Here is a 56521-nt window from a genome sequence, read left to right on the forward strand (position 1 = left end):
CCTCCGTGAGGGCGACACTTACTCTCCAGCGCCGATCCGTTCTTAGCGAGTGATGGACCGTTAGCACTGGCGGTTCAAAGCTGCTTTCTTTGCTTACTTTCTTTGCAGCAGCAAAGAAAGTGAGTCCCGCCCCGGACAGGGGCAGAGCTAATAGACCGCTAAAAAAGCAAGTTCCATCGGAGCACAAGCGCATCAAACGGCGTTGAACAAACCCACCTCAAGCGCCAGCCTTAAAGGACCTACTAGGCCGAGAGCCGCCTCTCAACGCTAGGCGCATGTCCAAACTGGGCGCGATAAGCCTTACTGAAATGACACGGCGAATGAAAGCCGCAAACCGCGGTCACCCGTGCGATCGAAGCATCGGTATTGCGCAACAGCTCCCGCGCACGTCGCAACCGCAAGGTCAGATAATAGTGCGTAGGCGAAACACTAAGGAACATCTTGAACATCCGCTGCAAATGTCTTTGCGACAAATGCACGAGCCGCGCGAGTTCCTCGAGCGATAGTGGCTCTTCGATATTCGCCTCCATCAGCCGCACGACTTCGATCAGTTCGGCACGCGAGAAACCCACGCGCGCATCGACGGGAATATGCTGATGATCCGTCGACCCGCGAATCCGCTCGACGATGAACTGCTCCGACACCTGCGCCGCATGCGCCTGCCCCAACCGCATCCCGACGAGATTGAGCATCAGATCGAGCGGCGCCGTCCCGCCCGTGCACGTCATCCGATCGCGATCGATCACGAACAACTCGTCCGCGAACCGCACATGCGGATAGCTTTTGTGCAGCGGCGACATATCCTCCCAGTGCACCGTACACCGATACCCATCGAGCAGATTCGCCGCAAGCAACGCATAAGGCCCCGTGCAAATCCCGCCAAGCGGCACGCCAAGCGCTGCGACTTCCTGCAGCATCGCGATCACTTGCTCGTCGACGTAATCGCGCACATGCCAGCCCGCGCATACGATCAGTACATCCGGCATGCCGGCTTTCGCGAGCGTCGTCGTTGGCTTGACGGTGATGCCGTTGCTCGCGCGCGCCGGCTCGCCGTCGGGCGTGATCACCGACCACCGGTAATGCTCCGCCCGCCCGACGTAGTTCGCCATGCGCAACACCTCGACCGCGCTCGTGAACGCGATCATCGAGAAATTCGGCAGCGTGAGGAAGCCGAAATGCGCCAGCTTCGATAACGGCGAATCGCTCGGCTGCAAAGGTGTGATCGCGTCGCGTTTCATCGGCGCTCAGCCCTGTTGCGCAGCCGGCGTCCGGCGTACCCGCATCACGCTGCGAAGCCCCGAAAGAAGCGGTGCGCGTGCCATGCCCGGCGAACGGCCGAAGCTTTCCGTGATGCGGTCGAGAATGATCGCGAGCAACACCACCGACAAGCCGCTTTCGAAACCCAGCCCGATGTCGAGCCGCTGAATACTCGCAAGCACGTCGTTGCCGAGACCGCCCGCGCCGACCATCGACGCAATGATCACCATCGAGAGCGCCATCATGATCGTCTGGTTGACGCCCGTCATGATCGACGGCAGCGCGTTCGGAAACTGCACCTTGTAGAGCAGCTGCCACGGCGTGCACCCAAAAGCCTGCCCCGCTTCGACAATCTCGCGGTTCACATGCTTGATGCCGAGCGACGTAAGACGCACCGCCGGCGGCATCGCGAAGATCACGGTCGACAGGATGCCGGGCACGCGGCCGAGGCCGAACAGCATCGCGGCCGGAATCAGGTAGACGAAAGCGGGCATCGTCTGCATCAGGTCGAGCACGGGGCGCACGGCCATCTCGACGTACTTGCTCTTTGCCGTCCAGATGCCAAGCGGAATGCCGAGCAGCAAACTGATCAACGTGGACGACAGCGTGAGGCCGAGCGTGATCACCATCTGGTCCCAGAAACCGGTGCCGTAGATGAGCAGCATCGAAAGCAGCGTGAAGAACGCGAAACGCCAGCCGACGCGCCACAAGCCGATGCCGACGAAGATCGCCATCAGCGCCCACATCGGGATGGCTTGCAGGCCGTGCTCGACCAGGGCGGCGAAACTCTCGATGACCTTGCCGATGGAATCGAACGTTTTGGCGTCGTGATCGAGGAGGTAGTGGACGCCGTGATCGACCCAACTACCCAGTGGAATCATTTCAGACATGGGAACCTCGATGGCGCGTTAAGACCTGCAATACGTTCGTCTTGTTGACCGAACCACAATAGGACCCGTCCGCCTCGACGACCGGCAGCGGGGCGCGGCTCGCGACGACGCGCGAGACGACATCGTCGAGCGGTGTCGTGCGGTGAATGCATTCGATATGGTTGACCTGCGGCGAAGCGCTGCCCATCGCATCGCGGCACACGAAGCCGCGAATCTTGCGCTCGCTGTCGAGCACGAACGCGTAGTCGGCGCTGCCGTTGAGCGTTGCCGCCACCGACGATGCATCGATCTGCGGCGAGTGCTTCATGAGCGGCACGGCGTCGGTCTGCATCAGGTCGCCGGCGGTGAGATAGCGGCTCGTGTCGATGCCGTCGAAGAACGCCTGCACGTAGTCGTCGGCGGGATTCGTAATGATTTCCTGCGGCGTGCCGATCTGCACGACGCGCCCGCCTTCCATGATCGCGATGCGCGTGCCGATGCGCATCGCTTCTTCGAGATCGTGCGATACGAAGAGAATCGTGCGTTGTTGTTCGCGCTGCAAATCGAGCAGCACGTTCTGCATTTCCTTGCGCTTCAACGGATCGAGCGCCGAAAACGCCTCGTCCATGATCATCAGCGACGGGTTGACCGCCAGCGCCCGCGCCAGCCCGACGCGCTGCTGCATCCCGCCCGAGAGCTGCGCCGGCAGCTTCTGCGCGAAGGGCGCCAAGCCGACCTGTTCGAGCACGGTCATCGCGCGCTTCTCGCGTTCCTTGCGCCCGATGCCCGCCACTTCGAGCCCGAACGCCGCGTTCGAGAGCACGGTGCGCTGCGGCATCAGCGCGAACGACTGGAACACCATGCTCATGTCCTTGCGGCGCAGCGCGGTGAGTTCCGAGCGCGGCACCGAGGCGACATCGCGCCCGTCGATCAGCACCTTGCCGGCCGTCGGCTCGACGAGACGATTGATCAGCCGAATGAGCGTCGACTTGCCGGAGCCGGAGAGGCCCATCAGCACGAAGATCTCGCCTTCCTTCACTTCGAACGACACGTTATGGACGCCGACGATCTGGCCGGTGCGCGCAAAGACTTCTTCCTTCGTCGCGCCGCCTGCCAGCATGTCGATCGCTTGTTTCGGGCTGGTGCCGAACACCTTGCACAGCCCTTCTACCACGACCTTGTGGGAATTCATTGAATGCTCTCCTAGCGTGTCCTAGCGTGGCGGACGTGCGTCCGCGCCGTGCATACATAGTTGCTAGAAAAAAGTGCGCCTAGCCGACTATTTGCGACAACCACATGAGGAAATACGACAACGGAATATGGCGCAAAAGGCGTCTCAGTGGAGGAAGCCTTGTGCGACAAAGGTTTGCGCGCAGTCGCCGACAAAAAGAAGAGGTTTTTGGCGTGTCGCGCTGAAGCAAGTCTGGACAAAATATTTCGACAATGAAACGAACGTGCGGACGTAAAGATGCGGGGCGCTGTGCCGTTAACACGGCTGAAAGTCCCCTTCCCCACCAGAATTCGCAAGTCAATGCCATTTCACAAGATACGCCGCGCGAACGTCGGCGCGAAGTTCGCCATCCTCGCGTGCGCGCTCGCCGCAGTCATCATCGCCAGTTTCACGATCGCCGTGACCCGTTCCGCAGGCGAGCAGGTCAGAGAGCACGCAATGGCGCGCGTCGAAAGCCAGGAGCGCTCGATCGCCACGATGATCGGCCTGTACAACAAGGCTGTGAGCGCCGAAGCCGCGCGCTTCATGTCGCTCTTCACGAGTTTCGTGCCGCAGGATTTCGCCCTCGACGAAACGCGCAGCGTCGATATCGGCGGAGTCGCCACGCCGACGCTCACCGCCGGCGGCACGCCGCTCAACCTCGATTTTTCGATCCCCGACGCGTTTCTCGCCAAGAGCGGCGCGATCGCGACGGTCTTCGCGCGCACCGGTGACGACTTCGTGCGCGTCACCACGTCGCTGAAAAAGCAGGACGGCGCGCGCGCCGTCGGCACGCTGCTCGACCGCAAGGGCCCGGCTTACACGCCCGTGCTGGCGGGCAAGCCGTACATCGGCATCGCGGCGCTGTTCGGCAAGCAGTACATCACCGAGTACAAACCCGTCACCGACGCGTCCGGCCGCGTGATCGGCGCGCTTTTCGTCGGTGTCGATGTGAGCGCCACCTTCGCGACGCTGCAGCAGAATATCCGCGACCTGACGATCGGCGAAAGCGGTTATTACTTCGTCGTCGATGCGTCGAACGGCGCGAATCGCGGCAAGCTGATCGTGCATCCGGGCAGCGAAGGACAGCCCGCCGACGAAGGCGTTGCGCCGTTCAGGCAGATGCTTGATGCGGGCAGCGGGCGCATCGTGTTCGACGGCGGTGGCACGTCGGGCGCCGATCCGAAAGTCCACGGCGGGACCAAGGAAATCACCTTCGCGACGGTGCCGGAATGGCAGTGGCTGATCGGCGGCGTCGCCTATCGCGACGAGCTGCTGGCGGGGGTCAACGCGAGCCGCAATCGCTTCCTGCTGCTCGGCCTTGTCGTCGTGGGGGCGCTGGTCGCCGCGCTCCTCTACGCGGTGAACAAGCTGATCGGCCAACCGCTCGACGACGTCACGAAGGCCTCCGAGCGCATCGCCGCCGGCGATTTGACCGTGCGCATCGACTCGGCGCGCGAGGACGATATCGGCCGCCTGATGCACGCAATCGACGGCATCGCGAGCGGTCTCGCGCGCATCGTTTCACACGTGCGCCACGCGTCGGCGGACATGTCGGACGCGACCGGGCGCATCGCGTCCGGCAGCAGCGACATCTCGATGCGCATCGCCACGCAAGCGAGCAGCCTCGAGGAAACCGCGGCGAGCATGGAGGAAATCACGTCCACCGTGCAGCAGAACGCGGCGAACACGTCGCAGGCGGACAAGCTGGTCGCGTCCGCATCGGACGCGGCACGCCAGGGCGGCGAGGCAGTCGGGCGCGTGGTCGCGACGATGGGCGAAATCGACGCGTCGGCGCGCAAGATCGCCGATATCACGTCGGTGATTCAGGGCATCGCGTTCCAGACGAACATTCTTGCGCTGAACGCCGCCGTCGAAGCGGCGCGCGCGGGCGAGCACGGCAAGGGATTCGCGGTGGTGGCCTCGGAAGTGCGCGGCCTCGCGGCGCGCAGTGCGGCGGCGGTGAAGGAGATCGAGAGCCTGATCGCGGACTCGGTCGGCAAGGTGGCCGACGGCTACCGCATCGCGGAGGAAGCGAGCGGCACGATGAACGGCATCGTCGAGCGCGTGGCACACGTGAACGCGATCATCGGCGAGATCAGCGCGGCGTCGCGCGAGCAGTCGAGCGGGATCGAGCAGGTCAACATCGCCGTGATGCAGATCGGCGAGGCGACGCAGCAGAACGCGGCGCTCGTCGGCGAGGCGGAGCATTCGACCGCCGGTTTGCGCGATCAGGCGGAGCGACTCGCGCAGGCAGTAAGCGTGTTTCGGGTTTGAGGTTGCCGAAGCGCCGCGTTTTTAAGACGTCGGCCGGATCATTTCGAACATTTCGCCGATTTGCGCGTAATCGCCGCGATAACCGGCGCGCATGATCGGGCGGGCGGCGGCGGTATCGAAGAGACCGTCCTTCAGGAACTCCTTGCGGATATGCACGCCGACCACTTGCCCGAGCGCAAGCCAGTTGTCCATCGGCTCGCCGGCGAGGTTCTTCAGCCGCACGATCTGCAGCAGCTTGCATTCGAGCGCCGCCGGCGATTCGCCCACGTGAGGCACGCTCACGTTGCGTCCGGGCGCTTTCGTGAGACCGGCAAGCTCGAATTCATCGACATCATGCGCAACCGGCGCCGACGTGCGGTTCATGCGCTCGCCGAGTTCGCGCGTCGACAGGTTCCAGGCGAATTCGCCCGTCGCCTCGATGTTGCGGATGCTGTCCTTGTAACCCTCGCTCGAAAATCCGATGATCGACGGAACGCTCGCGAACGCGCCGAAAAAACTGTACGGCGCGAGATTGACGCGGCCGTGAGCGTCGCGGCTCGAGATCCAGCCGATCAGGCGCGGGGCGACGATCGCCTTGAACGGATCGTGGCGCAGGCCGTGGCCCTCTTGCGGGTCGTAGAAATGGACGTCGTCGGTCATGGTTTGCGCTTTGGATGCTTCGGGGAGACCAAGAATAGCGCAGGGCGGCGTGACACGCCTTTGGCGCTTGTTCGCGAAAAGCGGACAAAAAAATAGCGCCGAATGGCGCTCGCAGCGGACGTCGACGGATTGCCGTCGAGTAAAGAAGATAAAGCTAGAAAAACTACGTATCGGACTACATGAAAGCGGGCGGGCAAAACGGGTCGAGTGACCTTTTTGATGCTTTCTTACTGTCCCGCGCCGCTTTCCTTCAAGCTCACAGACGAATTCCGAAAGCCGTGCCGCGTGCCTTGCGAGCGCGCTCTGCTTCACGGTAACGTGCTTGGTACGAGTAATCCGAGTCCATCGGCAGGTGCGGCGATTCGAACAGCGATGCGAACTTTTGCAGCAGGGCGAAGAGATAGCTCATGTCAGACTCCGGTTGGTTGTGCAGGGTTTTCCCTTAAGAAGAATTATAGGGTTTCTACCTACCGATTTCTAGTGCAATGCAGCATTTTTATGTAGTTTTTCTACAATTCTCTGTTTCAACGAGCTTTTAAATTTTAGGGGCGGGTCCGAGAGCGGCTTCTGGCGCGGAAATGCTGGGTTGGGCGACGAGTGTCGCGTTCGCGTCACGCTGCGCCGTCGCAGCGTCTTTGCGGGCGTGTTAGTGCGTCTTTGAGGTTTTGTGACGCCGCAGATGGGCGTTGACGGGTCGAATCGGTGGACGAATCGGCGCCCGAGGTTGATCGCGCGGTTACGACGGCCGAAGCGTGCACCGGGCCGATCGGCACGGCTTCCGCACCGTGCCGCGACGCGGGATTCGTCGCCGAAGCTGCTTGTTGGTGAGGTGACGCGCCCGGTGCAACAGGTTGCGTTGTCGCGTTCGATTCCGACGTCGCGCCCAGCGCCCGTGACGCGCTCGACGCAGCGGCGGCATCAATTGGCGCGGCTTCGTTGAGTTTAGAATCCGCGGAGAACGCTTCTGGCACGTTCGAGCCTGTATCTGCATCCGTCACCGTGGCAGCGTTTAGCCTCGTTGGCGCGGTCGATTCCGCTTCGTCTTCAAATCGCGTCGCAGCGCTCGGGTCTGATGCCGTGCCCCCGTCACGCTTGGCCGCCGCCGCACTCGTCGCGCTAACCACCCGCGCCGCCGATACCGCTTTCCCGCGTGTTGTCCCGGCGGCATCGCTCATGCTGTGGTCGATTGCGAAGCACGGGGCTTCGGCAGCAGAAGCCGTCAACGCCCGCCCCGCCCGCTTCCCCGATCCCGCCTCGCCGTTGATCGCCGTCGATTGCACCGCTGCCATGAACACCTCCGGCAGCTCGAACCCGGCGAGCGTGCCCTGCCGGATGTCGGTGTTCATCGCCTGGAAGGTCGCGCGCTCGGTTTCCTCGGAGAAGAGATCGAGCGTGGTGTCGCCGGCTGGCGCGCTCGACAGTTGCGCGAGCCGTTGCGCCGAGCGCGCGGCGCGGGCGAGCTTCTTGTCGATATCGGTGCTGGAGTTTGCGGACGCATCGCCAGTGCGACGCGACGGCCTCGCGGATTTGACTGACGGCGGCACGTTTTTTACAGCGGAATCTGGCATGAGTTCGTCGAGCGGCGGCCGCAAAAGTCGGCGCGCGGAAAGAAAATGCGGATCGGTATTTTTTGAGACGGCATTGTCGCACGGCTCAACGCCTTGACTGGCGGGAATCTGCGCGATTCGGCAGATGTTTTGGCGATTATCGTTTGGCTGTCATCTGCGCCGCGGCGATCGATGAGCAACGCCCGACTTCTCGCGATGCCGGGCGCTGTCGCAATCGCTGCCGCGCTGCCAACAAAACCGCCCACCGCGGCGTCTTGCTGTCCTCCTGAATTTTGGCGAACGTCGCTCGGCCGTCGTCTGCGCCGTGGCGCTCGGTGAACAACGCCCGACTTCTCGCGATGCCAGGCGCCAACGCAGCCACTGCCGTGCCGCCAACGAAACCGCCCACTACGGCGTTTCACTTCTCATCCTGAAACAGGAGCACGAAGGCCGCTGCCGCTTGCGAATCGACGACGCTTGCAGCGAGCAGCGGCTCGCTGTCCGTGGCCGCTCTGCCGCTCCCTCAAGTCACATCCTCCTCTCTGAACTCCCGCACCGTTTGCATGAGCCGCAGCCGGTCGCAAATCGCCTTGTACTCCAGCGCCGATACCCGCGACAACACGATCTGTACCTCATCCAGCTCCGGCGTGTCCTCGCTCTGCTGAACGACGAACTGCTTCACGCGCACGCTGCCGGGTCCGAGCGCCTCGTGCAGCGCGTGAAAGCTGAGCGTGCCGCGCTCGACGAGCATCGTGATCTGCCGCCGCTGCTTCACCGAGATGAAGCGCCGCTCCAGCGGTTTGATGCCCGCGAGGATGATCAGAATGATGATCGTCGCCGCAATCGATGCCGTGTACAGCCCGCCACCCACCGCCAGCCCGATCGCGGCGACCGACCAGAGACTCGCCGCCGTCGTCAGCCCGCGCACGATCTCGTTACGCAGCAGGATCGACCCGGCGCCCAGAAAGCCGATACCGGAGACGACTTGCGCCGCCATCCGCGAGGGATCGAGGGAGACGTGATCGCCGTGCAGTGCGTCGGCGAAACCGAACGCGGACACGATCATGATCAGCGCCGAGCCGACGCACACCAGCATGTGCGTGCGCAGCCCGGCCGCCCACGAGAGCCGCTCACGCTCGAATCCGATCAGGCTGCCAAGCGCCGCAGCCATCACAAGCCGCGAGATGAGTTCGAGATTGCCTAACATGGATGTTTGCTCTCCTTTGTCGACCGGCGTTGGCCCTATGCGTCTTGCTCTGGTCCCATGCAAGATATCTGCTCTGCCCTGGTTCGACGAGATGCCGCAGGCGCCGCCCAGGGTTTGCTATGCTTGGCCCCGCGATGTGGGCCGCCCGCCGGACGCGCGCCCCGCGCCGCCCACCCAAACGTTCACACCATCAAAGAACTCGCCGTATGCACGACCACAAACCGGATGCTTCGTCGGCCACAGCCAGCGCCGCGCTGCGCGATCACTATGCAGGCGTCGTGTTGCCGATCTGGCGCGGCCCCGGCTTCAACGCGTCGCTCGGGCTCGCGTGCGAAGCGATATCGCCGGACGATCACACGCCGCTCCCTCCCGCGCGCTACCGGGCGATGGCCTGCGCGCGCCAGTTGTTCGTGTTCGCCCACGCGGGCGACCTGGCCCACGCACAAACTTTGTTCGCATCGTTGCGGCGCTATTTTCAGGACAAGCAAAACGGCGGTTGGTTCTACAGCGTCGATGCGACCGGCGCACCGTTCGAGCGTCAGAAGGACCTTTACACGCATGCCTTCGTCATCTTCGCCTGCGCGGAGTATGCGAGCAAAAGCGCTTGCGCCGATGCCATCGACATCGTGAACGAGACGTCGGCGCTCGTCGAGGCGCGTTTCGCGGTAGACGGCGGCGGATTAAACGCGGTGCTGTCAGACGACTTCACCGAAGTGCTGGAAACGCCGCTGCAAAACCCGCTGATGCATCTGACCGAAGCGTGGTTGGCGGCCCGCGAAGCCACCTGCGATGCCCTCTACGACCAGCGGCTGGAAGCGCTGGCCCGCTATGTCGCGCGGACGTTCGTGCATCGGGAAAGCGGTTGCATCGCGGAATTGCCGGTCGGCGCACCGGGCAACCGGCTGGAACCGGGCCATCAGTTCGAGTGGTATTTCCTCGTGGAAGGCAGCCGCCACCCGGCTTTCGATGCCGCCGGCCTGCGCGAGCCCCTCGCGCGCGCATTCGATTTCGCCGAGCGGCACGGCGTGGATGCATCGACCGGCGGCGTCTTCGCGGCGCTCGATGAAACCGGCCGCGTGATCGATCCGGCGCAGCGCATCTGGGCGCAGACCGAATACCTGCGCGCACTCGCGACGCGTGGCAGCGACGCATTGCCGTCGCAGATCGAACGCTTCAGCAAGCGTTTCCTGCATGCGCGCGGGTGGATCGAGTGCCAGTCGGCGGAAGGCGTCGTGACGCGCGCGGATATGCCCTCGACCACGCCTTATCACCTCGCGACGGCTTATGCCGCGCTGAAATAGGAAGAGCCGTTCCTGCAGACTGGAACGGCTCTTTTGCGAAGTTTCTTGCTCTCAAGCAACTGCGTCAACTCGCTGGCTTTTGCCGTGGCGAAACGGCTTGTCGACCAGACCTCAGCTAGCCAGCGAAATTACCCCGCCGCCAGTTCCCCCACGCGAAACGCCCCACCGCGAGGCTCGCGCGCATCCCCCTGAAACACCACATCCGAAATCTGGAACACCGACACCGCCGCCTTCAACTGCCGCGTCTGCTCGTGCAGCGACTGCGCCGCCGCCGCTGCTTCCTCGACGAGCGCCGCGTTCTGCTGCGTCATCTCGTCCATCTGCGTGACGGCCTGATTCACCTGCTCGATACCCGTGCTCTGCTCCGCCGACGACGCGCTGATCTCCGCCATCATCTGCGTGACGCGCGAAATCGACGACGACACTTCGCGCATCGTCTGCCCGGCGCGCTCGACGAGCGCGGAGCCGTCGCTGACCTGCGACACCGATTCGCTGATCAGCTCCTTGATTTCCTTCGCCGACTGCGCACTGCGTTGCGCGAGCCCGCGCACTTCGCCCGCGACGACCGCGAAGCCGCGTCCCTGCTCTCCCGCGCGCGCCGCTTCGACGGCCGCGTTGAGCGCAAGAATGTTGGTCTGGAACGCGATACCATCGATCACCGAAATGATCTCCGCGATCTTGTCGGAACTCTGCGCGATGCTGCGCATCTTCTCGACGACGTCGTCCACCACGCCCGTGCCGCGCGAAGTCGCTGAGAGCGCGTCGCCCGCGAGCGCGTTCGCTTCGCGCGCGTGCTCGGCGTTCTGGCGCACGGTCGCGGTCAGTTCTTCCATGCTCGACGCGGTTTCTTCCAACGATGCCGCCTGGTTTTCCGTGCGCGCCGACAAATCCGCGTTGCCGGTGGCGATTTCATCGGCGCCGAGGTTGATCGAGTCCGACGTTTCGCGCACCGTCGCGACCGTGCGCGCGACGCTCGCCTGCATCGTCGCGAGGCCGGCGAACAGGCGGCCAATCTCGTTGCTGCCGCGATCGGCGATGCGCTCGTCGAGCTTGCCGCGCGCGATACGCTCGAAATGGCGTCCCGCTTCCTCGAGCGGCGCGACGAGACCACGGCGCAGCGCCAGATGCACGAGCACGATGCCCGCGACGAGCGCCACGAAAATGCCCGCGCCGACGGTGCGGAACAGGACGAAGCGCTGATCGATCGATTCGATATAGGCGCGGCTTTCGGCATCGCCGAACTTCATGAAGTTCTGCTGTTCGGCGAGATAACGGTCCTGGAAGCCTTGCGTCGGCTGGTCGAGGAACGCCTGAATGTTGTTGCCGTCGAGGTACTGGACGAGTTCGCCGAGCGCCTTCGAATACGCTGCGTACTTTTCCTGGAGCGCGGCCGTGCGCGCCTGGTTTTCGTCGCCGGTGCGCGGCGCGTTGACGAACGCGCTGAATGATTTGTCGGCGGCCGCGAGCTGGTCGCGCGCATGCTGAACGATCTCGACCGGCTCCTCGCCACCGCGCACCATGCGCGTGCCTGCGCGCGACAGGTTGATGCGCGCGTCCATCAGATGCTGCGTGGTTTCGTTGACCGCGTTCACCTGCCTGAGCGCGATGTTCGACAGATTGCCGACGTCGTCATGCGTGCGCGAAAGCGACCAGAACCCCAACCCTTCCGTCACTACCTGAAACAGGCAAAACACCACCAGTACCGCGAGCAATCCCGATGCAACCTTGATATTTCTGAACATCCCTGACACCCGAATCCATGAATTAGCCCTGTGCGAGCGGCGACACGCGGGTTAACGGCAATGGAGCCGCGCCGCTTGAACGCAATTTGCGTTTTTGCCGATGCCGGCGCGCTGGCGAATGAAACCTGAAACGAAGTTGCAAGAATTTCTGCGCCTTTTACCGAACTTCCTTGCAGTGTGGACAAACGCTACCTACAGTCTTTGCAGGACGGCACCGAACCCACCCAAAGGAGTGTCCGAATGGCCGAGATCGTCGATATAGCCCGCGGTGCGCTGAACGCGCAACCGTTCAGCGCGTTGCTTGGAACGAAACTGATGCAGGTCGATTCAGCGACTCTGACGCTGTGTCTCACGATTCGCGACGACCTGAGGCAGCAACACGGTTTCGTGCACGGCGGCGTGGTGAGTTATCTCGTCGACAACGCGCTGACCTTCGCGGGCGCGCTGAGGCTCGGTCCGAAAGTGGTGACCGGCGAATACAAGATCAACTATCTGCGCCCGGCGGTGTCGGGCACGCTGATGGCGCGGGCGCGCGTGATCCACGCGGGCATGACGCAGGCGACCTGCCAGTGCGACGTCTATGTGACTGACGGCAACGCCGAACGGCTCGTCGCGGTCGCGCAGGGCACGATCAACCGCATCGGCGAAAGTGCCCCGGAACCGATGTTCCATGCTTGATTTTTGAAGCTAGGCGCCTTCCCGTCCGTCCGGCGCTTTTCCAGCTCACAGACAAACCTCGCCGCGGCGAGGTTTGTCGTTTTCGGCGCTCGAAGGTCAATTCACCAGATGCTTGCGCATGAGCCTGTCGATCGTGCCGTCGTCGCGAAGCTGCTTCAGCGCGGCGTCGAGCATGTCGCGTGTTTCCGCATCGTTCTTCCTCACGCCGATGACAGCCCCGGCCGCCCGGATCGCCGGATCGTCGATGCGCGGGCCCGCCAGTTCAAAATTCGCACCTTGCGGCTTGTCGAGAAAACCGCTCTTCGCGGCCGCACCAAGGACGAGCGTCGCGTCGAGACGGCCGTTCGCGAGATCGGCGTACACGGCGTTCTGATCCGCGTATTCATCGACTGAAACGCCGTTCTTCGCCCAGTTGGCCTTCGCGAAAGCCGCTTGCACCGAGCCCTGCAACACGCCCACGTGCTTGCCCGAGAGCGATTTCGGATCGGGCCGCAAGCCGCCGCCCTTCTTCGCGACGAGCCGGATGTCGGCGGGATAGAGCGGCGCCGTGAAGTCCATCACGGCGCGGCGCGCGTCGGTGGCGGCGAGCGCGGAGTTGATCGCGTCGAACTTGCGCGACTGCAGGCCCGCGACCATGCCGTCGAAGCTGTTCTCGACCCACACGCACTTCACCTTCGCAGCGGCGCAAAGCGCGTTGCCGATGTCGATGTCGAGGCCTGCGAGGCGGCCGTCGGGCAATTTGTATTCGTAGGGCGGGTAGGCGGCGTCGGTGCCGAAGCGCAGATCGGCGGCGTGGGTGGTCGTAGCGAGAACAAGAACGGCCAGTGCGCCGGTGATTTTCAGCATCACGCTGTGTCTCCTTGATGAGCGAGCCGCGCAAGCGCCAGCTCGACGAAAAAACGCACGCCGAGGGGCAATACGTCGTCGTTGAAATCGAATTCGGGATGGTGGCAATACACGCCGCCCTGTCCGAGCAGCACGTACGCGCCCGGCTTGTGCAGCAGGAATTCGGAGAAATCCTCCGAGCCGTTGAGCGGCGCGAAATCACGCAGCACGTTTTCAGCGCCGAAGACTTCGACGGCCGCCCGCGCCGCCGCCTGCGCCTGTTCGCGATGATTGATCGTCGCCGGCGAGCTCCCGTAAAAGCTCACGTCAATGGCGCATTCGGTCGTGAGCGCCATGCCGGCGCAGATCGTTTCGATGCGGTGCTTCGCCTGCGCGCGGATCGTTTCGTCGAAGGTACGCAGCGTGCCGAGCAGCTCGGCGTGCGACGGAATCACGTTCGACGTCGTGCCCGCGTGAACGCTGCCGATGCTCAGCACGGCCATCGCGCTCGGGTCGGTCGAGCGGCTGACCACCGTTTGCAGCGCGCAGATCAGTTGCGCGGCGGCGATGACCGGGTCCTTCGTCTTCTCCGGCGACGATCCATGACCGCCCACGCCGTCGATCCTGATCTTCAGCTCGTCGCACGACGCGAGCATCGCGCCGTCGCGCACGCCGAACGTGCCCGGCGCGAAGTGCGGCGCGTTGTGCAGCGCGTAGATTTCGTCGAAGGGGAAACGGGACAACAGGCCGTCTGCGAGCATCGCGAGCGCGCCGCCGCCGGTTTCCTCGGCGGGCTGGAAGATCAAGAGGATCGTGCCGGTGAAATCGCGCCGTCCGCTGAAATGCCGCGCGACGCCGAGCAGCACGGCCGTGTGGCCGTCGTGGCCGCAACCGTGAAACACGCCCTGTCTCATCGAGCGGTGCAGCGGCCGGCCTTCTTCTTCCATCGGCAGCGCGTCCATGTCGGCGCGCAGCGCGATCGTGCGTCCAGGGCCGCGCGTGCCGCGCAGCACGCCGACGACACCGGTCTTGCCGATGCCCGTATGTGTTTCGATGCCCCAGCCGCGCAGTTTCGCCGCGACGAGTTCGCTCGTGCGGCCTTCGTCGAACGCGATTTCGGGGTTCGCGTGGATATCGCGCCGCAAGGCGACGAGTTCGTCGATGTCGATATCGAGTGTGTCGAGTGTTCCGGTGCGCATGGGCCTCCCTGTATGCTTTACGCCGCTCACATGCTAGCGGCGCGGGCGGCGCGTCAATTTCCAATTCCTCATGGCCATAGCTAACGCTTATGCTGATCCGATGAAGACCCGACAATTACAGACGCTCGTCGCGATCGCCGAGCGCGGCACGCTGATGGCCGCCGCCGATGCGCTCAATCTCTCGCAGCCCGCCGTGACCAAGAGCATCAAGGAGCTCGAATCGCAACTCGGCGTGCAACTGCTCGTGCGCAGCGGCGCGGGCGTGCGGCTCACGCCATTCGGTGAAGCGCTGGTGCGGCGGGCGCGCACCGTGATCGCGGAGATCGCGCGGGCGGAGCAGGAACTGGAGGAGATGAAGACGTCGGCGGACCCGGTGCTATCCGTCGGGGTGTCGTTGCTGGCGGCGTCGGCGGTCGTGCCGCGGGCACTGCGCGCGTTCCGGCAGCGCTTTCCCGACGCGCAACTGAACGTATATGAATGCCAGCCGGCGCAGATCGTCGACGGCTTGCGCGACGGCTCGTTCGATCTATGCGTGGCCTTCGTCGCCGATACCGACGTGACCGCCGAACTGCGCGTGACGCCGCTCGGCAGCGTTACGCAGTCGCTCGCGGTTCCGGCCGGCGATGCGTTGCAGAAGGAAACGCGCCTCGCTGCATTGCGCGACGCGCACTGGCTCTACAACCACACGCGCGAAAGCGTGCCGGCGTTCTGGGCAGCGCTGTGCGGGGCGCGCGAACTGGCTCGGCCGCAGCGCATCAGCGTGTGCACGTCGCAGCGGCTTTATGCGGAACTGGCGTGTGAGCGCGGGGTGACCAGTGTGTGGCTGGATTTGCTGTTGAATGATTACGTGGAGCGCGGTGCATTGGCACGACTCGACATCGACGCTTCGCTGCCCCGCTTGACGCTCGGCCTGATGCATCGGAAAGACCGGGTATTTAGCGCGGCGGCGCAGTACTTCGCCGAATGCGTGGAAGAGGCGAGACTCACGGAATGAAAGAGCCGTGGCCGGCTCTTTCATCGGCGGCTTACTTCGCCGCGACCGTCGTCTGCTGCTGCTCGCCGAGGCCCTGGATGCCGAGGCGGATCTTCTGCCCAGCCTTCAGGAACACCGGATTCGGCTTCACGCCCATGCCGACACCGGGGGGCGTGCCGGTCGAGATCACGTCGCCGGGTTGCAGGCTCATCGTCTTCGACAGATACGACACGAGTTGCGCGACGTTGAACACCATCGTGCGCGTGTTGCCGTTCTGGTAGCGATGGCCGTCGACTTCGAGCCACAGGTCGAGCTTCTGCGGATCGGCGACTTCGTCCTTCGTGACGAGCCACGGCCCGAGCGGACCGAACGTATCGAAGCCCTTGCCCTTGTCCCACTGCGTGCCGTGCTCAAGTTGCCACTCGCGCTCCGAGACATCGTTGATCACGCAATAGCCCGCGACGTAGTCGAGCGCGCTCGCTTCGTCGACGTACTTGGCTTCCTTGCCGATCACCACACCGAGCTCGACTTCCCAGTCGGTCTTCTTCGAATCGCGCGGGATTTCGACGTCGTCGTTCGGGCCGCAGATCGCGCTCGTCCATTTGCCGAAGATTACCGGCTCGGCCGGGACCGGCAGATTCGATTCAGCGGCGTGATCGGCGTAATTCAGCCCGATGCACACGAACTTGCCCACGCGCCCGACGCACGGTCCGATACGCGGCGTGCCGTCGACTACCGGCAGCGTCGATGCATCGACGGCGCGCAGTTTCGCGAGGCCGGCGTCGCTGAGCGTGGCGCCGTCGATGTCGTCGACGACGCCCGACAGATCGCGAATCTTGCCTTCGGCGTCGAGAAGACCCGGCTTTTCCTGACCCTTCGGCCCAAAACGAAGCAGTTTCATCTGGTTTGATCCTCGTATTTCAAAGATGTTTCGGTTGTCCGGCGGCCGCTTCAGTTCGACCAGCCGCCATCGATCAGATGGATCTGGCCGGTCGTGAACGACGATTCGTCCGACGCCAGATAGAGCGCCAGCGCCGCGATCTCCTCGGGCTTGCCGACGCGCCCCATCGGCTGACGCGCGACGAACGCCGCGTGAATCTGCTCGACGGTCGCGCCCTGCGCCGCCGCCTGCTCCGCGATGCGCTGCTGCAACGACGGCGAATCGACCGTGCCCGGACAGATCGCGTTGCAGCGGATGCCGCGCGTGACGAAATCGGCGGCGATCGCCTTCGTCAGCCCGATCACGGCCGCCTTCGACGCACCATACACGAAACGGTTGGGCACGCCCTTCACACTCGATGCCGCCGACGACATGTTGATGATCGAGCCACCGCCGTTGTCGAGCATCGCCGGGAGAAATGCCTTGATCGTCCGGTACATTGCCTTCGCGTTGAGGTTGAAGGCGAGGTCCCAGTCTTCCTCGGTTGCTTCCAGGATAGAGCCGGCGTGGACGAAGCCCGCGCAATTGAAGAGCGCATCGAGCGCGCCGGTTTCCTTCGCGAGATCGTTGACCGCTTCTGCATCGAGCACGTCGAGCTTGTGGACTTCGAACGGCTTGCCTTCCAGCGATTCGGTGCGGATATCGGTCGCGATCACGCGCGCGCCTTCGGCCGCGAACAGTTCGGCAGTAGCGAGGCCGATGCCCTGCCCCGCCGCGGTGATCAGGACGGTTTTGCCTGCCAGTCTTTGTGTCATCTACAGCTCCGGTGGAAAGTGTTTTCGAGACATGTCGGGTTCGGCGCGCGTTCAGAGCCGGTAGAACGCACGGGCGTTTGCGCCGAAAATGGCTTCTTCATCCGTATTTTTGAGATCCGGATCGCGAACGCAGAGCGCGCGCGCCGCATCGTGCCAGCCGGCGTAGCCGCCGTTCAGGTTCAGCACCGGCCAATCACTGCCCCACATCAGGCGCTGCGCGCCGAAATTTTCCAAAAGATGTTCGACGTAAGGTTCCAATATCTTTTCGTCGCAATTCGGCGCGGCTTCGGTGACGAGTCCCGAGAGCTTGCAATACGGTTTCTGCGGCAGCGCGGCCAGTTGTTCGATCGCGTCGGCCCACGGCTGCCAGCCCGCGGCACCGTCGCGGATCGGCGGCTTCGCACCGTGATCGACGACGATCCGCAATTCGGGATACCGCTTTGCAAAGGCGAGCAGCGAAGGAACGTGACGGGCGAAGACGAGCGCGTCGAACGCGAGGTCGAGTTCGATCAGCTTCCGGATCGCCGGTTCGATCGATGCGATTTCGATCCAGCGGTCGTCGGGCAAGTCCTGCAGCATCGGGCGCACGCCCTTGAACTTCGGGTCGCGCGCGAGCTTTTCGATGAGCGCGGGCGCGTCCGGCGCGTCGAGCGGCACCCAGCCGACAACGCCCGCAATCGATTCCTCCGACCGCGCGAGTTTCAGCAGGTATCGCGTTTCATCGACGGTCGGCGCTGCCTGGACGGCCACCGTGCATTCGACGTTCACCGCTTCGCGCAAAGGCTTGAGGTCGTCCGGCCCGAACACGCGATATAGGGCGCTCAACTCCGGCGTAAGCCACCCGTAGTCGCCGCGCGCGGGGTCCCAATAATGCTGGTGCGCGTCGATTTTCATCGCGGCACCGGTGCGGCTTCGTGCAGCAAGCCGTTCGCACGCAGCGCTCCCCACAGCGCGGCGGGCAGCGACTCAGCAAACGACGCTGCGTTTTCCTGCACTTCGTGCGCACTGCGCGCGCCCATCAGCACGGTGGCGATAACTTTATGCGCATAAGGAAATTGCAGGGCCGCGCTCGACAACGCGACGCCATGCTCGCGGCACACGCGCTCGAGCTTCGCCACCCGCTCGACGATTTCTTTCGGCGCATCGCCGTAATTGAATTTGAGATCGCCTTCGGCTTTCGCTTCGAGGCCGCGCGCGAGAATGCCCGAGTTGAACGCGCCGCCGAGCAGAATGCTGACGCCGCGTTGCTCGCAAGCGGGCAGCAAATCATCGAGCACGGCTTGTTCGAGCAGCGTGTAGCGTCCGGCCAAAAGCGCGCAGTCAATGTCGAATTCGGCCATCGCTTCGAGGATCGCCGCGCCTTCGTTCACGCCTAGCCCGACCGCCTTCACGCCGCGCGTCTTGCGCAGTTCATCGAGCGCGCGGAAACCGCCTTCGTCGGTCAGTTGCCGCCAGTAAAGCGCATTTTTCTCGCCGTGCGTATAGCGGCCGATGTCGTGGATCAACACGATATCGATATCGACGATGCCGAGCCGCTGCTGGCTGTCCTCGAACGAGCGCAGGATGCCGTCGTAGGTGTAGTCGTAAATCGCCTCGAACGGCAGCGGATTCGCCCAGCCTTCGCTGCCGTCGTAGGGCGTCGTGCGCGGCACGAAGCGGCGGCCGACTTTCGTCGACAGCACATAATCGGCGCGCGGATAGCGGCGCAGCGCGTCGCCGAGCCGGTGTTCCGCTTTTGTATGGCCGTAGTGCGGGGCGGTATCGAAGAAGCGGATGCCGCTTTGCCAGGCGGCATCGACGGTCGCGAGCGCCGCTTCTTCCGACAGTTCGTGATACAGCCCACCGAGCGGCGCGCTGCCGAGCGAAAGTGCCGTCACTTCCAGCGATGTGCGGCCGATTTTGCGGCGGCGCGTCACGGCATCGATTGTTTCGGTGTTCATCCGCGTGCCCTCATGACGATGCGATTTCGACGATTTCCACGACATTACGCGCCGCGGCGCCGCGCGGCAAACATGCCGGCCCGACTGGCTCGAAAGTCTTGTAAGTCAGGATGAATTCCTGATGCCCGAGCGATTCCGACTTCGACGCCGCGCCCGCCGCCACCGCGACGGTCACGTCGAAGACTTCGCGGCCGACTTCGTCGAGCGTCGCGCGGCCTTCGAGGATGCGGCCGGCGTCGACGTCCATGTCGCCGGCGAGGTTGCGGTAGGTCGCCGGGTTCGCGCAGACCTTGATGACGGGCGAAATCGCCGAGCCGACGACCGAGCCGCGCCCGGTCGTGAACAGCACGACGTGCGCGCCGCACGCAATCAGTTCGACGATTTCCGCGTTATCGCTGATGTTGGGGAAGCCGAAGCGCGGTTCGCCGTCGGGGACGACGTCGAGCAGGTAGAGGCCGCCGGTCGGCGGAATGTCGCCCGGCTTGACGATGCCGGCGATCGGCGACGCGCCGCTTTTGGCATAGGCGCCGAGCGATTTTTCTTCCTGCGTTGTGAGGCCGCCGTCCGCGTTGCCGACGGCAAACGAGCCGTGGCCGAGGATCGAGTAGTAGCGCGCCGCCTTCGCCACGCAAGCGACGATTTCCGCGCCGAGTTCCGCCCGGGCCGCGCGCTTTTCCATGTGATATTCGCAGCCGACGAGCTCGCCCGTTTCCTCGAAGATGCAGGTGGCGCCGGCGTCGATGAAGGCATCGAACGCGCGGCCGACGGCCGGATTCGCCGTGATGCCGCTCGTGCCGTCCGAGCCGCCGCAGATCGTGCCGACGACGAGTTCATCGATCCCCATCGGCACTTTTGATTGCGTGGCGAGTTGGGCGCGGGCGTCACGGACCCAGTCGAGGCCGTTCTGGATCGTGCTGCGCGTGCCGCCTTTTTCCTGGATCGTCAGGACGTGTGCCGGGCGGCCGCTCGCTCGCACGGCTTCGACTAAATGGTGCTTGTTCATGCTCTCGCAGCCCAGCGAGACGAAGAGCACTGCGCCGACGTTGGGATGCGTGGTCAGGCGTTCCATCATCTTTTCGGCGTAGGCGTTGGGGTAGCAGCCGGGGAAGCCGATCAGATGGACGGGAGGTTGGGTCTCGCTTTTTTCCGAGAGCCCGTCGAACGCCGGACGAAATTGCGCGACGATCTCCCGGGCGACGTGATGCGCGCACTCAACGAGATACGCCACCGCGACGATATTGCGAATGCCCTTGCGGCCGTCGGCGCGGAGATAGCCTTCAAGGTAGGGGGGGGTTGTTTTCACGTGTTATCCGCTTGCGCTTGAGTTGGACGGGTTCGTTTGCACCACGCCAGCAGCCTACCGATGTACGAATTCATGCCCATCATCGTGCGTATAAGTCGGCAAATAATCGCTGGCGAGGTTATGCGTATGCAAATGCTCCCCTTTGGCCACATCCACGGTGACGTGCCCGATAACCGCGCCGTAGCGCAAAACCTTGTCGTCGGCCTTAAGCGCAATCCGAGCGACCTTATGTGCCAGATCGATCGATTTAGAAAGCGTGACCAGTTCGCCTTCGATCATCACTTCTTCCCCGGCGCCAAGCCGCGCCCCGGCGATCAAACAATTGTCTTCGGGACTCAGCAGAATCAACCGGGCATCGGTATCTTGAAAAGCGTCCATGTCAGTCCTGCCCCTCGCCGCCAGCGAGCCGCGCCACCATCAACGAACCGAGAATGATCGCGCCGTAAATCGCCTGAATCCAGAACGACGGCACCTGCGCGAGCGTCAGCAGGTTCTGCACGACGCCGAGCAACAGCACGCCCGACAGAGCCCCAAGCATCGTCCCCTTCCCGCCATCGAGCGAAATTCCGCCGATCACTGCTGCCGCGAAAACGGTAAAGATCATCCCGTTGCCCTGATTCGCGTTGATCGCGCCGACGTAGCCCGTCACGATCAACCCGCCGAGCGAAGCCAGCACGCTGCCGAGCACGAACACGCCCCACGTGATGCGTTCGACGCGAATCCCCGCCGCGCGCGCCGCCTCCGGATTGCCGCCGATCGCGTAAAGCGCCCGCCCGAGCCGGTGATAACGCAGCATGAACGCAGCGACCCCGAACGCGACCGCCGCGAGCCACACCGAGATCGGCAGGCCGAGAAAAAGCGTCGTGGCGAGCGTGAAGAAAGACGGCGGCATATCGAAAAGCGTGCCGCCCTTGGTCGCACCGACGAGCATCCCGCGCAGCACGATCAGCATCGCGAGCGTCACGATGAACGCGTTGAGCCGCAGCCGCACGACCAGAAAGCCGTTGACGAAGCCGACCGCCGCGCCCACGACGAGAATCGCGAACAACCCCGCCGCCGCCGGCCATTCGAAGCCGAATCCCGCCGATGCCGCTGGCATCACCAGCATCGCGCCGACGGCGGGCGCAATCCCGACCGTCGATTCCAGCGACAAATCGAACTTGCCCGTCAGGACGATCAGCGACTCCGCGAGCACGACGAGCGCGAGCGCCGCCGAGGCGCCGAGGATGCTGATCAAATTCGCCTTCGTCAGAAAACTCGGGCTGACGAAGGCGCCGATCGCGAGCAGCAACGCGAGTGCGGGCAAAAGCGCGAGGTCGCGAAATCGCGCGAACTCGAAGCGCGCGCGCCGTTCGCGCACGCCGACGCCCGCCGCGGGCGCGCTGCCGGCCATTGCGGGACTCGGAACATTATTCTTCATGGAGACTCACCCCTTCGACCGATGCAATCAGTTCATGGTCCTGCCATCCGGCAGGAAATTCGGCGACGATCGCGCCGCGAAACATCACGAGCACGCGATCGCACGTGCGCAGATCGTCGAGTTCGCCCGATACGACGAGCACCGCCTTGCCCTCGTCCCGCACGCGATCGACGACCGCGAGCAGCGCTTCCTTCGATTTCACGTCGACGCCCGCCGTCGGGTCGATCAGCACGAGCACGTCCGGATCGGTCGCCAACGCGCGCGCCATCACGACTTTTTGCTGATTGCCGCCCGACAAGCCCGACACCGCGTGCTCCGGCCCCTGCGTCTTGATGCCAAGCGCGTCGATCATGCGGCGCCCGAAGGCGTTCTTCTTCGCCGGCGACGCGATGCCGAAGCGCCCGAGCGTGCGCGCGATCGTCATCGATGCGTTCTCCGCCACCGATTGCGACAGCACCAGCCCCTCGCGATGCCGGTCCTTCGGCACGCAGCCGACGCCCGAGCGCAGCGCGGCGGGCACGTCGCCGGCCGGCAGCGCGCGGCCATCGACGCGGATCGCTCCGGTGCGCTGCGCATTCAATCCGGCAATCGCCTCCGCGACGCTCGTGCGCCCGCTTGACGTCGCGCCCGTCAGCCCGACGACTTCGCCGCGCTTCACGTGAAACGAAACGCCTTCGTAGTCCTCGCCTGCCAGCGCTTCGACCTGCAAAGCGACCGACGTATCGGCGGCGAGCGGCGGACGCGCGGCGGCATCGGCGACGGCGAGGCCGCCCTGCTCGCCCGTCATCGCCTCGATCAGCTTCTCGCGCGGCAACGCCTCGACCGGCGCGCTGACGATATGCCGCGCGTCGCGCAACACCGTCACCGCCTGGCAAATCTCGTACACCTCCTGCAAGTGGTGCGAGATGAAAAGAAACGTCACGCCTTCGCGCAGCAATTCCTCGATGCGCCGGAAGAGCCGCTTGATTTCGTCGCCGTCGAGCTGGGCGGTCGGTTCGTCGAGGATGATGAAGCGCGCCCCGTACGACAGCGCCCGCGCGATTTCCACGAGCTGGCGCGCTTCCACGGTCAGGTCGCCGGCGCGCGCGTCCTCGCGCACGTCGATCTTCCAGTGGTCGAGGAGCGCGCGGGCGTCGCGGCGCATCGTCCGCCAGTCGATCACGCCGCTCTTTACCGGCTGCCGGTTGATGAACAGGTTCTCCGCGACCGACAGCTCGCGGATGATCGTCGAGTGCTGGTACACGCACGCGACGCGTTCGCGCCACGCGTCGCGATCGGCGATCGGCGGCGCGGGTTCGTCGTTGAAGCGCACTTCGCCGGTGTCGGGGCGGCGCAGGCCGGTCAGCATCGACACCAGCGTCGACTTCCCCGCGCCGTTGCGCCCGACGAGCGCGTGCGACTCGCCGGGCAGCACGCGCAGGCTGACGTCGTTCAGCGCCGCCGTCGAACCGAAGCGCTTCGTCAGGTTGCGCGCTTCCACCACGGGATGGCTCATTTGACGGTATTACCCCAGAGCGATTTGTCGTCGACGTTCGCCTTCGTCACGAGCGGAGCGGGCAACTGGTCTTCGAGGATGCCGGGCGCGCGCTGCACGATGTTGCTGCCGTGATCGGTCGGGCCGGGCTTGAAGGTCTGTCCGGCGAGCGCCGCCTTGATGTAGAACAGGCCGTACTTCGCGTACAGGTCGGCGGGCTGCGAAATCGTCGCGTCGATATCGCCGCGGCGGATCGCGTCATATTCCTGCGGGATACCGTCGTTGCTCACGATCACGACGTGCTTCGGATCGCCCGCCTTGAAGAGCAGTTGCTTGCGGCGCAAGGTTTGCAGCGTCGGTGAGAGATAGACGCCACCCGCCTGCATGTAGATCGCCTTCACGTCGGGGTTCGCGGTCAGCAGGCTGTCGAGCGCGGTCGCCGCGACATCGCCTTTCCACGCCGCCGGGATTTCGAGCAGGCTCAAGGCCGGGTATTTCTTCATGCACGCGCGAAACGCCTCCGAGCGGTCGCGCCCGTTCACTGACGCCAGGTCGCCCATGATCTGCACGACCTTGCCCGACTTCACGTTCTCGCCGATGTAGTCGCACGCCTTCGATCCGTACGCGCGGTTGTCGGCGCGCACGACCATCGCGACCTTGCCTTGCGTCGGGGCGACATCGACGGCGACGACCGGCACGTCCCGCGCCGTCGATGCATCCAGCGCGCGGCTGATCGCCGCCGAATCCAGCGGCCCGACGACGATCCCCTTCGCGCCGAGGTTCAGCAGGTTGTTCATGTCGGTGATCTGCTGCACGGGGTCGCCGTTCGAATTGACGGGTGCGAGGATGTCGAGGCCCATCTGCTTCGCATAGACCGGCAGGTAGTTGTTGTACGACTGCCAGAACGGCGAGGTCAGCAACGGCAAGCCGAGGCCGACCTTGCCTGCATCGGCGGCGTGGGCCGCGCTCGTCAATCCAATACCAGCCGTGACGACGGCCGCGATCAAGCCTTTGATATGGGTCATGCGTTGTCTCCTGATGTGCTTGTTTGAGTGCTTCTAATCGGCGCTTCGGATTTTGCTTTGCTGCGTTCATTCACCAGTGAACGTATTATTCATATACGAATAAACCGAAGTCAAGGAAAGTGCGCTGCAGCAAGAGTCGGTAGTTTCCCTAGCGCGCGATGAGCGCCGCGTGGACGATGGACGGCTTACACTCGGCGCGGCTCAAACAGGAATCGACCGGAATGGACGTGGAAGACAACAACGATGCCGACCGCTACCGCGCGCCCGCGCTGGACAAGGGGCTCGACATCCTCGAACTGCTCGCCGAACAGAAGGACGGCCTGACGCGCGCCGAGATCACGAAGCTGCTCGGGCGCAACGCGAGCGAGATGTACCGGATGCTGGAGCGGCTCGTCGCGCGGCAGTACGTCGTGCGCTCGCCCAGCGGCGACCGCTATTCGCTGAGTCTCAAGCTCTATGCGCTCGGACATCGCCATCCGCCGATGAACCGGCTGATCTCGGAAGCGCTTCCGGTGATGCAGCGTTTCGCCGATACCGCCGAGCAATCCGTGCATCTCGCGGTGTACGACCGCGGCAACCTGCTCGTGATCGCGCAGGTCGACGGGCCGGGGACGTGGGGGATTTCGGTGCGGCTCGGTTCACGCGTCGGCTTGATCGATACCGGGTCCGGGCGCGTGATGCTCGCGTTCCAGAGCGCCGAGCAGCGCGAACACATGCTCGCCGAGCACACCAAGGTGAAGGGCGAGATCACGCTCGATCCTGCCGTGCTCGAGGCCGCGTACCAGGAAATTTGCCGAGATGGCTTTTCGCGCAAGGACAGCCAGCAGACGGTCGGCGTGACCGATGTCACGTTTCCGCTGCTCGGGCCGTCGGGCCAGGCGATCGCGGCGCTGACGTGTCCATATCTGCGGCGTATCGACGAATACGTGGCGCCCTCGCTCGACGAGGCGACCGCGCTTCTGAAGGACGCGGCGGCGGGCTTGTCGATGTCGCGTGATGCGCCCGCGCAGAATTCGGACTGACGCGACGGCCGTCCGGCGATACGCGTTAGAATGGCGGCCCTCTCAAAAAGCGGTTGGCCGTTTGCGCGGCCGTCCGTGCTCTCTGACGCAAAGCAATCTCAATGGCGAAACTCCTGTCCGATCCCGAATTCCAGCGCTTTTCCGAACTCCAGCAGAAGCAGTCGAGCTTCACGATCACCCCGGAAGAAGCCGACGAACTGCGCGACATCGTGGCGCGCGCGCAGAAAAAGCGCGACGACCGCGCCGCCGCGATGAAATCGATCGAAACCTTCATCCAGCAATTCGACATCAGTCCGGACGAGCTTTTCTCGCCTGAGCAGATTGGGGATGCGGCGCGCACTTATGGGCTGATTCCGGCCGCGAAGAAGGAGCGCTCGCTGCCGCCGCAACTGACGCACAACGGCAAGCCTTATCAGTGGACGTCGCGGGCGTTGCCTGATGATATTCGCGTGCCGCTGTTCGAGGCGTTCACGTCTGGGGCGTCGGTGAACGGCTTCATCGCGACGCCGAAGGACGCGACGCGCTGTGCCGCGACCATCGCACGGCTGGAGCGCGAGACGGGGCAGGCTTATGCGGATGCGTGGCTGGAGGAACTGGCGGTGTCGCGTGGGCAGGTGGATGAGGCGCTGGCGAAGCTGCCTTGATCAACGCTTAGAATCGCTGCCTCCGCGCAGCGATTTTTTATGGCGCAGCGTCGCGCGCCACATCCGGCTTTGCCTCACACAGCCGCATCCGGAACCCGACGACACCGGGGTCCTCCGTCGTCGTCACCTGAAACCCCGCGCGGCGCGCCAATTCGATCATCGGCGTGTTTTCCCGCAGCGCCTCGCCGACCAGCCAGCGCGTGCCGCGATTGCGCGAATATTCGATGATCCGCCCGAGCAGTAACGATCCGAGCCCCTTCCCCTTCATATCCGAGCGCGCCGCGACTGCGAATTCGGCCGTCTCGTTATCCGGATCGGCGATCGCGCGGACCACGCCGAGCGTTTCTGTCGCGCCGTCCGGACCCGGCCGGCACGCGATCAGCGCCATCTCGCGGTCGTAGTCGATCTGCGTCATGCGCGCGAGCTGCGTGTGATCGAAGCTGCGCACGGCGCCGAAGAACCGTAGCCGCAAGTCCTCCGCCGTGTTCGCCGCGACGAACGCCTTGTGCGCGGCCTCGTCTTCGGGACGAATCGGCCGCACGGTGACGTGCATGCCGCGCCAGTCGAGCGACTCTTCCAGGCAGCGCGGATACGGCACGATTGCAAGCGGCTTTCGGTGCGCGCCGAGGGTCAGATGCGGCTCGTGCACGGCGACCGCATCGCGCGTGACGCGCATCGTGAGGCGCAGCGCGACGATCTGCTCGACGTCGCAGACCAGTTGCGACAATGCGGTCAACGCCGCCAGCAACGTTTCGGCGGGTAGCTCGCGCGCTCGCGGGGAACGCAAGACGATGTCGCGCGCGAGCACGGAATTGAGCGGCGGCAGAGCGAATTCATGCAGCGCGTCCGGCAGGCCGAGCGCGCCCTCGGCGCGAAATTCGAACGCCGGCCCGAACACGCGATGGTTGAGCAGCCGCACTTCGACCTCGACGGCTTCGTGACTCCGCGGCCCGGCCGGCCCCGGCTTCACGACGATGCTGTAGCGCGCGAGCAACCGCGCCGCGCGCTCGCCGTCCAGTTCCGCGTTACCGCTTTGCAGCGCGGCGCGCGCATCGCTCTGAGCCGCCTCGATGTCCTCGGGGACAACCGCCGGCAGCCCGTCGGGCGTCTGCATCAGCAATTCCCGGCCGAGCCGGTAATCGACTAGCCGCGCGAACCCGCGCGCTAGCCGATGCGGCGTCGAATGCACCGGAATGCCGTTCGCGTGCAGTTCGTCACGCGTCGCCTGATCGACGCAGCCGAAAAAGCACGCCAGCAAGCCGCGATACGCGTGCCGCCGCTCGGCGATCAGCACGCGCGCGACCTCGGCGACCGGCGCGCTGTGCGTCGGCGCGTGGACGATGAACGCCGCGCCCGTCTCGCGATGCGCGGCGAGCGCCGCGAGCGCGACGCCGAATTCGGCGGGCGTGGCGTCATCGCCTAGCAGAAGCGGGTTGCCCGCCTGCGCGCGTGGCAATGCGGCGGCGAGCGCATCGCGCGCCGGGACCGGCCAGGAGGCGAGGCTCGCGCCAGCCGCGTTGAATGCATCGGCGGCGAGCGCGGCGACGCCGGGATCGCTCGTGATGACGGTCGCCTGATCGCCCGCCGCGACCCGGCCGACACCGAGCGTCTCGATTTCGTCGAGCAGGTCATCCAGCGAATCGACGCGCACCAGGCCCGCGCGCCGGAAAGCGGCGCCGTAGAGCGCATCGAAGGGATCGTCGTGGCCGGTGCGCAGTACCAGCACCGGCTTGTTGCGCGCCGCCGCCCGCGCCGCCGACATGAACTTGCGCGCCGATCGCACGGATTCAATCGCGAGCAGGATCGCGCGCGTGGCGGGGTCGCTCGCGAGGAAATCGAGGATGTCGCCGGCATCGACGTCCGCTTCTTCGCCGAGCGCGACCACGCGTGAAAAGCCCAGTCCACGCGCGCCCGCCCAGCCGAGCACGCCGTTCGTCAGCGCGTTCGAGCCCGACACCCACGCGACGCCGCCCGCCTTCACCGCGCACGCGGGCGCACCGAGAATCGCGCCGAGCGACGGCATCATCACGCCGAGGCTGCCCGGCCCCACCACACGCAGCAGAAACGGCCGCGCGGCGGCGAGCGTGCGGGCGGTCCAGTCGTCGCGATCGTGGCTGCGCAAGCCCGGCGGCGGTGTCGACGACGTCGCGCTGCGCCGCGCGGCCGCCGTGCCGACGATCACCACCGCCTTCGTGCCGCGCTCGCCCAGCCGTTCGACGATCTGCGGCCACGTCGACGGCGGCGTGCACAGCACAGCGACGCTCGGCGCTTCCGGCAGATCGCGCACGTCGTAGAAGACGGGATGCTCGCCGAGCCGCGCGTGCTTGGGGTTCACCGGCCAGAGCGGCCCGTCGAAGCCGCTTTGCGACAACTGCGCCCACACCATCGCGCCGATGCTGCGGCTACGCGCCGACGCCCCGACGACGGCGATCGACTTCGGGCGAAACAGGACATCGAGATTGCGGACGGTCATGGACGCTCCGGGCGGCGTAATCCGATCACGGCGGATCGATTTGCCTAGGATAGGCGATTACGCGAAGCGGCTCCATCGGCTGGATGGGATAGGCGAGACGCACGACACGGGTATGTGCGGAATTCCTGTGGGGCAGGGCCGTGGGCAAACGGTTTGCCGCTGCCGGGAACAGTGTCGGCGTGAGAGAGGAACAATGCAGCGAGAAATACCCGCTCTAGTGCTTTCGTATTTTCGCGCTTCACCAACGATTGGAACAGACGCTCCCTTTGGTAGCCGTTGTTCGACGATCGATACGATCAAACTCGAATCTAATTCAACTTCTTTAGCGCGTAGCGCGCATACAACCATCCGACACCACACCGAGAGTGTGGCCATCCAGCACTGTTCAAAGTCGTTGATAGGACATCGTGAAGGTAGCGTTCACATTCACGGAACCTGGCCGGATGATCCCGGTTCGTCCGTAACGAACGGTCAGAGGAATATTCACAGCGCCACCCGCCACCGGTGCTGAGACGACGACGAACTGTTTGGTGTTGCCCGCTACGGCGGAGTCAGGTCCAAAGTTGATCGGAGTTCCAGCATTGAGAATCTGATATCCGATCCCACTCGCGCTCGACGTCGCCGCCAGAGAAAGCGTGTTACTGGTATCGCCGGTTTTGTAGCATCACTGAGTGTCGTCAGGATTTTGACGCCTGAGAACTTTATGCGCATAAAGCCTGACTCGAACTTCGCGTCGAATGCTAGCGTTTCTAGACCCCCATCTCAGCACCGACAATGACAACACTACGCATGCGACTTTATGCGCATAAAGCTCGGCTGATTGGCTAATTTCCATGACATTTTCGCTACGTGTTCGTAAAACTCATATTTAGCGATGTAAAATTCGCCAGCCTAGAAAATTACGGAGTAAAACAACGTGGCAGCGGAAATCATTGCGATCACGCAGCAGAAGGGCGGTGTCGGAAAGAGCACCATCGCCATGCATCTTGGGGCCGCCTTCCATGAGAGGAAGAAACGCGTGTTGGTAGTCGATGCCGATGGGCAAAACACGCTTATCCATTGGGCCAGTGCCGCCTCCGACGGCTCAAGCGGCATTCCGTTTCCCGTCGTCAACCTGTCGGAGGCGGGCGGTCAAATCCATCGTGAGATCAAGAAGTTCGTCAACGACTACGACATCATCGTCGTGGACTGCCCTCCATCGATCACGGAGAAAGTTTCCGGAGTGGTGCTTCTGGCCGCCACGGTCGCCGTGATACCGACGTCGTCGTCACCGGCCGACTACTGGTCGAGCGTCGGTTTGGTCAAGTTGATCCAGCAGGCGCAGGTCATGAACGAAGATCTTCGGGCCGTATTCCTGCTTAACAAGACCGAAGAAAAGCGGATGTTGACGCGCGAACTAAAGGTCGCGCTTGAGGAACTGGGCTTTCCGCTCTTAAAAACGCAAATTCCGACACGAGAGTGCTACAAGCAAGCGATGGCGCTTGGACAGACCGTGCTTCAAATGAGTGATCGAGGCGCTCGTCTCGCGGCAACGGAAATCCGCTCATGCGCTGGCGAAATTCTCGCCATGCTCCCCTGACTTTATGCGCATAAAGGTCCCAAATGAAACCGTCTCAGTTCGCCAAAGGCTTCAAGGCCCGCCCCGACACAACAAGCAGTGAAAAACGAACGGCCCTCGATCGGCTGAATGCAATCGACGGCATCGTAAGTAACGACCACTCGAACCAGCCGGCAGCCAATGGCCGCTCCAGCGCATTCGCCGACGACGACAGGCAAGAACACACGCTCGGCCCCGAGTCTGACGACTATAAGACCTGGCGGCGCGCAAATCGCTATGTGCCGGGCCAGATCATCGAATTGCCTTTGAAGGCGATCAAACCGAGTCCATTCAATCCGCGCCACTTTTATCTAAAGGCGTCGATAGCGGAACTGGCCGTCAATCTGGCCAAGCAGGGGCAGCAGCAGGCCATCCACGTCATTCCTGACTATGAAAGCGCCGGCACGTTCTTCGTGAGCGATGGTGGACGACGCGTGCGAGCACTGAAAGAAGCAAACAAGGAGACGGTAAAGGCAGTCGTCGTCGACTTGCCGATAGGGATCGAAAGCTACAAACTCGGCTACGACCTGAACGTGCAGCGCGATTCACAGACCGTGTTTGACAACGCCGTCGTGTGGAAGCGCTTCCTGGAGGATCAGCACTTTCAGAGCCAGCGCGAACTCGCAGACCATCTGGGTCTGGACGAATCGACAATCGCAGTGGCGTTATCGGTCGCGAAATTGCCGGAAAATGTGATGCACGAAATGGTCGCGAGGCCCGATCGGTTCGGGTCGAACATGGCTTACCAAGTGACCCGTTACCACACCGCACGGGGCACTGACGCTACGCTGCGTCTCATCAACAAAATTGTCTCGGACGATCTAAGCACCCGGCAGGTCGCGGATATCGTGAAGGGGCGCGCCACCGCGCAGGAGTCGCCAAAGCCGGCTGGGCGACAACGCTACGCGCAACGCCTGGAAATCAAGCTCGAGGGCATTGCCGTTGGTGATCTGAAATCCTACGGCGACGATCGTCTGGAATTGCGCCTTCGCGGCTTGTCGAAGGAAAAACGCGATGAGTTACTCCACCAGATCGAGGAAATGCTGCAATCCGGTGTTGCAAAGCGCTAAGCAGAAGACGCGCCGCCTGTTCAGGCGGCGCGAGATTGATTAAGTGTGAAGGCTAGCAAATCGCCGTCGGTGGGCTCGCCCCATGTCTTGCGCGCGAGCCAATCGAAGAAAGAAGTTTCTACGAGCTTCGAATCCAGGCCGCGCTTGCGCCAATCGTCACGCATGTGCGTGCCAAGCTCCGGCAGCACATCTTCCTCGAACGTCTGACGCGCCAACTCCCGCTCCTCCTCACCTTGCTCGTCGTAAAGTGCCCGTGCTTCCTTACGTCGGTGGGCCGAAAACTCGCTCAACAATCGCGCTTTGAGGTCGTCCGCTGGCGCACCGTTGTTGCGTGTCGACACGGGCGCCGCCGGTGGCAGTGCTTCGACGGGCGGCGCGTAACCCTTTTTCAACGCATCCTTGAAAAGCGCCGCCGCGCTACGCACGGGTGGCAGCGATGTGCTCCTCATACGCTGCTCGGTCATTTGCAGCGCAGCCCGGATACGATTTTCTTCGCTGTCGGCGTACAGCGTCTGCGCGTCCTTCAGCGGGATGCCGATCTTCACCATGCGATCGACGAGCGTACTGTCAAATACATTGGGATGCTCATCGAGCGCGAGCATCGGCTGCTTTTTCTCCGTGACGCGAAACTGAATTTCCGCCACGCGCCGCCCCTCGCGATGCTCGATCAATTCGACGAAAATGTTCGTCACCGCGTTCACTTCGGCAATCGCCGGACGCAAATAATCGCGCTTGAAGTACTTGTACTCGCGCTTGGCCTCGTCGCCTGCTTCGGTATCGGGCGTCCCGGACAAGATCGGCCGCCACCACTCCCACGTCTCGCGCATCGTCAGATGACTTGGATTCGTGAGATAGCGAACGCAGATTTCGTAGAGCGCGAGCCCGGCGCTGCTGCGTAGTTGGCTCTGGAATTGCAGACTCAGTCGAGCGTACTGAACCGGATCGAGCAGCTTTTTCTTGATCTTCGGCGCGAACGAGAATTCAACCCAAACGCGGCGCGTCGCCGGGTCTTCGAGAATTTCAGCGTCGGCGATGAGCGTCGAAATGCCCCATTTGCGACCCGGCTTCTGGCTCGACGTGCCCGTACTCCATTCAACCTGCACCGACACCATGCGCCGCAGATGCTCCTTGACGAGGGCCGTGTCGTTCGAATCGAAAGCGGAGTTCGCGACGATGTCCGACAATAATGCGCGATAGGTATCGCCCGACTCATCGGCCTGCTGGGCAACCGCGAGCAATACGTTGAAGAGCTTGCGCGTCAGCAGCGTGATCTTGCCGCTCTTCGGCTGGATCGCGATGGCCTCAACGGCCTTGCGCAGTTCCGCCGAACTGGGGCTCACTACATCGGTTTTCTTTGCGCGCTTCGTTGCCATGCGTCGGTTCGAGAGGATTTTGCGATGAGGATACTGATTGCGGTGAAGGCCGTCTATAGGGTCACCCTCACCCTAGAGCGGTGAAGCACGCGACGCACTCACAACTCACTGCGGTGCGCTCCCGAAAACGCTCACCACTCACCTTTCGGGCATATCGCATCTAGCCAAGCGGCATGCGGGTAAACGGAAACCGGGAAATTGCGGACTGTTAACTTCGATTGATGCAGCCTCCCGAAAAGCCTCACCAAAAAAAATTTTGGGTCTGAATGGCGTTTGTCGCCTCAAAACTCCGGTCGGCGAACATGTATTTTTGGCCTTCAGTGCGTTGGCGATCACGCGACTTAAATTCTGGGCGCGAGTTTTCGCTTCTCGGGGGGAGTGCTGGTCCCGTAAAACCTCACCGAAGCACCTTCTGGCGCCGTACCTAGCAGATTTCAGGTGCAGAGAAGAGGGAAGGAACCCTCCCGAAAAGTCTCACCTCACGTCGACTATCTCCAGCGCAAGGCCGTCGACATTGCGAATTTAGGTCCTGAAAAGCCTCACCTTTGCCCGATACCCATAGAAAATCTCTCTTTTAAGAGACGTTTTAGGCCGCCGGACTGCGCCATCCCGTCCCGAATAACCTCACCTCAAGTTGCGCCCGCTCCAAAGTTGTGCGGTTGGGTTTTCGCAAAAGCGCTCCCGAAAAAGCTCACCGTTGCGAGCATCCATCGCGAGTCTTCTCGTCCAGTCGCTTGATTTAATTGACTATTTGTCGACGATCGTCGCTACGTACCGCCCCGACTCCGCTCTTTACAAGGCAGGATGCGTCACGCGACTCCCGAAAACCCTCACCGAGAGATCGAGAAATGCGGCCAAGCGCAAGCTTCAAAGGCGAGATGTGCCTCCCGAAAAGACTCACCTCCGATGCAGGATTCTCGCAAACCGACCAGATTCCAGCGCCATGGCCTCGACGCTAACCCTTAAACGGGCGACAAATAAACGATGGGTCCCGATTTCCCTCACCTTTCGGGCAAACGACGGCCATATACCGCCGCATCGCAGTGCATCGTTCCCGAAAAGGCTCACCCACCTGGTGCTTTGGGGCCCGTAAAATCTCACCAATCGGTAATAAATACTTAGTCAGTGTGATTTTCTTTAGTCTTTTCGTGCCCCTGATAGCGCTCACCCATCCGGTGCGAGACGTCCGGTGCCGGTCCCTCGTGAATACGGCTCACCGCTGATCGGCGTCCCGCAAAGCCTCACCTCTCGCAAATGCCCGCCTCCCGAACCCGCTCACGATGTGTCCCGCATATCCTCACAGGTCTCCCTGAAACTCGTCACCGCGAGCTCCCGGAGACACTCACCTCGGCTCCTGAAAAGCTTCACCTGATCGCCTGCAAACGCCCGCTCAGCAAGGGTTTGCGGAAGCGTTAACGTTTTTAACTAAGGTTCAAGGGTGTTTACTTCTAATACTCTCAAACAGACTTGCCGTGTCTCTGCGAGAAGGGAATCACCCCAAAAACCGTGAAACATCCAACCGATATTCATCTACGGCCAAAAACCGAATATAATCAGCAGGTTACTTAGCAAAGTTCATTGTGTTTCACGGATCGATCGCGAGCTGCGGTAAAAAGACTGCCGAACACCAGCAATCCCGACAGAAGTAAGCAGTTTGGCAAAGACGCGAAGCAACCCGTCACGTCCGCTACGTAAAACGTTATGATCGCTCCGTTCTACCTTTCCAGAGCATCACCATGAATGACGAAGCTCGCGATCAACTACGCCGCGAAATCGAAACGCTGCGTGCTTCTGGCGCACGACGCCAAGAGCTTTCGCAGCACGCCTGCAAGCGGCTCTTCTTCGATTTCGGCATCCGGCCGTCTATTGCCACGGTTCGTGAATTCACGCAGACGGGCAGCGCAAGCGATATCCCGAAAGACATCGATGCTTTCTGGACGCGCATCCGCGCTGCATCGCGTGTGCGCATCGAAGGAGGTGCCATCCCGGAAGCCCTGCAGGAGCGCGCGGGTGAGTTGCTCGGGCAGCTCTTTGTCGAAGCGCAGCAGTGTGCTCGGGCGTCGCTCGCAGCTGAGAAGGCGGAGATCGACGCCACTGTCGATGCGTCCGAGGGCCGGGTGAGGGATGCGGACGCGCGCCGCGCCGCGATCGAGGAAGCGTTCCAGCGCAGCGAATCCCGTGCGGAAGCCGCGGCCGCGCGCGTCGCATCGCTCGAAGCCGAACTCACGGCGACGCGCGGCCAGGAATCCAGCGCGCATGACGGCTTGCAGGTCCTGATCGGTCGATTGGAGCGCGAAAACGAAGCGTTGTCCAAGCGCCTGGAACAAGAGCAGGCCGCAAACGCCGCATTGCGCGATCGGCTTGACGTATTGCAGAGCGAACTGCGCCAGAACACCGAGCACTATGCCGGCCAGATCAAGGACGCCGTCAGCGAAGCCGAACGCCGCGTGAAACCGATGCTCGTCGAACTCGATTCGTTGCGAACCATGTCAGCGACTTATCAGGCCGGCGTGCGCGAATCGAGCCAAAAAGAATTTCAATTTATTCAACAGCTTAGCGCAGCCAAAGCACGCGGCGATCGGTTCGAGACGCAGGTGCGCAAGCAGTCCGACGAGATCGACGCGCTCGCGCACGAGCGCGACACATTGAAGGCGCGCGGTTCGATGAGCGAGGAAGTCGGCAGGACGCTTTGCGCGCTCGCCGCTCAGGGACGCCTGACAGATAACGAACTCGAGGCGCTGGGCACGCAGATCGACGCACATGTGGGGCTGCCGTCGCACTGTCCGGCCTGCGAAGCCGGCGAACCCGAACTGTCGCAACATGAGGATGAGTACGAGTTATCGTGTCCGGAGTGCAACCACACGTCCGGCGCGACGTCGTCAAAACTCGCGGCACTCGCGGGATTCAGTGTCTCGGAGCGCGTCGAGTCGCCCTGAAAACGTAAAGGTGAGGTTTTTCGGGAGCCGCTAAACGGCGTTTTCATCACCTCCCCCCCGCGCTCGCGCGATATCGCGCTCCCGTATTTCCTCACCCATCCATTGTTGCCACGCGCGATGCAGCCGATGCGACGAGATCGGCTGCTGAAAACCGAGCCACTGTCCAACGCGTTCCGGATCTGTCCCGCTCTCGAATAAATCGGCGGCGAAGGTGTTGCGCAGCGTCTGCGGACTCGCCCGCGCGGCTCGCGACGCCGCGATGCCCGACGCCTCGACGACCGCGTCGATGGCACGCAGCATCGTCGCCTTGTGCATCGGACGGCCGGACGGCGCCGCGGGGAACATCAGGTTGCCGGCGAGCCCAAGCGTCTTGCGCTCGCTGATCCAGTTGTCGAACAGGGCGATCGCGAACGGCGCGAGCCGCGTTTGCCTCGCGATCGCCGGGTTGGCGGCATCGACCGTTAGCCAAGGCTGGCCCCAAACGTAGCAACTAACGGTCAATGCGGCGGCCTCACCGGTCTTCACGCCGCCACCCAGGAATGCGCCGACCAGCGCGCGATCGCGACGCTCGCGCCAACGCTGCCCCGTCGACAAATCCCCGATCGGCGAGAAAAGATGTGCCACCAGCAACGCGCGCTCGCCATGGGCGAGGAAGCCGGTCGGCTCGTTTTCGCGGGCGTCGCGCCATGCCGCCGATCCATCTTGCGCGATGAAGCGCGCAGGATTCGTCGATGCCATCTCGATCTCGCGCACATGATCGAGCACCCGCTCGATAAGGCGCAGATAGCGAATGCGCTGTGGCCGGCGGATGTCGAGTTGCGCGACGAATTGCTCGATCACTGGCCGCTCGACCGACTGAAGCGTCGTCCGCTTGGCCTTCAGCCATTCGAGAAAAAGCCCCCATTGCGCGCGATAGACATCCGCTGATGAAGCCCGGAATTCCTGCTGCGCGAGCCACGCATCGAACGCGATCTGGGGATTTGTGTGCCAGTCGTCGCGCTGTTGATCGAAGATATCGGAGTTGCTCGGCATGGGAGTCGTGCTCGCTTGAATTACGGTTAGTTGCTCGCCAAGGGTCGGGGTTTCCTTCGCGTACGTCAAGCCCCTCTTGTACACCGTGCGCGTCGTCGACTACTGTCCCTTTAACGGTTGCCTTCCGACAGACGCAAAAGAACAAGGAGCGAGCCATGAATGCGTTGCCCATCAGCGATGAACGCCGAGCGCGCGGACGGGCGGCGCGTCAGAAGGTGCCGCGCGGCGCGCACGATGCAATCGGAAATGTTCATCGCGATCCTATTGAGCTTCTGAAGCGAAGCAGCGCCGGGCGCGTCGATGCGCTCGTTCCGCTGCGCTACGGCCGCATGTTGCCCTCGCCGTTCACGTTTTATCGCGGGAGCGCAATTCTGCAGGCGCATGACCTCGCGGACACGCCGGACAGCGGCATCCACCTGCAAATCTGCGGCGACTGTCATTTATCGAACTTCGGCGGCTTTGCGACGCCCGAGCGCGCGCTAGTCTTCGATCTCAACGATTTCGACGAAACCGCGCCTGGCCCGTGGGAGTGGGACTTGAAGCGTCTGGTCGCGAGTTTCACGATTGCGGGCCGGCATCTCGGGCACGGCGATGTCGCCGCCGACGAATTTGCATTCCGCGCCGCAGAAAGTTACCGCACACGCATGCGCGAGTACGCGGAGATGGGCGTGCTCGACCTCTGGTACGAGCGCATCACGTTCGACCGGATGCACGACGCCGTACAGACCGACGACGCGCGGCGGCGCATCAAGCGCGGCATGGAACGCGCGGCGCGCCGGACACACGAGACCATCCTGCCGAAGCTGGCCGAGCAGACCGAGAACGAATGGCGAATCCGCGATGCCCCGCCGAGCATTTTTCATATTCTCGGAAAGAATTCGCTTTTCAAACCCACCGACGAGGTCATGACTTTGACCGCCCATCGCGATGAATTACTCGCGCCGGTGATGAAGGAGTATTTCGCGTCGATGACATCGGAGCGCGCGGCGCTTCTCTCGCAGTTTTCGATACACGATCTGGTGTTCAAGGTGGTCGGCGTCGGCAGTGTCGGCACGCGCTGCATGGTGATCCTGCTGATCGATCCGCACGGCAAGCCGCTCTTCTTGCAGGTGAAGGAAGCGTCGAAATCGGTGGTCGCGATGTTCTTCAAGGGCTCGAAACACGATCCGAAGGCGCCGTCGCACGAGGGACGGCGTGTCGTCCACGGCCAGCGGCTGATGCAGGCCGCAAGCGATCCGTTCCTCGGCTGGTCGACCGGGCCGTTCGGCCGCTCGCTATACATGCGGCAGTTGCGCGACATGAAGATCTCGGCGGAACTCGAAACATTCGACGCCGATGCGTTTCGCGAATACGCCGCGATTTGCGGCTGGGGGCTCGCTCGCGCACACGCGAAGTCAGGCGGCTGTGCGCTCGAGATCGCCGGCTACCTGGGCACCGGCCAGCGGATGGCGGACACGCTCGTGCGCTATGGCCGTGCGTACGCTGACCAAGTCGAAAAAGACTACGAGGTCTTCCGCGCAGCATGCCGCGATGGACGGCTGGAAGCCCGCTCTGATGCCGACATGGCAGCAGACTTCGCGCCGTAACGCGGCTTTTTAGTGTCCGACGGCGAGCGCCAGCTTCGGATGCCCGTGTAGCGCGGCCTGTTCGTAAGCATCCACGGCGAACGCGAACACCGCCGGCAACGCATCCGACGAACTGAAGTCGACGATATCGTCGGTTTGCGGATAGGCGAAATCATCCGGACGCGCGAAAAGTTCGCGCAGCGCGGGCTCGTGTCGGCCGGCGAATCCGAGATCGGCGACGGCTTCCCCTTCGATCGCATGCAGGAGACGCCAGGTCAGCGGCACGCCTTGCGCGATGTAGCGCGCGGCGATCTGGCGCGTGATGCGTTCCAGATCGCGCACTGCCCGGGCAAACTGCCTCTTGTTCAAATTCTCGCCGTTCGAATTCATCTCGGTTCCCCTTCATGCGTTCTTTATAACACTGTACAAACATACAGTGTTCGCCGCAATGAGAATAGGGTCGCGCTAGTCGCGCCGCGTGTATGTGCGATTCCGCCTACGTGCTTATCAGACGCGCACGGCTACGCGGGAGCGGCGTTAAGGCGCATCGTAGAGTCATGCTTGGGGACCTCCCTGGCGAGGCGCGCAAAGCAACACACGCAATGCCATCGCGAAGAGCGACGCACTGTGAGCGCGCCAAAACCCGATGCACTTCAAGGAGATCGACGATGAACAAGGATCAGACGGATGGCGTTTTGAAGCAGGCGAAGGGCAAGGTCAACGAAGTGGTCGGCAAGGTGACCAATGACCCGGCGCAGGAAGCCAAGGGCGATTTGCAGCAGGCGGCCGGCAAGGTTCAGAAAGGCGTCGGCGATGCGCGTGAAGACCTGAAGGACAGCGTGAAGAAGCCGTAAATGGTGGTTGCCGCATGATGCGGCCTGAAAGATCAGCGAGGCACGCTTCCAGCGTGCCTCGCTTTGTTTTGTCCTTGCGCGGCGCGTGCCGCCGGGCTCAAAACTTTATGCGCATCAAGTTTTCGCTGCTACAGGCAGTGATCGGCCGCTCATGCGTTATCAGCCGTGGATCACCACGAGCAGCGCCTTTGCCTCCGACCTCCCGACATTGCGAATCGCATGCGGTTCGTCAGCTGCGTAGCGCGCAGTTTCCGCAGATTTGATGCGCCTCGTCAAGCCCGAAGCGTCCAGTTCGACCGTTCCACTGAGCACCGTCAGGTGCTCTCGCGTGCCCGGTTCGTGCGCATTCGAGACCAACGCCCCGCCCGGCTGGAGCGTCAATTCGTACCATTCGAATTTTCCCGCCAACTCAATCGGCCCCCAGACACGCAGTTGATACGCGCCATCGTCTCCGCTGAGCGTCGGGATTTCGTGCGGCCCGACTACCCGAATCGATTCCGTCTGCTTTTGCTGCGCGAACAACTGATCGAGGCTGATGCCGAGCGCATTCGTCAGTCGCCAGGCGACGGCGATGGTCGGATTTGCCTTGTCGCGTTCTATTTCCGACAACATCGACTTGGATACGCCCGCCGCGCGCGATAAATCGTCGAGCGTCAACTTGCGTTCGTTGCGCAGTCGCTGAATCTGCTCGCCGACGCGCGGCGGCGCCGCCACCGCCGGCGGCGCGAGCGCGCCAGCCTTCTCTCTCGTGCCCGAACTTGCCATCGATGCTTCTATCCTTTACAGTATTTCGGTATATTGGAAATGAGTTCGAAATATCGAATATGTCCAATGAGACGGATCGACTATAACAGGGCTTGGGGCTGCGTAATCGACATGCAGCGGAAATGCAGCCGACGCGCAGCCAACAAACCGCAACCGAACATAAGAAGAGTCCACGATGAGAGAGCGTTATCTGTCCCATGTGCGGGCGACGATCGACGAGATCCGCGCCGCTGGCTTCTACAAGACCGAACGGGTGATCGCGAGTCCGCAATCGTCGGACATTCGGCTCGCCGACGGCAACGAGGTCCTGAACTTCTGCGCGAACAATTACCTGGGCCTCGCCGACGACCGGCGTCTGATCGATGCGGCGAAAGCCGGTCTCGATGAAGACGGTTTCGGCATGGCATCGGTGCGCTTCATTTGCGGAACGCAAAGCGTCCACAAAACGCTCGAAAAAGCGCTTGCCGATTTCCTGCAAACCGACGACTCCATCCTGTACTCGAGCTGTTTCGACGCGAACGGTGGCTTGTTCGAAACCTTGCTGGGCGAAGAAGACGCGATTATTAGCGATGAGCTGAACCACGCGAGCATCATCGACGGCGTGCGGCTTTCCAAGGCGAAGCGCCTGCGCTACAAGAACAACGACCTCGCCGATCTCGAAGCGAAATTGAAGGAAGCCGACGCCGCCGGCGCGCGCTTCAAGCTGATCGCGACCGACGGCGTATTTTCGATGGACGGCATCATCGCCGACCTCGCCGGCATCTGCGATCTTGCGGATCGCTACGGCGCGCTCGTGATGGTCGACGATTCGCACGCGGTCGGCTTCATCGGCGCGAACGGGCGTGGCACGCCTGAGCACTGCGGCGTGCTCGACCGCGTCGACATTATCACCGGCACGCTGGGCAAGGCGCTCGGCGGCGCATCGGGCGGCTATGTCGCGGCGCGCAAGGAAGTCATCGAATTGCTGCGGCAGCGTAGCCGGCCGTATCTTTTCTCTAACACGCTTGCGCCAAGCATCGCGGCGGCAACGCTAAAAGTGCTCGAATTGCTATCGAGCGACGAAGGCAACACGCTTCGCCAGCGCGTTCACGAAAACGGACGACGCTTTCGCGCGGCGATGAGCGCGCTCGGCTTCACGCTCGTCCCAGGCGATCACCCGATCATCCCCGTCATGCTCGGTGACGCCCAGCTTGCATCGAAGATGGCCGATGCATTGCTCGACGAAGGCGTCTACGTAATCGGCTTCTCCTTCCCTGTCGTGCCCAAGGGCCGCGCGCGCATCCGCACGCAGATGAGCGCGGCGCATACGCCCGAACAGGTGGATCGCGCGATCGATGCGTTCGCGCGCGTCGGGCGCAAACTCGGCGTGATCTAAGGCGGCGATCCGACCGCCCCCAAAAAACTTGATGCGCATAAAGTTTCGCCTCCCGGCCCCGCGCATCGCTATCGAAAACCACGCGCCGACTGCGCTGAAGGATCATCAATGAAAGCATTAGCAAAACTCGAACGCGCGCCGGGCCTCACCATGACGCGCGTGAAACGGCCCGAAGTTGGGCACAACGACGTCCTGATCCGCATTCGAAAGACGGCGATCTGCGGCACCGACATCCACATCTGGAAATGGGACGAGTGGGCGCAGAAAACCATCCCCGTGCCGATGCATGTCGGCCACGAATACGTCGGCGAAATCGTGGAAATGGGGCAGGAAGTACGCGGTTTTTCGATCGGTGATCGCGTGTCGGGCGAAGGGCACATCACGTGCGGCTTCTGCCGCAACTGTCGCGCCGGGCGTCGTCATTTGTGTCGCAATACGGTCGGTGTCGGCGTGAATCGCGAGGGCGCGTTCGCCGAATATCTCGTGATTCCCGCGTTCAACGCGTTCAAAATTCCAGCGGACATTTCCGACGATCTCGCCGCGATCTTCGATCCCTTCGGAAACGCGACGCATACGGCGCTTTCGTTCAACCTCGTCGGCGAGGACGTGCTGATTACGGGCGCCGGCCCCATCGGTGTGATGGCGGTGGCGATCGCGCGGCATGTCGGCGCGCGCAACGTCGTTGTTACCGATGTCAACGATTACAGGCTCGAACTCGCGCGCAAGATGGGCGCGACGCGCGCGGTGAATGTCGCGAACGAGAATTTGCGCGACGTGATGAGCGAACTCGGCATGACAGAAGGATTCGATGTCGGGATGGAAATGTCCGGCGTGCCGAGCGCGTTCACGGCGCTGCTCGAATCGATGAATCACGGCGGCAAGGTCGCGCTGCTCGGTATTCCGCCGGCGCATACCGCGATCGACTGGAATCAGGTGATCTTCAAGGGGCTCGAGATCAAGGGAATCTACGGCCGCGAGATGTTCGAGACCTGGTACAAGATGGTCGCGATGCTGCAGAGCGGCCTGGATCTATCGCCGATTTTGACGCACACCTTCCCGGTCGACGATTTCGAGCGTGCGTTCGCGACAATGCTTTCGGGGAACAGCGGCAAAGTCGTGCTCGACTGGACGGCGGCCTGAGTGACGGGCGGCGGAGACCGCCCGAAATATTCCTATTGCCCCTCCGCCCCCTCCACCGCCCGAACAAACTCCGCCTGAATTGCGACATGCACCTCATCGCCAACAGCCGGATACCACTTCGATAACCCGAACTGCGCGCGGCTAAAATGCCCATCGGCGGAAAATCCCAGCGTCTCCTGCTTCGTCAGCGGATTGGCCGCATGGCCATTGAACGTCACGTTCAGCGTCACCGGCCGCGTCGTTCCATGAATCGTCAAGTCACCGGTCAGCGTGCCCTTGTCATCGCCAGTTCGCACGAAGCGCGTGCTCACGAAGCGAATCGTCGGATAGCGTTCCGCGTCGAACATATCGGGACCTTTGACCAAACGGTCAAGCAGCGGCACATGCGTATTGACGCTGGCCGCATCGATCGTCGCTGACACCGTGCTTTGCTCCATCCCGCCGCTGTTCCAGTCGAGTTCGGCCGAGACTTTGTCGAAGCGGATCACGAATCGCGAATAGTGGAAATGATCGACGTCGAAACTCACGTTCCAGTGATATGGGTCGAGTTGATAGCGCCCGGCCGGGACACTCGTCTCGTTCGCGGATACCCGGTGCGTCACCACCTGCAAGGGCGTGCAGCCCACGACAGCAAGCAGCGCCGCGCCCGATAACCAGACGCGCGCGTGATGCAGAAAATTTCGACGGCTCATCGTGTTTCACTCGAATGACGATTGAAGGACAGTCGCGACGTCACGTTGCGACCGGGTCACGCTCCACACGATACACGCGCCTTCGGGTAGAGTTCCGCTCCATCTTGTCTCGAAAAAAGCGTTGCTGCAGGCATGCCGCGACCGAAAACGGCGGAAAACATATGCGTTCATGGCTCACCCGATCTCGCGCACCACGCGCCAGGGCGATATTGCTCGCGGCGTGCGCGACGCTCGCCTTCGCATCGAATGCGAACGCAGGCGACTGGTGCGGCAATGGTCTGTGGGTCGATGCAATGATCGGCTCGCATCACATCAATCCGGACAAGGATTTCCAGGAGTTCAATCCGGGCATCGGCGTGGAGTGCTGGATCGCGCCGGAATGGGCGCTGACCGCGGGTTACTTTCGCAATTCGCTGTCGAAGCCGTCGCTGTACGGCGGCGGCGTCTGGGCGCCGGAATTCGCGCACTGGGGCTTCATCCGGATCGCCGCGATGGGCGGGCTCATTTCGGGATATCCGTACGGCGGCTGGGGGTTCGGACACGATCACACGATCGGGCCGGTCATCGCGCCGCTCGTCATGCTGGAATATCGGCGGGTCGGAGCGAACGTGATTTTGATCCCGCCGATCCCGTCGGCCGATCTGCCGTTCACGATCGGTTTTCAATTGAAAGTGCGGTTTTGAGGGACACGCCGTGCCCATGCACAAGCGGCACATGAGAGGTTGATTGACGCTCGCTCGACGACGGCATCGCGACGCCCCACCTTAAGCGTACCGTGCTCCCGCACAAAGCAGCCTCCGAAAGTGGCATACCTGCTATGCCATAGCGCCCGCTGTTCAGCGCTTCTTGCTGCCCCCATCCTTCTCCCCCTGGCTCGCCGACGCTCTCAACCGAAAGCGATGTCGCGGCGGACACCCTTCAAGTTCAAACGGAGAAACAGCATGGGTAAGCTCAAAGGCAAGGTCGCGTTAATCACCGGCGGCAGCAGTGGCATCGGACTGGCGACTGCCGCGAGGTTCGTCGCGGAAGGTGCGCATGTCTTCATCACGGGACGCCGTCAGGCTGAACTCGACAAAGCGGTTGCCGTCATCGGCTCGAATGTCACGCCGGTTCAGGGCGACATTTCCCGTCTGGAGGATCTCGACCGGCTCTATGAGACGGTAAAGCGCGAGAAAGGCGGGCTGGATATCGTTGTCGCGAGTGCGGGCTACGTCGAGGTGCTGCCCACGGAATCGGTGACGCCGGAGCACTTCGACACCACCTTCGGCATCAACGCACGCGGCACTTTCTTCACGGTGCAAAAGGCATTGCCGCTGCTGCGCGACGGCGGCTCGATCGTGCTGGTATCGTCCGGCATGCATATCAAGGGTTTTCCGGCGTATGGCGTCTATGCGGCCACGAAGGCAGCCATCCGCTCCTTCACCCGAACGTGGGCGGCGGAATTCAAAGACCGCGGCATTCGCGTGAATACGCTGAGTCCGGGACTGATCGAGACGCCGATCATCGACGGCCAGTTCAGTTCGAAGGAAGAAGCGGACGGTGCACGGGCGATGTTCAAACAGATCACGCCGCTCGGCCGAATCGGCCGCGCCGATGAGATGGCCGCCGCCGCATTGTTCCTCGCCTCGAATGAGAGCAGCTACAGCACAGGGATCGACCTGGTCGCGGACGGGGGGATTACACAGCTATAGACTGGGCGCAGCAGCGCGCACGTCTGCTCGACGCTCTACTTCGCCGCATGCCCCAAAGGAGCGTTAGCGATGGACCGAATCGACGTCATGCGGCTTTTCATCCGGGTTGCCGACACCGGCAATTTTTCGAAGGCGGCGCGTGCGGCAGGCATCAGCCAGCCGACGGCCAGCAAAACGGTCGCCAGCCTCGAAGCACGGCTCGGCGCGCAACTGCTGCGCCGCAGCTCGCGCGGCCTCACGCTCACCGATGCTGGCCAGAGCTTCTACGAAGGCGCCGTCGAGATTGTCGAGAAAGTGGACAACGTCGAGTCCCGCGTTGGAAGGGGGGAAGCGTCACCGTCAGGCGTGGTGCGCGTTGCCCTCTCGCCGGCTTTCGGTCGCATGCAGATCATTCCGCACATGACGCAATTCCTTGCGCAGTATCCCGAGGTCCGTGTGGAGTTCATCGTCGCGCAGCGCTACATCAATCTGATCGAGGAAGGGGTCGATGTGGCCATACGCATCGGTCCACTCACCGACTCCACGCTGATCGCGCGTCGCATCGGCAGCACTCAATACGCCACGGTAGCGTCACCGATGTATCTGGAGCGTGCGGGCATGCCCCACGCGCTGGATGATCTCGCCGACCACGACTGCATCGCCCTCATGTCGCGCGACGCGCCACGGACATGGCCGTTCCTCGGGCCCGAAGGTCCGGTTGAGCACGTGCCGCAGGGACCCGTGCGCAGCAACGACGCCGAATATGTCCGCGCCGCGGTGATCGCGGGGTTGGGGATCGGGCATAACGCAGGCTGGCTGTATTCACGCGACATCGACGAAGGCCGGCTCGTGCCGATCCTGGAGGAGTTCAGGCCCGCGACATTCCCCATCAATGCCGTCTGGCCGGGAAGTCGCCGGTTGCCGGGCAAGACGCGCGTGTTCATCGAATTCCTGGCGGCGCTGTTTGCCGCCGATCCTCTGCTTGCCATCCGCTAGCGAGCGTAGCTATTCGATGACGGCATACGTCCTATGCGGCCGCGCTGTCTACCGGACGAGGCGATCGGAGTCTATCTTTGTCTTCAAGGCGCCGGGGAATAAACCTCCGGCGCACAGGCACCGAGCGGGGCCGACGCTTTCTCTGCCCCTGCGCACACTTTCTAAAGACACTGAAGTGTGAGCCGCCTTTTTAATCGTCTTTGAAGGAGTTGAAAATGGTTGATCAAAATGGACCTACCTATTTCGTCGTGTTCCACAGCCCCGGTCCCAAGTGGGTCACCGATAAACCCTACAACGAGCAACCGGGTTTCTACGACCACGTCAAATACATCGATGACTGGTTCGAGAAGGGCGCGATTGTATTGAGCGGCCCGTTCATGGAGCCATCCGGTGGCATGGCAGCCGGCGGCATGGCGATCTTCAAGAGCACGGATTTGAAGGCGGCTACCGAACTCGGAACGGAGGATCCGACGGTCAAGTCCGGGTTGCTCAATGTGACTGTGAAGCCGTGGTGGGTACCGTTCCACCACTAGGCACGGGAAGGTGCATGCTGCGTTCCGGCATCGAAGGATGCGCAGCATGCCGATGCTTCTACGTGGCGCGCCCGTCAGTGAAACCACTTCATCATCAGCGTAGCGAAAACGATCATCCCCGCGCCTCCGATCCGCGTCGAAATCTGGGCAAACGGCATCAGCCCCATTCGGTTCGACGACGACAGGATCGCGACATCGCCCGTGCCGCCCAGGCCGCTATGGCAAGCCGTGATGATCGCCGACTCGACCGGATACATCTTCAGCCACATGCCCACGAAGAAGCCCGAAATGATCATCGCGATCACGGTCGATGCGCAGATCACGAAGTAAGCCGGCGAAAACGCGCCGACCAGCTTGTCCCACGAAACGAACAGCGTGCCCAGTCCGACGAGAATCGCAAACGTCAGGTTCGTCGACATGAACTTGTACATCTGGTACGCGCCGATTTCCATCGATTCGGGAATCGCGTGAGCAAGCTTCAGCAACGCGGCTGCGACGATCATGAGCACCGGGCCAGGGATGCCAGTGACCGGTGCAAGCAGCGCACCGAGGATAAACAGCGTGCAGGCGAGCAGCAGTCCAAAACCCATCAGCCGCAAGTCGAGCGCGGACTCGGCCTTTTGCGCCTTGAGCAACTCCTGATCCTCGCCGGTGCGCACGAGGACGCCTTCGCCGCTAAAGATGGGATGCTTTTCGCCGAATCGCTTGAGAATGCCGCTCGCCAGAATCGCGATGACGTTGCCGATCAGCGCAGCCGGAACCATCATCGCGATCAGGTGACCCTGCGCCGTGCCCGTGATCTCCGCATAGCCGATGGAGAGCGGCAAAATGCCTTCGCCGATGCCGCCGCCGAGGATCGGAATGACGATGTAAAAAAACACATGCTTCGGGTCGTAGCCGAACAACAATCCCACAAGAATGCCCGCCGCGATCGCCGTCACCGTGCCCACCAGAAGGGGAACGAACATCTTGAGAAAGCCCTGGATCAGGATCTTCCGGTTCATCCCGAGAATGCTGCCCGCGACGAGACACGCGATGTACAGATACTGAAGGTTCGCGGTCTTCATCGTCGTGGTGATGGCCTTGAGCGTCGTGTCGTCCATCAGCTTGTAGCCGAGCAGGGCAGAGGGCACGAAGAGGCAAAGAATCGCGGGGCCGCCGATATGCCTGAAGAGCGGAATCCGCTTGCCGACTTCACCCAGCAGCAGTCCGGACAACATCAGCACGGCAAAGCCGCCGATCATGTCGTTGGGGAGCTTTTTCGTGACGATGGCGAGGACGGTGATGACAGCCACCGCGATGAACATCGGAACGGGCATTCCGCCGATCGTCAGTGTTGACCATGTCGCTCGCCGGCCGAGCGCCGGCACGCTCGCGTGCGTCGAGGTATTTTCCATTTCACGTCTCCTGACAGGAATTGATTTACTGCTCTGCGGTGGCCCAACCAGTCTTCGCTGGTGTTACGTTCTCAGGCTGCGCGCTGTTGATTCGGAAGGTCGATCTTCATCCACGGGTGATCCGCGTAATGACGGGCTTCGAATGCGTCGATCGCTTTGGCATCGCTCAGCGTCATGCCGATCATGTCCAGGCCTTCTACGAACATGTGCTTTTGCCGCGCGGGCAGATCGAACGGGAATTCGGAGCCGTCAGCGGTAATGACGCGCTGGCGCTGGACGTCGATCGTCAATTGGCTTTTCGCGGGGTCGCTGACGAGTTCCATCAACTTCGCCATCGCCGACGGATCGAGCATCACGAGCAGCAGGCGATTGTTAAGCGCGTTGAAATAAAAGATCTCGCCGAAGCTGGGCGCGATCACTGCTTCGAAACCGGCTTGCTGCAAGCCCCAGACAGCGTGTTCGCGACTGGAGCCGCAGCCGAAGTTCGCGCCGGTGACGAGAATCCGGGCGTCGCGATATTCAGCCTTGTTGAGCACGAACTCTTCTTTCGGGGCGCCGGAGGCGTCAGTGCGAAGGTCGTACAGGACGCCGCGCGCCAAACCCGACTTGTCGATGCCGAAGAGGAACTGCTTCGGCATGATCTGGTCGGTGTCGAGGTTGTTGAGGGGCAGGGGTGCGGCGATCCCGGCTACCGTTTCGTGCTTAGACATGATTGAACCCCTTGCGTACGTCGACGATGCGTCCGGCGAGCGCGGCGGCTGCGGCCATCGCCGGGCTCATGAGATGGGTGCGTGCGCCGCGACCCTGGCGGCCTTCGAATTTCGGTTGGTCGTCGAGGCGCAGCGCTGGCCGGGTTCGAGGATGTCGTCGTTCATCGCGAGACACATCGAGCAGCCGGGCTGGCGCCACTCGAATCCCGCTTCAATCAGCGTGTTCGCGATGCCTTCGCGTTCCGCCTGCTCGCGGACCATGCCCGAACCGGGGACGACCATCGCGCGCACCGACGGCGCGACCTTGTGCCCGCGCACGACATCGGCGACGGCCCGCAAGTCTTCGATGCGCGCGTTCGTGCACGAGCCGATGAAGACGTGATCGATGGCGAGACCATCGATCACCTGGCCCGCGTCGAGTCCCATGTAGGTCAACGCCTTCGACGCGTTGTGGCGTTCGAGCGGGTCCGCCGACAGTTCAGGGATGTGATCGGCTATCGATATCGCCTGATCCGGGCTCGTGCCCCACGTCACGAAGGGCGCGACGACGTTCGCGTCGAAGCGGTGCGTGACGTCGAACGTGGCGTCGTCGTCGGACTTGAGCTGCTTCCATTGCTCGGCGGCCGCGGCGATATCGTGCGGCGACAAGTCCTTGATCCGATCGGTCACGTAGTTGACCGTGGTGTCGTCCGGCGCGATCAGTGCGCCGCGCGCGCCGGCTTCGACGGTCATGTTGCACAACGTCATGCGCGCTTCCGCCGACAACGCCGCGATCGCCGCCCCACTGTATTCGACCGCGAATCCACGCGCGCCTTGCGCGCCGATCTTCGAGATGATGTAGAGCACGAGATCCTTCGATGTCGTGGCTTCCGGAAGCCTTCCGTCGACGTGAATGCGCATGTCTCGCGCCACGCGGTAGACGAGCGTCTGCGTAGCCAGCACATGTTCGACTTCCGATGTGCCGATGCCGAAACCCAGCGCGCCCAACGCGCCATAGGTCGTCGTGTGGCTGTCGCCGCACAGCACCACCATGCCGGGGCGAATCAGCCCGATTTCCGGCGCGACGACGTGTTCGATCCCTTGCTCGCGGTCCTTCACATCGAACAGGTGGATGCCGTGCTTCCGGCAATTGCGCGTGAAGTTGCTGGCTTGATGCGCGGCCGCATCGATCATGATCGTGCGCTTGTCGACCGCGACCGGATGCGTCGGAATCACGTGATCGACGATGCCCATCTGCTTCTCCGGGCAGCGCACGGGCAGGTTCTTCTCGGCAAGCCCCGCGAACGCCTGCGGGCTCGTGTATTCGTTCATGATGTGCAGGTCGGCATACAGCGCGACGTGCTGCTCATCGACTCGAAAAACCGTGTGGCTTGCCACGATCTTTTGGTAAAGCGTCTGTCCCATGTCTCTCTCCAAACTCGTTTGAACGATCGCTTCCCGACCGTTGAAGCGAGTTTAATTCGGAAGCATGGGTGATAAAATGCAGACTCTCTTAACCTACTCTTCAGTTTAATTTAACAATGGACCCGATCGCCGACCTGGAGTTTTTTGCGCGACTGGTGACGCAGGGCAGCCTTTCGGCGTTGGCGCGGGACCTGGGCGTCACGCCGCCCGCGATCAGCGCACGGTTGAGCCAACTGGAGCGGCGGCTCGGCGTGAAGCTGTTGAACCGCACGACGCGCCGGCTCGCCATGACGCAGGAAGGCGAGCTTTATCTCGGGACGGGTTCGAAGCTGCTTGAACAGGTGCAGGAACTGGAGCGCATGGTGTCCAGCAGCCGCGAATTGCCGCGCGGGTTGTTAAAGGTGAACGCAACGTTTGGCTTCGGTCGTCGTCATATCGTCCCGGCGCTTTCGGAATTTCGGCGGCAGTATCCGGATGTGGAGGTGCAACTGGATCTGACCGACCGCCCGGTGAATCTGGCCGAGTTCGCGTTCGATGTCGGCATCCGCTTTGGCGATCTGCCGGATCAGCGCGTCGTGGGAAGAAAGCTCACGACGAACCGGCGCTTCGTGTGCGCATCGCCGGGGTATCTGGAGCAGCACGGCATACCGAACGTCCCCGACGATTTGCGAACCCACCGATGCATCGTGCTGCGAGAAAACGATACCGCCTACGGCACGTGGCATTTCACCAAGGGCAAGCGGCACGAGCTTGTGAAAGTGCAGGGGACGATGAGCAGCAACGACGGCGAAGCGACGCTGCGCTGGGCGCTCGACGGGCACGGCGTACTCGTGCGTTCGGAGTGGGACGCGCAATCCTTCATCGATGCGGGAACGCTCACGCGCGTGCTTCCCGATTGGTCGCTTCCCGCGGCCGACATCTACGCCATTTACCCGGAGCGGCTGAATCTGTCGGCGAAGGTGCGCATTTTCATCGAGTTTCTGGATCAGTATCTGAAGCGGCTTGCCCCAAGTGCGTGACCTTCCGGCCAGTTCTTTTTCTCCGCTCAGGAACATGCTCGTTCACGTCGACTGGGACAAAAGGTGCCTGAAGGTGATCGACCAGAAAATCAATGAAGGCTCGCGCCCGAGCTGTTTGATTGCGCTGCCGCGGATAGTAGACAAAGAGGTCGGCTGAAGGGATCACCGTGTTCGGCAGCACGAGTTTGAGCCGTCCGCTCTGGAGATACTTCGCGAGATCCCACTCCGAGCGAATCAGAATCCCGTGCCCATCGAGCGCCCATCGCAGGACGATGTCGCCATCGTTGCTCGATAGCGCGCCTTTCACCTTCAGCGCTTCGATGTGGTCGTTCACGATGTAGCGCCACACGCCGTACGCATCATCGTTCTGCCGATGAATGATGCAACGATGATGCAGTAAATTCTCGACGCGCTCGGGCGTGCCGAACCGTTCGAGATACTTCGGCGAAGCGCAAAGAAACCGGCGATTGCTCATGATGCGCCGCGCGCTGAGGCGGCTGTCCGGCAGTTCGCCGAATCGTATCGCCATGTCGAATGCGCCTTCCACCAGATCGACGGGCCGATCCGTGACCTCGAACTGAATCTCGACGTGCGGGAAGCGCTTCGCGAACTCCGACACGAGCGGCGCGATCGTCGTCCGGCCGAAGCCGAGCGTCGCGTTCACACGCAACAGACCCTGCGGATCGCTCCGCGCGCCGGAGATCGCTTCCTCCATCTCGCGCACTTGCCCGACGATCTGCGTCGCGTAACGCAGGTACGTTTCGCCCTCGGGCGTCAGGCTGACGCTGCGCGTCGTCCGGTTGACGAGCCGCGCGTCAAGCCGTTTCTCGATGATGCCGAGCCGCTTCGTCGCTGCCGGCGGTGTCAGATCGAGCGCGCGCGCAGCTCCAGACATGCTCTTCAGCTTCGCGAGCAAGATGAAGAATTCGAAGTCGGTTGCCGAGTCGTTATTCACTTTGAGTGAAGAATGAAATGAAAACAAGTGAATCATAGCGCCACTTTTCACGCATAACCTAGCGACTCCTACAGCCCGACACCGATACCGACCAGCGGGCATCACTCTGGAGACAGCCATGAGAATCGTTGAAATCCGCGAAAAGACCGTTCCGATCAGCTCCCCGATCCGCAATGCCTATATCGACTTCAGCAAGATGACGCTGAGTCTCGTCGCGGTCGTCACTGACGTGATCCGCGACGGCAAGCCGGTGATCGGCTACGGCTTCAATTCGAACGGCCGCTACGGGCAGGGCAAGCTGATGCGCGAGCGCTTCATTCCGCGTCTGCTCGAAGCCGATCCCGCCTCCCTCGTCAACGATGCCGGCGACAACCTCGACCCGCACAAGATCTGGGCGACGATGTTCACGAATGAAAAGCCCGGCGGTCACGGCGAGCGTTCCGTCGCGATCGGCACGATCGACATGGCCGTGTGGGATGCCGTCGCGAAGATCGAAGGCAAGCCGCTGTTTCAACTGCTTGCGGACCGCTACGGCAATGGCACGCCGGACCGCAAAATCTTCGTGTACGCCGCCGGCGGTTACTACTATCCGGGCCAGGATCACGGCAAGCTGAAGGACGAGATGCGCAGCTACATCGACCGGGGCTATACGGTCGTGAAGAAGAAAATCGGCGGCGCCTCACTCGATGAAGATCTGCGCCGCATCGATTCGATTCTGAGCGTGCTCGGCGATGGCCAGAAGCTCGCGGTCGATGCCAACGGCCGCTTCGATCTCGACACCGCGATTCAATACGCGAAGGCGCTCTCGCAATACGACCTGTTCTGGTACGAGGAACCGGGCGACCCGCTCGACTACGAACTGCAGGCGACGCTGCGCAACTACTACGACAAGCCGATGGCAACCGGAGAAGACCTCTTTTCGATGCAGGACGCGCGCAACCTGATCCGCTACGGCGGCATGCGCGCCGATCGCGACTGGCTGCAATTCGACTGCGCGCTGAGCTACGGCCTCGTCGAATATCTGCGCACGCTCGACATGCTGCATGAGCACGGCTGGTCGGCGAAACGCTGCATTCCGCACGGCGGGCATCAGATGTCGCTAAACATCGCGGCTGGTTTGGGCCTTGGCGGCAATGAATCGTATCCGGACCTGTTCCAGCCCTACGGCGGCTTCCCCGACGGCGTGAAGGTCGATGGCGGCTACATCACCATGCCGGACCTGCCCGGCATCGGCTTCGAAGGCAAAGCCGATCTCTTCGCCGAGATGCAAAAGCTTTCCGCATAAGCCTTCAAAAAGAGCGCCGACCCTACCGCGACACTTTCGCCTCGATCACCCGATGCACGAACCTCAGCTTCTTCACCGCAGCAGGAGCGAGCGCGAACGGATACGGGTCCGGCATCCCGAGACTTCGATTCAGGCTGTTCATCGCATAGGTGAGCGGAAACCACTGCTTCATCAGGCTATCGAAGCTCGGCGGACCCGCGAGCGCCTGTGCCGCAAACTTCGGGTCTCGGGGATTCGCGGGCGTCATGCCGATCCCGCACGCCTGCGCGGTATCGATCGTATCGACGATATGCAGGTAGTGCGCCCACGTTTCCGCCCAGTCCTCCCACGGGTGCATCGTCGCGTAGGCGCTCACGTGCGTGGCGCCCCAGTCCGCCGGCGCGCCCATCCGATAGTGACGCTCCAGGGCCTCGCTGTAACTGACGCGCTCATCGCCGAACAGCGCGCGGAAGCTCCTGAGATGCGGCGTTCCGGCGACGAGCCGATCAAAGTAATAGTGTCCGATCTCGTGCCTGAAGTGCCCGAGCAACGTCCGATACGGCTCGCCCATCGCGACCCGCACGCGCTCGCGACGGACATCGTTCGCCTCCGCGATATTCATCGTGATCAGGCCGTTGTCGTGGCCAGTCAGCACCTTGTTGCCGCGACGGTTCTCCAGAAACTCGAACTGCAACCCGGCGTTCGGGTCCTCTTCCCGCGTATCGACGCGCAATCCCAACGCCGCGAGCGTGTAGAGCAGCCGCCGCTTCGCCGCCTCCATCCTGAACCAGTAATAACGCCTTCGACGCGCCTTGAGGTTAGGAATCACCGCCGTCAGACGACAAGAATGGCAAAGCGGATCGGCTGAACTGGCTGGCACCATCCAGTTGCATATCTTCTCGACGGCGTAGTTACGACACGGTTTGTAGCGGACGTCGCTCGCGCCAGGCTTCATTTCCCACGATCCGTCCTTCGCCTTCTCGAATGCGCTCATGTCCGACGTTTCCGGAATGAACCCGAGCGCGATGCCGCAGCGTTCGCATCGAACGTTCTCGAAGAAAATCAAATGCCCGCAGCTCGTGCAGTGAAACGTCTTCATGGCGGACGCCGCATCAGACAGGCTCGCAGATCACGGCGAATCCGGACAGCGCCGCCGGTCCGAAGGTCATGCTGATGGGAACGTCGGTTGCATCGCGGCCGCGCGCCATCAAGACGCGGCCGGTGCGCGGTGCGTTGTTGCGCGGATCGAAGGTCTGCCACGTGCCGCCGAGGTACGCCTCGAACCACGCGCAAAAGTCCTGCGATGCATACGGTGGCGGCAGATTGACATCGCTGATGTAGCCGGTGCAATAGCGCGCGGGAATATTCATCGCGCGGCACAGCGCGACGGCCAGATGAGCGTAATCCCGGCACACGCCGATCGCTTCCTGGTGCGCCCCGTAAGCGGTTCGCGTGGGGCGCGCCGTCTTGTAGTCGAACTTGATGTGCGAGTGCGCGTAGTCGCAGATCGCTTGCACGCGCGGGCGTCCCGAAGGCAAGCCGCCGAACATTTGCCACGCCACGTCGGAGAGCAAGTCCGTTTCGCAGTAGCGGCTGCCCAGCAGGAACTGAAGGCAATCGGAGGGGAGCTCTTCGACGGCGTGCTGGCGGTCGTCGGCGGGGTAGGTTTCGTGCGTATCGGGCACTTCGAGCACGCCCTCAGCCGACACCGACAACGATCCGTACGACGGGGTCACGATGCGTGTGCACAGGTTGCCGAACCCGTCGTAATACTGAGTGAGCGGCACGGGCGGATCGAAGACGATGCGATCGGGAACGATCACGCTGTCCACCATCGACGGATGCGTGTTCAGCATGAGGACCGCAGGCGTCGCGTGCGGACATGTGTAGGTCAATTCGAAGCCAACGCGGAGTTTCATTTGACCTGCGCCTTACTTGGATAATCGATAAATTTCGCCTCGCAGGTCTTTGCGCGAGGCGGCGGTTCTACGGGTAAGTGGTGCGCGGAGGGAGGCTCACAATGGCGCCTGTCGGCATGCTAATGCCGCAACCGTTGTTCCCGGTGGGATCGTGCTCGCCCAAAAAAGCGCAACGGACACGCTTCCAGCACGACTGTAAAGCAAAATAAGAGCCAACTGCCTACAGGCAGTGCTGCGTGGGCGAAAAGCACTTTGGCGCGAGCCGTTTTGTCGGCGGTTGATTCCCTACCAGTCAAAGTTGCGCGTTGGTGGTCAGGGCGCCCGCAATCGCTGAGCAGGTATCCTTTCCGCATGCCGATGTCGTCGGCGTCGAAGAACTCAAAATCACAATACGGAGACAGCGCTATGAAGATCAAGGCAGCCGTTCTGCACGAAATGGGGGCAGCGACGCCCTATGCCGATACACGCCCCTTGCACATCGAAGAGATCGAACTGGCGCCGCCCGGCCGCGACGAAGTGTTGATCAAGGTCGCGGCGGCCGGTCTCTGTCACTCCGATTTGTCCGTCATCAACGGCGACCGGCCCCGTCCGATGCCGATGGCGCTCGGACACGAGGCGTCGGGCGTCGTCGAGCAACTAGGGCAGGGGGTCACCGATCTTCAGATCGGCGATCACGTGGTCGTCGTGTTCGTGCCGAGTTGCGGACACTGCGCGCCGTGTGCCGAAGGGCGGCCGGCGTTGTGCGAACCGGGCGCGGCGGCGAACGGTGCCGGGACGCTGCTCTCCGGCGCACGGCGTCTCACACGCGGCGGCGGCGAGGCGTTGAACCATCACCTCGGTTGCTCCGTGTTCGCCGAGTACGCGACCGTGTCGCGCCGCTCGGTCGTGAAGATCAGTCGCGACGTTCCGCTCGACGAAGCCGCGCTCTTCGGCTGCGCCGTGCTTACCGGCGTCGGCGCGGTTGTCAATACGGCGCAGGTGCGCGCGGGCGCATCGGTGGCGGTAATCGGGCTGGGCGGCGTCGGGCTGGCCGCGCTTCTCGGCGCGCATGCGGCGGGCGCGCGGCAGATCATCGCGATCGACCTCGCCGACGACAAGCTGGAGCAGGCCCGCGCGCTCGGCGCGACGCACACGGTCAACGCGGGTCAGGACGATGCGTTCGAGCAGATTCGCGCGCTGAGCGCGGGCGGCGTCGAATTCGCGTTCGAATTCGCCGGCTCGATCCGCGCGCTGGATCTGGCGTATCGCATCACGCGTCGCGGCGGGATGACCGTCACGGCGGGCCTGCCGCCATCGACCGCGCTCTGGCCGTTGCCTGCCGTGAGTCTCGTCGCCGAAGAGCGCACGGTGAAGGGGAGTTACATCGGTACGTGCGTGCCGTCGCGGGACATCCCGCGTTACGTCGATCTGTACGCGCAGGGCCGGTTGCCGGTGAACAAGCTGCTGACGGGACGCCTTAAGCTCGACGAGATCAATCGCGGTTTCGACCTGCTGCACGAAGGCCGTGCGATCCGGCAAGTGGTGGTATTCGATTG

At 62.8% G+C, this 56521-nt stretch carries 50 protein-coding genes and 1 pseudogene (1 of these 51 cut by a window edge); 20 read left to right on the plus strand and 31 right to left on the minus strand.

What is annotated here, in order from left to right:
- Positions 1–242: 242 nt before the first annotated feature.
- Genes AWB65_RS22835 through AWB65_RS22845 form a run of 3 tightly spaced genes read right to left on the minus strand, consistent with a single transcriptional unit; the run spans position 243 to position 3318 of the window.
- Positions 243–1238 (minus strand): GlxA family transcriptional regulator, encoded by a 996-nt coding sequence (locus AWB65_RS22835; RefSeq protein ID WP_087669304.1) that lies wholly within the window; start codon positions 1236–1238, stop codon positions 243–245.
- Positions 1239–1244: 6 nt separating this feature from the next.
- Positions 1245–2147, minus strand: a complete 903-nt coding sequence (gene choW / locus AWB65_RS22840) for a choline ABC transporter permease subunit (RefSeq protein ID WP_087669305.1) — start codon at positions 2145–2147, stop codon at positions 1245–1247.
- Complete coding sequence (locus tag AWB65_RS22845; protein ID WP_087669306.1) at positions 2140–3318, minus strand: quaternary amine ABC transporter ATP-binding protein; 1179 nt, start codon at positions 3316–3318, stop codon at positions 2140–2142. Before AWB65_RS22845 ends, choW begins: the two co-directional genes overlap by 8 nt.
- A 339-nt stretch (positions 3319–3657) precedes the next feature.
- Between AWB65_RS22845 and AWB65_RS22850 the strand changes: the two genes are divergently transcribed.
- On the plus strand, positions 3658–5613 hold the full coding sequence (locus tag AWB65_RS22850) for a methyl-accepting chemotaxis protein (RefSeq protein WP_087669307.1): 1956 nt from the start codon (positions 3658–3660) through the stop codon (positions 5611–5613).
- 21 nt (positions 5614–5634) lie between these two features.
- Here the strand turns inward: AWB65_RS22850 and AWB65_RS22855 are convergent, their stop codons facing one another.
- The 4 genes from AWB65_RS22855 to AWB65_RS22865 all read right to left on the minus strand — a co-directional run bounded on the left by AWB65_RS22855 (position 5635) and on the right by AWB65_RS22865 (position 9006).
- On the minus strand, positions 5635–6252 hold the full coding sequence (locus AWB65_RS22855) for a flavin reductase family protein (protein WP_087669308.1): 618 nt from the start codon (positions 6250–6252) through the stop codon (positions 5635–5637).
- Between the two features lie 256 nt (positions 6253–6508).
- The gene (locus tag AWB65_RS36685; RefSeq protein ID WP_181505659.1) at positions 6509–6661 is read right to left on the minus strand and encodes a hypothetical protein; all 153 of its coding nucleotides are present in this window, start codon (positions 6659–6661) and stop codon (positions 6509–6511) included.
- Between the two features lie 202 nt (positions 6662–6863).
- On the minus strand, positions 6864–7820 hold the full coding sequence (locus tag AWB65_RS36690; protein ID WP_200821771.1) for a hypothetical protein: 957 nt from the start codon (positions 7818–7820) through the stop codon (positions 6864–6866).
- A gap of 502 nt (positions 7821–8322) precedes the next feature.
- On the minus strand, positions 8323–9006 hold the full coding sequence (locus AWB65_RS22865) for an MgtC/SapB family protein (RefSeq protein WP_087669309.1): 684 nt from the start codon (positions 9004–9006) through the stop codon (positions 8323–8325).
- Between the two features lie 206 nt (positions 9007–9212).
- On the opposite strand from AWB65_RS22865, the gene AWB65_RS22870 reads away from it, so the two are divergent.
- Positions 9213–10307, plus strand: coding sequence for an AGE family epimerase/isomerase (locus tag AWB65_RS22870; protein WP_087669310.1), 1095 nt, complete (start codon positions 9213–9215; stop codon positions 10305–10307).
- A gap of 128 nt (positions 10308–10435) precedes the next feature.
- Here the strand turns inward: AWB65_RS22870 and AWB65_RS22875 are convergent, their stop codons facing one another.
- The gene (locus AWB65_RS22875) at positions 10436–12049 is read right to left on the minus strand and encodes a methyl-accepting chemotaxis protein (RefSeq protein ID WP_087669311.1); all 1614 of its coding nucleotides are present in this window, start codon (positions 12047–12049) and stop codon (positions 10436–10438) included.
- Positions 12050–12289: 240 nt separating this feature from the next.
- On the opposite strand from AWB65_RS22875, the gene AWB65_RS22880 reads away from it, so the two are divergent.
- A complete protein-coding gene (locus tag AWB65_RS22880) occupies positions 12290–12727 on the plus strand; it encodes a PaaI family thioesterase (protein ID WP_087669312.1) in 438 nt (145 codons plus the stop codon).
- Positions 12728–12823: 96 nt separating this feature from the next.
- On the opposite strand, the gene AWB65_RS22885 is transcribed toward AWB65_RS22880, so the two are convergent.
- The gene (locus tag AWB65_RS22885; protein WP_087669313.1) at positions 12824–13573 is read right to left on the minus strand and encodes a transporter substrate-binding domain-containing protein; all 750 of its coding nucleotides are present in this window, start codon (positions 13571–13573) and stop codon (positions 12824–12826) included.
- Positions 13573–14751, minus strand: a complete 1179-nt coding sequence (locus tag AWB65_RS22890) for an amidohydrolase (RefSeq protein WP_087669314.1) — start codon at positions 14749–14751, stop codon at positions 13573–13575. Before AWB65_RS22890 ends, AWB65_RS22885 begins: the two co-directional genes overlap by 1 nt.
- Positions 14752–14851: 100 nt before the next feature.
- Here AWB65_RS22890 and AWB65_RS22895 point away from each other — a divergent pair, with 100 nt between their 5' ends.
- Complete coding sequence (locus tag AWB65_RS22895; RefSeq protein WP_159907750.1) at positions 14852–15745, plus strand: LysR family transcriptional regulator; 894 nt, start codon at positions 14852–14854, stop codon at positions 15743–15745.
- A gap of 31 nt (positions 15746–15776) precedes the next feature.
- Here AWB65_RS22895 and AWB65_RS22900 read toward each other — a convergent pair whose 3' ends face one another.
- From AWB65_RS22900 to AWB65_RS22940, 9 genes are read right to left on the minus strand one after another with little or no spacing between them, the layout of a single operon-like run.
- On the minus strand, positions 15777–16625 hold the full coding sequence (locus AWB65_RS22900; RefSeq protein ID WP_087669316.1) for an ureidoglycolate lyase: 849 nt from the start codon (positions 16623–16625) through the stop codon (positions 15777–15779).
- Positions 16626–16675: 50 nt separating this feature from the next.
- A complete protein-coding gene (locus tag AWB65_RS22905; RefSeq protein WP_087669317.1) occupies positions 16676–17419 on the minus strand; it encodes an SDR family oxidoreductase in 744 nt (247 codons plus the stop codon).
- A 51-nt stretch (positions 17420–17470) separates the two neighbouring features.
- The gene (locus tag AWB65_RS22910; protein WP_087669318.1) at positions 17471–18313 is read right to left on the minus strand and encodes an amidohydrolase family protein; all 843 of its coding nucleotides are present in this window, start codon (positions 18311–18313) and stop codon (positions 17471–17473) included.
- Positions 18310–19359, minus strand: a complete 1050-nt coding sequence (locus AWB65_RS22915; RefSeq protein ID WP_087669319.1) for an aldo/keto reductase — start codon at positions 19357–19359, stop codon at positions 18310–18312. Before AWB65_RS22915 ends, AWB65_RS22910 begins: the two co-directional genes overlap by 4 nt.
- 10 nt (positions 19360–19369) lie before the next feature.
- Positions 19370–20662 (minus strand): UxaA family hydrolase, encoded by a 1293-nt coding sequence (locus tag AWB65_RS22920; protein WP_087669320.1) that lies wholly within the window; start codon positions 20660–20662, stop codon positions 19370–19372.
- Positions 20663–20716: 54 nt separating this feature from the next.
- Positions 20717–21040: a UxaA family hydrolase gene (locus AWB65_RS22925; protein WP_087669321.1), complete on the minus strand. Its 324-nt coding sequence runs from the start codon at positions 21038–21040 to the stop codon at positions 20717–20719.
- 1 nt (position 21041) lies between these two features.
- The gene (locus AWB65_RS22930; RefSeq protein ID WP_087669322.1) at positions 21042–22082 is read right to left on the minus strand and encodes an ABC transporter permease; all 1041 of its coding nucleotides are present in this window, start codon (positions 22080–22082) and stop codon (positions 21042–21044) included.
- Positions 22072–23577: a sugar ABC transporter ATP-binding protein gene (locus AWB65_RS22935; protein WP_087669323.1), complete on the minus strand. Its 1506-nt coding sequence runs from the start codon at positions 23575–23577 to the stop codon at positions 22072–22074. Before AWB65_RS22935 ends, AWB65_RS22930 begins: the two co-directional genes overlap by 11 nt.
- Positions 23574–24581 (minus strand): sugar ABC transporter substrate-binding protein, encoded by a 1008-nt coding sequence (locus AWB65_RS22940; RefSeq protein ID WP_235007724.1) that lies wholly within the window; start codon positions 24579–24581, stop codon positions 23574–23576. Before AWB65_RS22940 ends, AWB65_RS22935 begins: the two co-directional genes overlap by 4 nt.
- A gap of 221 nt (positions 24582–24802) precedes the next feature.
- Here AWB65_RS22940 and AWB65_RS22945 point away from each other — a divergent pair, with 221 nt between their 5' ends.
- Together AWB65_RS22945 and AWB65_RS22950 are read left to right on the plus strand one after the other, a co-directional pair.
- A complete protein-coding gene (locus AWB65_RS22945) occupies positions 24803–25603 on the plus strand; it encodes an IclR family transcriptional regulator (RefSeq protein WP_087669324.1) in 801 nt (266 codons plus the stop codon).
- A 101-nt stretch (positions 25604–25704) separates the two neighbouring features.
- Positions 25705–26247, plus strand: coding sequence for a hypothetical protein (locus AWB65_RS22950; RefSeq protein ID WP_087669325.1), 543 nt, complete (start codon positions 25705–25707; stop codon positions 26245–26247).
- Positions 26248–26284: 37 nt separating this feature from the next.
- On the opposite strand, the gene AWB65_RS22955 is transcribed toward AWB65_RS22950, so the two are convergent.
- A complete protein-coding gene (locus AWB65_RS22955) occupies positions 26285–28720 on the minus strand; it encodes a GNAT family N-acetyltransferase (protein ID WP_087669326.1) in 2436 nt (811 codons plus the stop codon).
- A 916-nt stretch (positions 28721–29636) separates the two neighbouring features.
- Here AWB65_RS22955 and parA point away from each other — a divergent pair.
- Both parA and AWB65_RS22965 read left to right on the plus strand, forming a co-directional pair.
- Positions 29637–30299: a ParA family partition ATPase gene (gene parA / locus AWB65_RS22960; protein ID WP_087669327.1), complete on the plus strand. Its 663-nt coding sequence runs from the start codon at positions 29637–29639 to the stop codon at positions 30297–30299.
- Between the two features lie 23 nt (positions 30300–30322).
- Positions 30323–31387: a ParB/RepB/Spo0J family partition protein gene (locus tag AWB65_RS22965; RefSeq protein WP_087669328.1), complete on the plus strand. Its 1065-nt coding sequence runs from the start codon at positions 30323–30325 to the stop codon at positions 31385–31387.
- A gap of 20 nt (positions 31388–31407) precedes the next feature.
- On the opposite strand, the gene AWB65_RS22970 is transcribed toward AWB65_RS22965, so the two are convergent.
- The gene (locus tag AWB65_RS22970) at positions 31408–32760 is read right to left on the minus strand and encodes a replication initiation protein (protein WP_087669329.1); all 1353 of its coding nucleotides are present in this window, start codon (positions 32758–32760) and stop codon (positions 31408–31410) included.
- Between the two features lie 1736 nt (positions 32761–34496).
- On the opposite strand from AWB65_RS22970, the gene AWB65_RS22975 reads away from it, so the two are divergent.
- On the plus strand, positions 34497–35696 hold the full coding sequence (locus AWB65_RS22975) for a DNA-binding protein (RefSeq protein WP_087669330.1): 1200 nt from the start codon (positions 34497–34499) through the stop codon (positions 35694–35696).
- Positions 35697–35726: 30 nt separating this feature from the next.
- Here the strand turns inward: AWB65_RS22975 and AWB65_RS22980 are convergent, their stop codons facing one another.
- The gene (locus AWB65_RS22980) at positions 35727–36728 is read right to left on the minus strand and encodes a tyrosine-type recombinase/integrase (protein ID WP_087669331.1); all 1002 of its coding nucleotides are present in this window, start codon (positions 36726–36728) and stop codon (positions 35727–35729) included.
- Positions 36729–36883: 155 nt separating this feature from the next.
- Between AWB65_RS22980 and AWB65_RS22985 the strand changes: the two genes are divergently transcribed.
- Complete coding sequence (locus tag AWB65_RS22985) at positions 36884–38314, plus strand: DUF2252 domain-containing protein (RefSeq protein ID WP_087669332.1); 1431 nt, start codon at positions 36884–36886, stop codon at positions 38312–38314.
- A 9-nt stretch (positions 38315–38323) separates the two neighbouring features.
- Here the strand turns inward: AWB65_RS22985 and AWB65_RS22990 are convergent, their stop codons facing one another.
- Complete coding sequence (locus AWB65_RS22990; protein ID WP_087669333.1) at positions 38324–38683, minus strand: DUF2471 family protein; 360 nt, start codon at positions 38681–38683, stop codon at positions 38324–38326.
- Positions 38684–38961: 278 nt separating this feature from the next.
- On the opposite strand from AWB65_RS22990, the gene AWB65_RS22995 reads away from it, so the two are divergent.
- Positions 38962–39147: a CsbD family protein gene (locus AWB65_RS22995; RefSeq protein ID WP_087658426.1), complete on the plus strand. Its 186-nt coding sequence runs from the start codon at positions 38962–38964 to the stop codon at positions 39145–39147.
- A 159-nt stretch (positions 39148–39306) separates the two neighbouring features.
- Here AWB65_RS22995 and AWB65_RS23000 read toward each other — a convergent pair whose 3' ends face one another.
- Entirely contained in the window at positions 39307–39924 is a 618-nt protein-coding gene (locus AWB65_RS23000) for a helix-turn-helix domain-containing protein (RefSeq protein ID WP_374729758.1), read from the minus strand.
- Positions 39925–40087: 163 nt separating this feature from the next.
- Here AWB65_RS23000 and AWB65_RS23005 point away from each other — a divergent pair, with 163 nt between their 5' ends.
- Positions 40088–41287 (plus strand): glycine C-acetyltransferase, encoded by a 1200-nt coding sequence (locus AWB65_RS23005; protein ID WP_087669335.1) that lies wholly within the window; start codon positions 40088–40090, stop codon positions 41285–41287.
- 108 nt (positions 41288–41395) lie between these two features.
- Positions 41396–42427 carry an L-threonine 3-dehydrogenase gene (tdh, locus tag AWB65_RS23010; RefSeq protein WP_087669336.1) on the plus strand — a complete coding sequence of 344 codons (1032 nt, stop codon included), beginning with the start codon at positions 41396–41398 and terminating at the stop codon, positions 42425–42427.
- Positions 42428–42459: 32 nt separating this feature from the next.
- Here tdh and AWB65_RS23015 read toward each other — a convergent pair whose 3' ends face one another.
- Positions 42460–43119 (minus strand): YceI family protein, encoded by a 660-nt coding sequence (locus AWB65_RS23015; protein WP_087669337.1) that lies wholly within the window; start codon positions 43117–43119, stop codon positions 42460–42462.
- Positions 43120–43280: 161 nt separating this feature from the next.
- Between AWB65_RS23015 and AWB65_RS23020 the strand changes: the two genes are divergently transcribed.
- The 4 genes from AWB65_RS23020 (at position 43281) to AWB65_RS23035 (ending at position 46318) form a co-directional block, all read left to right on the plus strand.
- Positions 43281–43802, plus strand: a complete 522-nt coding sequence (locus AWB65_RS23020; protein WP_125474176.1) for a hypothetical protein — start codon at positions 43281–43283, stop codon at positions 43800–43802.
- 258 nt (positions 43803–44060) lie between these two features.
- The gene (locus tag AWB65_RS23025; RefSeq protein WP_087669338.1) at positions 44061–44810 is read left to right on the plus strand and encodes an SDR family NAD(P)-dependent oxidoreductase; all 750 of its coding nucleotides are present in this window, start codon (positions 44061–44063) and stop codon (positions 44808–44810) included.
- Positions 44811–44879: 69 nt separating this feature from the next.
- The gene (locus tag AWB65_RS23030; RefSeq protein ID WP_087669339.1) at positions 44880–45785 is read left to right on the plus strand and encodes a LysR family transcriptional regulator; all 906 of its coding nucleotides are present in this window, start codon (positions 44880–44882) and stop codon (positions 45783–45785) included.
- A 215-nt stretch (positions 45786–46000) separates the two neighbouring features.
- Positions 46001–46318, plus strand: coding sequence for a YciI family protein (locus tag AWB65_RS23035; RefSeq protein WP_087669340.1), 318 nt, complete (start codon positions 46001–46003; stop codon positions 46316–46318).
- A gap of 74 nt (positions 46319–46392) precedes the next feature.
- On the opposite strand, the gene AWB65_RS23040 is transcribed toward AWB65_RS23035, so the two are convergent.
- The 3 genes and pseudogenes from AWB65_RS23040 to leuC all read right to left on the minus strand — a co-directional run bounded on the left by AWB65_RS23040 (position 46393) and on the right by leuC (position 49829).
- A complete protein-coding gene (locus AWB65_RS23040; RefSeq protein WP_087669341.1) occupies positions 46393–47715 on the minus strand; it encodes a 2-hydroxycarboxylate transporter family protein in 1323 nt (440 codons plus the stop codon).
- Positions 47716–47786: 71 nt separating this feature from the next.
- A complete protein-coding gene (gene leuD / locus AWB65_RS23045; protein WP_087669342.1) occupies positions 47787–48425 on the minus strand; it encodes a 3-isopropylmalate dehydratase small subunit in 639 nt (212 codons plus the stop codon).
- A pseudogene (leuC, locus tag AWB65_RS23050) lies at positions 48418–49829 on the minus strand (3-isopropylmalate dehydratase large subunit). The gene leuD and the pseudogene leuC overlap by 8 nt, the downstream one beginning before the upstream one ends.
- Positions 49830–49945: 116 nt before the next feature.
- Between leuC and AWB65_RS23055 the strand changes: the two are divergent.
- Positions 49946–50848, plus strand: coding sequence for a LysR family transcriptional regulator (locus AWB65_RS23055; protein ID WP_087669343.1), 903 nt, complete (start codon positions 49946–49948; stop codon positions 50846–50848).
- On the opposite strand, the gene AWB65_RS23060 is transcribed toward AWB65_RS23055, so the two are convergent.
- The gene (locus AWB65_RS23060) at positions 50799–51839 is read right to left on the minus strand and encodes a LysR family transcriptional regulator (RefSeq protein WP_087669344.1); all 1041 of its coding nucleotides are present in this window, start codon (positions 51837–51839) and stop codon (positions 50799–50801) included. The genes AWB65_RS23055 and AWB65_RS23060 overlap by 50 nt on opposite strands.
- Before the next feature lie 82 nt (positions 51840–51921).
- Between AWB65_RS23060 and AWB65_RS23065 the strand changes: the two genes are divergently transcribed.
- Positions 51922–53088, plus strand: coding sequence for a mandelate racemase/muconate lactonizing enzyme family protein (locus tag AWB65_RS23065; RefSeq protein ID WP_087669345.1), 1167 nt, complete (start codon positions 51922–51924; stop codon positions 53086–53088).
- Between the two features lie 22 nt (positions 53089–53110).
- Here AWB65_RS23065 and AWB65_RS23070 read toward each other — a convergent pair whose 3' ends face one another.
- On the minus strand, positions 53111–54166 hold the full coding sequence (locus tag AWB65_RS23070; protein WP_087669346.1) for a zinc-binding metallopeptidase family protein: 1056 nt from the start codon (positions 54164–54166) through the stop codon (positions 53111–53113).
- 13 nt (positions 54167–54179) lie between these two features.
- Complete coding sequence (locus AWB65_RS23075; protein WP_087669347.1) at positions 54180–54986, minus strand: transglutaminase-like domain-containing protein; 807 nt, start codon at positions 54984–54986, stop codon at positions 54180–54182.
- A gap of 405 nt (positions 54987–55391) precedes the next feature.
- Between AWB65_RS23075 and AWB65_RS23080 the strand changes: the two genes are divergently transcribed.
- Positions 55392–56521: the 5' portion of a zinc-dependent alcohol dehydrogenase family protein gene (locus tag AWB65_RS23080; RefSeq protein WP_087669348.1), read on the plus strand. Its footprint extends 1 nt past the window's final position; only the first 1130 of its 1131 coding nucleotides appear in the window; the start codon lies at positions 55392–55394; only part of the stop codon is in view: it crosses the right edge, with 2 bases visible at positions 56520–56521.

Origin of the sequence: Caballeronia humi, assembly GCF_001544475.1 — a bacterium.
GTDB classification, from domain to species: domain Bacteria; phylum Pseudomonadota; class Gammaproteobacteria; order Burkholderiales; family Burkholderiaceae; genus Caballeronia; species Caballeronia humi.

Coding starts and splice junctions, on each gene's coding strand:
- AWB65_RS22885 (WP_087669313.1), bottom strand. CDS start 13,573: ATGCTGAAAATCACCGGCGCACTGGCCGTTCTTGTTCTCGCTACGACC.
- AWB65_RS22900 (WP_087669316.1), bottom strand. CDS start 16,625: ATGAAACTGCTTCGTTTTGGGCCGAAGGGTCAGGAAAAGCCGGGTCTT.
- AWB65_RS23015 (WP_087669337.1), bottom strand. CDS start 43,119: ATGAGCCGTCGAAATTTTCTGCATCACGCGCGCGTCTGGTTATCGGGC.
- AWB65_RS22965 (WP_087669328.1), top strand. CDS start 30,323: ATGAAACCGTCTCAGTTCGCCAAAGGCTTCAAGGCCCGCCCCGACACA.
- AWB65_RS22890 (WP_087669314.1), bottom strand. CDS start 14,751: ATGCGCACCGGAACACTCGACACACTCGATATCGACATCGACGAACTC.
- AWB65_RS22875 (WP_087669311.1), bottom strand. CDS start 12,049: ATGTTCAGAAATATCAAGGTTGCATCGGGATTGCTCGCGGTACTGGTG.
- AWB65_RS22995 (WP_087658426.1), top strand. CDS start 38,962: ATGAACAAGGATCAGACGGATGGCGTTTTGAAGCAGGCGAAGGGCAAG.
- AWB65_RS36690 (WP_200821771.1), bottom strand. CDS start 7,820: ATGCCAGATTCCGCTGTAAAAAACGTGCCGCCGTCAGTCAAATCCGCG.
- AWB65_RS23065 (WP_087669345.1), top strand. CDS start 51,922: ATGAGAATCGTTGAAATCCGCGAAAAGACCGTTCCGATCAGCTCCCCG.
- AWB65_RS23055 (WP_087669343.1), top strand. CDS start 49,946: ATGGACCCGATCGCCGACCTGGAGTTTTTTGCGCGACTGGTGACGCAG.
- AWB65_RS22945 (WP_087669324.1), top strand. CDS start 24,803: ATGGACGTGGAAGACAACAACGATGCCGACCGCTACCGCGCGCCCGCG.
- AWB65_RS23070 (WP_087669346.1), bottom strand. CDS start 54,166: ATGAAGACGTTTCACTGCACGAGCTGCGGGCATTTGATTTTCTTCGAG.
- AWB65_RS22880 (WP_087669312.1), top strand. CDS start 12,290: ATGGCCGAGATCGTCGATATAGCCCGCGGTGCGCTGAACGCGCAACCG.
- AWB65_RS23060 (WP_087669344.1), bottom strand. CDS start 51,839: ATGATTCACTTGTTTTCATTTCATTCTTCACTCAAAGTGAATAACGAC.
- AWB65_RS23025 (WP_087669338.1), top strand. CDS start 44,061: ATGGGTAAGCTCAAAGGCAAGGTCGCGTTAATCACCGGCGGCAGCAGT.
- AWB65_RS22905 (WP_087669317.1), bottom strand. CDS start 17,419: ATGACACAAAGACTGGCAGGCAAAACCGTCCTGATCACCGCGGCGGGG.
- AWB65_RS22990 (WP_087669333.1), bottom strand. CDS start 38,683: ATGAATTCGAACGGCGAGAATTTGAACAAGAGGCAGTTTGCCCGGGCA.
- AWB65_RS23035 (WP_087669340.1), top strand. CDS start 46,001: ATGGTTGATCAAAATGGACCTACCTATTTCGTCGTGTTCCACAGCCCC.
- tdh (WP_087669336.1), top strand. CDS start 41,396: ATGAAAGCATTAGCAAAACTCGAACGCGCGCCGGGCCTCACCATGACG.
- AWB65_RS22925 (WP_087669321.1), bottom strand. CDS start 21,040: ATGGACGCTTTTCAAGATACCGATGCCCGGTTGATTCTGCTGAGTCCC.
- AWB65_RS22910 (WP_087669318.1), bottom strand. CDS start 18,313: ATGAAAATCGACGCGCACCAGCATTATTGGGACCCCGCGCGCGGCGAC.
- AWB65_RS22985 (WP_087669332.1), top strand. CDS start 36,884: ATGAATGCGTTGCCCATCAGCGATGAACGCCGAGCGCGCGGACGGGCG.
- AWB65_RS22835 (WP_087669304.1), bottom strand. CDS start 1,238: ATGAAACGCGACGCGATCACACCTTTGCAGCCGAGCGATTCGCCGTTA.
- AWB65_RS22845 (WP_087669306.1), bottom strand. CDS start 3,318: ATGAATTCCCACAAGGTCGTGGTAGAAGGGCTGTGCAAGGTGTTCGGC.
- AWB65_RS22865 (WP_087669309.1), bottom strand. CDS start 9,006: ATGTTAGGCAATCTCGAACTCATCTCGCGGCTTGTGATGGCTGCGGCG.
- AWB65_RS22940 (WP_235007724.1), bottom strand. CDS start 24,581: ATGACCCATATCAAAGGCTTGATCGCGGCCGTCGTCACGGCTGGTATT.
- leuD (WP_087669342.1), bottom strand. CDS start 48,425: ATGTCTAAGCACGAAACGGTAGCCGGGATCGCCGCACCCCTGCCCCTC.
- AWB65_RS23075 (WP_087669347.1), bottom strand. CDS start 54,986: ATGAAACTCCGCGTTGGCTTCGAATTGACCTACACATGTCCGCACGCG.
- AWB65_RS22930 (WP_087669322.1), bottom strand. CDS start 22,082: ATGAAGAATAATGTTCCGAGTCCCGCAATGGCCGGCAGCGCGCCCGCG.
- AWB65_RS23020 (WP_125474176.1), top strand. CDS start 43,281: ATGCGTTCATGGCTCACCCGATCTCGCGCACCACGCGCCAGGGCGATA.
- AWB65_RS23040 (WP_087669341.1), bottom strand. CDS start 47,715: ATGGAAAATACCTCGACGCACGCGAGCGTGCCGGCGCTCGGCCGGCGA.
- AWB65_RS22970 (WP_087669329.1), bottom strand. CDS start 32,760: ATGGCAACGAAGCGCGCAAAGAAAACCGATGTAGTGAGCCCCAGTTCG.
- AWB65_RS23005 (WP_087669335.1), top strand. CDS start 40,088: ATGAGAGAGCGTTATCTGTCCCATGTGCGGGCGACGATCGACGAGATC.
- choW (WP_087669305.1), bottom strand. CDS start 2,147: ATGTCTGAAATGATTCCACTGGGTAGTTGGGTCGATCACGGCGTCCAC.
- AWB65_RS22855 (WP_087669308.1), bottom strand. CDS start 6,252: ATGACCGACGACGTCCATTTCTACGACCCGCAAGAGGGCCACGGCCTG.
- AWB65_RS22980 (WP_087669331.1), bottom strand. CDS start 36,728: ATGCCGAGCAACTCCGATATCTTCGATCAACAGCGCGACGACTGGCAC.
- AWB65_RS22895 (WP_159907750.1), top strand. CDS start 14,852: ATGAAGACCCGACAATTACAGACGCTCGTCGCGATCGCCGAGCGCGGC.
- AWB65_RS22955 (WP_087669326.1), bottom strand. CDS start 28,720: ATGACCGTCCGCAATCTCGATGTCCTGTTTCGCCCGAAGTCGATCGCC.
- AWB65_RS22935 (WP_087669323.1), bottom strand. CDS start 23,577: ATGAGCCATCCCGTGGTGGAAGCGCGCAACCTGACGAAGCGCTTCGGT.
- AWB65_RS36685 (WP_181505659.1), bottom strand. CDS start 6,661: ATGAGCTATCTCTTCGCCCTGCTGCAAAAGTTCGCATCGCTGTTCGAA.
- AWB65_RS22950 (WP_087669325.1), top strand. CDS start 25,705: ATGGCGAAACTCCTGTCCGATCCCGAATTCCAGCGCTTTTCCGAACTC.
- AWB65_RS23030 (WP_087669339.1), top strand. CDS start 44,880: ATGGACCGAATCGACGTCATGCGGCTTTTCATCCGGGTTGCCGACACC.
- AWB65_RS22975 (WP_087669330.1), top strand. CDS start 34,497: ATGAATGACGAAGCTCGCGATCAACTACGCCGCGAAATCGAAACGCTG.
- AWB65_RS22870 (WP_087669310.1), top strand. CDS start 9,213: ATGCACGACCACAAACCGGATGCTTCGTCGGCCACAGCCAGCGCCGCG.
- AWB65_RS22850 (WP_087669307.1), top strand. CDS start 3,658: ATGCCATTTCACAAGATACGCCGCGCGAACGTCGGCGCGAAGTTCGCC.
- AWB65_RS22915 (WP_087669319.1), bottom strand. CDS start 19,359: ATGAACACCGAAACAATCGATGCCGTGACGCGCCGCCGCAAAATCGGC.